Origin of the sequence: Paenibacillus sp. FSL R5-0744 (assembly GCF_037972555.1) — a bacterium.
Classification (GTDB): Bacteria; Bacillota; Bacilli; order Paenibacillales; family Paenibacillaceae; genus Paenibacillus_AQ.
Genome location: NZ_CP150228.1, coordinates 6,514,213 through 6,571,883, shown reverse-complemented (window position 1 = coordinate 6,571,883; position 57,671 = coordinate 6,514,213). Strand labels below are relative to the sequence as shown.

49 protein-coding genes (2 of these 49 only partly in view) are annotated in these 57,671 nt (G+C 46.5%); 33 read left to right on the top strand and 16 right to left on the bottom strand.

Annotated features, from left to right (window positions below; genetic code table 11):
• From pepT to MKY19_RS29080, 4 genes are all read right to left on the bottom strand, one after another.
• Positions 1-220 carry the 5' portion of a peptidase T gene (gene pepT / locus MKY19_RS29095; protein WP_339799326.1) on the bottom strand. 1,013 nt of this gene lie to the left of the window's left edge, so 220 of the gene's 1,233 nt are visible here — the first part of the coding sequence; it begins with the start codon at positions 218-220; its stop codon lies beyond the left edge, outside the window.
• 96 nt (positions 221-316) lie between these two features.
• Entirely contained in the window at positions 317-970 is a 654-nt protein-coding gene (locus MKY19_RS29090) for a sortase (RefSeq protein ID WP_339799324.1), read from the bottom strand.
• 31 nt (positions 971-1,001) lie between these two features.
• Positions 1,002-2,039, bottom strand: coding sequence for a hypothetical protein (locus MKY19_RS29085; protein ID WP_339799322.1), 1,038 nt, complete (start codon positions 2,037-2,039; stop codon positions 1,002-1,004).
• A 475-nt stretch (positions 2,040-2,514) separates the two neighbouring features.
• Positions 2,515-3,528 carry an LLM class flavin-dependent oxidoreductase gene (locus MKY19_RS29080; protein ID WP_339267762.1) on the bottom strand — a complete coding sequence of 338 codons (1,014 nt, stop codon included), beginning with the start codon at positions 3,526-3,528 and terminating at the stop codon, positions 2,515-2,517.
• Between the two features lie 256 nt (positions 3,529-3,784).
• Here MKY19_RS29080 and MKY19_RS29075 point away from each other — a divergent pair, with 256 nt between their 5' ends.
• The 5 genes from MKY19_RS29075 to pgmB all read left to right on the top strand — a co-directional run bounded on the left by MKY19_RS29075 (position 3,785) and on the right by pgmB (position 11,942).
• Positions 3,785-4,789, top strand: coding sequence for a LacI family DNA-binding transcriptional regulator (locus MKY19_RS29075; RefSeq protein WP_339267760.1), 1,005 nt, complete (start codon positions 3,785-3,787; stop codon positions 4,787-4,789).
• A 332-nt stretch (positions 4,790-5,121) separates the two neighbouring features.
• Complete coding sequence (locus MKY19_RS29070) at positions 5,122-6,546, top strand: ABC transporter substrate-binding protein (RefSeq protein ID WP_339799319.1); 1,425 nt, start codon at positions 5,122-5,124, stop codon at positions 6,544-6,546.
• A 136-nt stretch (positions 6,547-6,682) separates the two neighbouring features.
• The gene (locus tag MKY19_RS29065) at positions 6,683-7,771 is read left to right on the top strand and encodes a sugar ABC transporter permease (RefSeq protein WP_042194677.1); all 1,089 of its coding nucleotides are present in this window, start codon (positions 6,683-6,685) and stop codon (positions 7,769-7,771) included.
• On the top strand, positions 7,771-8,862 hold the full coding sequence (locus tag MKY19_RS29060; protein ID WP_094868352.1) for a carbohydrate ABC transporter permease: 1,092 nt from the start codon (positions 7,771-7,773) through the stop codon (positions 8,860-8,862). Before MKY19_RS29065 ends, MKY19_RS29060 begins: the two co-directional genes overlap by 1 nt.
• Before the next feature lie 74 nt (positions 8,863-8,936).
• On the top strand, positions 8,937-11,942 hold the full coding sequence (gene pgmB / locus MKY19_RS29055) for a beta-phosphoglucomutase (protein ID WP_339799317.1): 3,006 nt from the start codon (positions 8,937-8,939) through the stop codon (positions 11,940-11,942).
• A gap of 70 nt (positions 11,943-12,012) precedes the next feature.
• Here pgmB and MKY19_RS29050 read toward each other — a convergent pair whose 3' ends face one another.
• From MKY19_RS29050 to MKY19_RS29040, 3 genes are read right to left on the bottom strand one after another with little or no spacing between them, the layout of a single operon-like run.
• Positions 12,013-13,404, bottom strand: a complete 1,392-nt coding sequence (locus tag MKY19_RS29050) for an aldehyde dehydrogenase (protein ID WP_339799315.1) — start codon at positions 13,402-13,404, stop codon at positions 12,013-12,015.
• A gap of 31 nt (positions 13,405-13,435) precedes the next feature.
• The gene (locus MKY19_RS29045; RefSeq protein ID WP_042192711.1) at positions 13,436-14,410 is read right to left on the bottom strand and encodes an aldo/keto reductase; all 975 of its coding nucleotides are present in this window, start codon (positions 14,408-14,410) and stop codon (positions 13,436-13,438) included.
• Positions 14,411-14,412: 2 nt separating this feature from the next.
• Positions 14,413-15,309 (bottom strand): LysR family transcriptional regulator, encoded by an 897-nt coding sequence (locus MKY19_RS29040; protein WP_339799313.1) that lies wholly within the window; start codon positions 15,307-15,309, stop codon positions 14,413-14,415.
• A 96-nt stretch (positions 15,310-15,405) separates the two neighbouring features.
• Here MKY19_RS29040 and MKY19_RS29035 point away from each other — a divergent pair, with 96 nt between their 5' ends.
• Entirely contained in the window at positions 15,406-16,293 is an 888-nt protein-coding gene (locus MKY19_RS29035; protein WP_339799311.1) for a DMT family transporter, read from the top strand.
• A 114-nt stretch (positions 16,294-16,407) separates the two neighbouring features.
• On the opposite strand, the gene MKY19_RS29030 is transcribed toward MKY19_RS29035, so the two are convergent.
• On the bottom strand, positions 16,408-17,454 hold the full coding sequence (locus MKY19_RS29030; RefSeq protein ID WP_339799309.1) for an FUSC family protein: 1,047 nt from the start codon (positions 17,452-17,454) through the stop codon (positions 16,408-16,410).
• A gap of 358 nt (positions 17,455-17,812) precedes the next feature.
• On the opposite strand from MKY19_RS29030, the gene MKY19_RS29025 reads away from it, so the two are divergent.
• The 7 genes from MKY19_RS29025 to MKY19_RS28995 all read left to right on the top strand — a co-directional run bounded on the left by MKY19_RS29025 (position 17,813) and on the right by MKY19_RS28995 (position 25,048).
• Positions 17,813-18,922, top strand: a complete 1,110-nt coding sequence (locus tag MKY19_RS29025; RefSeq protein ID WP_042194671.1) for an ABC transporter ATP-binding protein — start codon at positions 17,813-17,815, stop codon at positions 18,920-18,922.
• Positions 18,912-19,724 carry an ABC transporter permease gene (locus MKY19_RS29020; RefSeq protein WP_042192705.1) on the top strand — a complete coding sequence of 271 codons (813 nt, stop codon included), beginning with the start codon at positions 18,912-18,914 and terminating at the stop codon, positions 19,722-19,724. Before MKY19_RS29025 ends, MKY19_RS29020 begins: the two co-directional genes overlap by 11 nt.
• Entirely contained in the window at positions 19,714-20,547 is an 834-nt protein-coding gene (locus tag MKY19_RS29015) for an ABC transporter permease (RefSeq protein ID WP_042131492.1), read from the top strand. The genes MKY19_RS29020 and MKY19_RS29015 overlap by 11 nt, the downstream gene beginning before the upstream one ends.
• The gene (locus MKY19_RS29010) at positions 20,544-21,617 is read left to right on the top strand and encodes an ABC transporter substrate-binding protein (protein ID WP_076284904.1); all 1,074 of its coding nucleotides are present in this window, start codon (positions 20,544-20,546) and stop codon (positions 21,615-21,617) included. Before MKY19_RS29015 ends, MKY19_RS29010 begins: the two co-directional genes overlap by 4 nt.
• A 209-nt stretch (positions 21,618-21,826) precedes the next feature.
• Positions 21,827-22,501 carry a response regulator transcription factor gene (locus tag MKY19_RS29005; RefSeq protein WP_339267747.1) on the top strand — a complete coding sequence of 225 codons (675 nt, stop codon included), beginning with the start codon at positions 21,827-21,829 and terminating at the stop codon, positions 22,499-22,501.
• Positions 22,498-23,865, top strand: coding sequence for a HAMP domain-containing sensor histidine kinase (locus MKY19_RS29000; protein WP_339267745.1), 1,368 nt, complete (start codon positions 22,498-22,500; stop codon positions 23,863-23,865). Before MKY19_RS29005 ends, MKY19_RS29000 begins: the two co-directional genes overlap by 4 nt.
• Positions 23,866-24,067: 202 nt before the next feature.
• Positions 24,068-25,048, top strand: a complete 981-nt coding sequence (locus MKY19_RS28995) for an alpha/beta hydrolase (RefSeq protein ID WP_339267743.1) — start codon at positions 24,068-24,070, stop codon at positions 25,046-25,048.
• A 71-nt stretch (positions 25,049-25,119) separates the two neighbouring features.
• On the opposite strand, the gene MKY19_RS28990 is transcribed toward MKY19_RS28995, so the two are convergent.
• From MKY19_RS28990 to MKY19_RS28980, 3 genes are all read right to left on the bottom strand, one after another.
• Complete coding sequence (locus tag MKY19_RS28990; protein WP_339799305.1) at positions 25,120-25,941, bottom strand: class I SAM-dependent methyltransferase; 822 nt, start codon at positions 25,939-25,941, stop codon at positions 25,120-25,122.
• 293 nt (positions 25,942-26,234) lie between these two features.
• A complete protein-coding gene (locus tag MKY19_RS28985; protein WP_042192692.1) occupies positions 26,235-27,086 on the bottom strand; it encodes a 1,4-dihydroxy-6-naphthoate synthase in 852 nt (283 codons plus the stop codon).
• Positions 27,086-27,748, bottom strand: a complete 663-nt coding sequence (locus MKY19_RS28980; protein ID WP_339799303.1) for a futalosine hydrolase — start codon at positions 27,746-27,748, stop codon at positions 27,086-27,088. The genes MKY19_RS28985 and MKY19_RS28980 overlap by 1 nt, the downstream gene beginning before the upstream one ends.
• 287 nt (positions 27,749-28,035) lie before the next feature.
• On the opposite strand from MKY19_RS28980, the gene MKY19_RS28975 reads away from it, so the two are divergent.
• The 7 genes from MKY19_RS28975 to mprF all read left to right on the top strand — a co-directional run bounded on the left by MKY19_RS28975 (position 28,036) and on the right by mprF (position 35,420).
• Positions 28,036-28,509, top strand: coding sequence for a MarR family transcriptional regulator (locus MKY19_RS28975; protein ID WP_076284899.1), 474 nt, complete (start codon positions 28,036-28,038; stop codon positions 28,507-28,509).
• 141 nt (positions 28,510-28,650) lie between these two features.
• Positions 28,651-29,052: a DoxX family protein gene (locus tag MKY19_RS28970; RefSeq protein ID WP_042192683.1), complete on the top strand. Its 402-nt coding sequence runs from the start codon at positions 28,651-28,653 to the stop codon at positions 29,050-29,052.
• Positions 29,053-29,069: 17 nt separating this feature from the next.
• A complete protein-coding gene (locus MKY19_RS28965; RefSeq protein ID WP_339243904.1) occupies positions 29,070-30,020 on the top strand; it encodes a ring-cleaving dioxygenase in 951 nt (316 codons plus the stop codon).
• Positions 30,017-30,637: an alpha/beta hydrolase gene (locus MKY19_RS28960; protein ID WP_339799300.1), complete on the top strand. Its 621-nt coding sequence runs from the start codon at positions 30,017-30,019 to the stop codon at positions 30,635-30,637. Before MKY19_RS28965 ends, MKY19_RS28960 begins: the two co-directional genes overlap by 4 nt.
• A gap of 154 nt (positions 30,638-30,791) precedes the next feature.
• Positions 30,792-32,024, top strand: coding sequence for a multidrug effflux MFS transporter (locus MKY19_RS28955; RefSeq protein ID WP_339799298.1), 1,233 nt, complete (start codon positions 30,792-30,794; stop codon positions 32,022-32,024).
• Positions 32,025-32,135: 111 nt separating this feature from the next.
• Positions 32,136-32,486, top strand: coding sequence for a FlxA-like family protein (locus MKY19_RS28950; protein WP_042192675.1), 351 nt, complete (start codon positions 32,136-32,138; stop codon positions 32,484-32,486).
• Positions 32,487-32,768: 282 nt separating this feature from the next.
• Positions 32,769-35,420: a bifunctional lysylphosphatidylglycerol flippase/synthetase MprF gene (gene mprF, locus MKY19_RS28945; protein ID WP_339799295.1), complete on the top strand. Its 2,652-nt coding sequence runs from the start codon at positions 32,769-32,771 to the stop codon at positions 35,418-35,420.
• A gap of 554 nt (positions 35,421-35,974) precedes the next feature.
• On the opposite strand, the gene MKY19_RS28940 is transcribed toward mprF, so the two are convergent.
• Together MKY19_RS28940 and MKY19_RS28935 are read right to left on the bottom strand one after the other, a co-directional pair.
• On the bottom strand, positions 35,975-37,447 hold the full coding sequence (locus tag MKY19_RS28940; protein WP_042194667.1) for an alpha-amylase: 1,473 nt from the start codon (positions 37,445-37,447) through the stop codon (positions 35,975-35,977).
• Positions 37,448-37,585: 138 nt separating this feature from the next.
• Entirely contained in the window at positions 37,586-39,178 is a 1,593-nt protein-coding gene (locus tag MKY19_RS28935; protein ID WP_042192671.1) for a histidine kinase N-terminal 7TM domain-containing protein, read from the bottom strand.
• 283 nt (positions 39,179-39,461) lie between these two features.
• On the opposite strand from MKY19_RS28935, the gene MKY19_RS28930 reads away from it, so the two are divergent.
• The 6 genes from MKY19_RS28930 to MKY19_RS28905 all read left to right on the top strand — a co-directional run bounded on the left by MKY19_RS28930 (position 39,462) and on the right by MKY19_RS28905 (position 46,276).
• Complete coding sequence (locus tag MKY19_RS28930) at positions 39,462-40,244, top strand: ABC transporter ATP-binding protein (RefSeq protein WP_076284892.1); 783 nt, start codon at positions 39,462-39,464, stop codon at positions 40,242-40,244.
• A gap of 2 nt (positions 40,245-40,246) precedes the next feature.
• Positions 40,247-41,059: an ABC transporter permease gene (locus MKY19_RS28925; protein ID WP_339799292.1), complete on the top strand. Its 813-nt coding sequence runs from the start codon at positions 40,247-40,249 to the stop codon at positions 41,057-41,059.
• Positions 41,059-41,976 carry an ABC transporter permease gene (locus MKY19_RS28920; protein WP_339799290.1) on the top strand — a complete coding sequence of 306 codons (918 nt, stop codon included), beginning with the start codon at positions 41,059-41,061 and terminating at the stop codon, positions 41,974-41,976. The genes MKY19_RS28925 and MKY19_RS28920 overlap by 1 nt, the downstream gene beginning before the upstream one ends.
• A 241-nt stretch (positions 41,977-42,217) precedes the next feature.
• Positions 42,218-43,318, top strand: a complete 1,101-nt coding sequence (locus MKY19_RS28915) for an ABC transporter substrate-binding protein (protein WP_339799288.1) — start codon at positions 42,218-42,220, stop codon at positions 43,316-43,318.
• A 104-nt stretch (positions 43,319-43,422) separates the two neighbouring features.
• Positions 43,423-44,886, top strand: a complete 1,464-nt coding sequence (locus tag MKY19_RS28910) for a CoA-acylating methylmalonate-semialdehyde dehydrogenase (RefSeq protein ID WP_339799286.1) — start codon at positions 43,423-43,425, stop codon at positions 44,884-44,886.
• 31 nt (positions 44,887-44,917) lie between these two features.
• Entirely contained in the window at positions 44,918-46,276 is a 1,359-nt protein-coding gene (locus MKY19_RS28905; protein WP_339799284.1) for an aspartate aminotransferase family protein, read from the top strand.
• Here the strand turns inward: MKY19_RS28905 and MKY19_RS28900 are convergent.
• Positions 46,251-47,939, bottom strand: coding sequence for a PucR family transcriptional regulator ligand-binding domain-containing protein (locus MKY19_RS28900; RefSeq protein ID WP_339799282.1), 1,689 nt, complete (start codon positions 47,937-47,939; stop codon positions 46,251-46,253). The two genes, MKY19_RS28905 and MKY19_RS28900, sit on opposite strands and share 26 nt — an antisense overlap.
• 318 nt (positions 47,940-48,257) lie before the next feature.
• Between MKY19_RS28900 and MKY19_RS28895 the strand changes: the two genes are divergently transcribed.
• Genes MKY19_RS28895 through MKY19_RS28880 form a run of 4 tightly spaced genes read left to right on the top strand, consistent with a single transcriptional unit; the run spans position 48,258 to position 52,664 of the window.
• Positions 48,258-49,649: an NAD(P)-dependent oxidoreductase gene (locus MKY19_RS28895; protein ID WP_339799280.1), complete on the top strand. Its 1,392-nt coding sequence runs from the start codon at positions 48,258-48,260 to the stop codon at positions 49,647-49,649.
• A gap of 44 nt (positions 49,650-49,693) precedes the next feature.
• Entirely contained in the window at positions 49,694-50,983 is a 1,290-nt protein-coding gene (gene preA / locus MKY19_RS28890; RefSeq protein ID WP_076099706.1) for an NAD-dependent dihydropyrimidine dehydrogenase subunit PreA, read from the top strand.
• Between the two features lie 2 nt (positions 50,984-50,985).
• The gene (hydA, locus tag MKY19_RS28885) at positions 50,986-52,413 is read left to right on the top strand and encodes a dihydropyrimidinase (RefSeq protein ID WP_339799278.1); all 1,428 of its coding nucleotides are present in this window, start codon (positions 50,986-50,988) and stop codon (positions 52,411-52,413) included.
• A complete protein-coding gene (locus MKY19_RS28880; protein ID WP_339799276.1) occupies positions 52,413-52,664 on the top strand; it encodes a hypothetical protein in 252 nt (83 codons plus the stop codon). Before hydA ends, MKY19_RS28880 begins: the two co-directional genes overlap by 1 nt.
• Positions 52,665-52,998: 334 nt before the next feature.
• On the opposite strand, the gene MKY19_RS28875 is transcribed toward MKY19_RS28880, so the two are convergent.
• On the bottom strand, positions 52,999-53,502 hold the full coding sequence (locus tag MKY19_RS28875) for a GNAT family N-acetyltransferase (protein WP_339243882.1): 504 nt from the start codon (positions 53,500-53,502) through the stop codon (positions 52,999-53,001).
• A 182-nt stretch (positions 53,503-53,684) separates the two neighbouring features.
• On the opposite strand from MKY19_RS28875, the gene MKY19_RS28870 reads away from it, so the two are divergent.
• Positions 53,685-54,302: a TVP38/TMEM64 family protein gene (locus MKY19_RS28870; protein ID WP_042192646.1), complete on the top strand. Its 618-nt coding sequence runs from the start codon at positions 53,685-53,687 to the stop codon at positions 54,300-54,302.
• Positions 54,303-54,347: 45 nt separating this feature from the next.
• Positions 54,348-55,262: an aldo/keto reductase gene (locus MKY19_RS28865; protein ID WP_339804550.1), complete on the top strand. Its 915-nt coding sequence runs from the start codon at positions 54,348-54,350 to the stop codon at positions 55,260-55,262.
• An 8-nt stretch (positions 55,263-55,270) separates the two neighbouring features.
• Here the strand turns inward: MKY19_RS28865 and MKY19_RS28860 are convergent, their stop codons facing one another.
• Complete coding sequence (locus tag MKY19_RS28860) at positions 55,271-56,782, bottom strand: aminotransferase class V-fold PLP-dependent enzyme (protein WP_339799273.1); 1,512 nt, start codon at positions 56,780-56,782, stop codon at positions 55,271-55,273.
• 343 nt (positions 56,783-57,125) lie between these two features.
• On the opposite strand from MKY19_RS28860, the gene MKY19_RS28855 reads away from it, so the two are divergent.
• Positions 57,126-57,671 carry the beginning of a stalk domain-containing protein gene (locus MKY19_RS28855; RefSeq protein ID WP_339799271.1) on the top strand. The gene runs 1,734 nt beyond the window's last position, so 546 of the gene's 2,280 nt are visible here — the first part of the coding sequence; its start codon is at positions 57,126-57,128; its stop codon lies off the right edge, out of view.

Below are 57,671 nucleotides of genomic sequence, written 5' to 3'. Positions count from 1 at the left end.
TGGTCGGAACATCCTTCTCCGTATTGGCTGGGAGTGTAGCCATGACATACCCATGCTCGTCCACCTGCACTTCATCCATGCCGATCTCCTTGAGCTCTTCGACCAGCTTGTGGGCCAGCACCATCTGCCCCGGAGTGGACGGACAAGTTTCATTATCCTCGTTCGATTGGGTATCCATTTGAGCATACGAAATAAACCGTTCTACAACCTCTTTTTTCACTGTGGGTCATCTCCTCATTACTGTTGTATCTATATAGTATCACTTTCCATATCCGGTCTCATCCCTGAGGAGGAAGATTAAGAGTTAAGATTAGCTTTAATGACGCAATATTTCTTGCTTCACTAGCTTCGCTGAAAGTAAATACCGGTCCGGTGCTGACCCCACGTATGAAAAAGGATAACAGGTGATCAAGGTAAGAATAGCCTTATCGCTTGGTTTTATTGCGCCGCGTTCAGTCCCGTCTACAATCGTGCTGCCTGTCACTTCATAGGTGAACGTACCGTCCATGCTTTCCAGTTCGATTAGATCTCCTGCGACAAGTTCTCCTAGATTGCGGAATACGGTATCACGGTGTCCAGCAAGCACGCTATTACCGATGGCGCCGATGGCTGCGCTACCTATATAGTGTCCAGCTCCTTTTTTTAATTCAGGGCTTTCCGTACCCTCCAGAATAGCCACCTTCTTATTTAAGGTGGGGAAGCGGATTTCTCCAATCACTTCACCCTCTTTATAAGAGGGAGGAGAAGATGGTTGTTCTTTTGAAGAACTGACCATTCCCTTGGGGAGAGGGTTCTCTTCATTTGAAAGGGGGCGGGCGATGGCTTCCTCCCTCTTTTTTGCCCAATCATTTAGGGCCTGCTTGGCCTCGATGGGTGCTTTGACGACTTGAACGATCGAATAAATCAGTACAACTAAAGAGAGTATGAAGATTAGCTTCACGGTTAATAAGACACCATTACGCTTCTTCATACTCTCTCCTCCAGACTTAAATTACTAAACGTTATTCTTTCTTCGATTTCAATCTGCGCATGATGATCACGCTGAGTACCGCAATAGCTAAGCTGGCAAGAATTAAGTTATACCAAGGCTCGGCGGTATTTGGAAGCTCGTTGCCTGCCTCTGGTGCTCCCAAAGGAATGTCGCCGTCAGGTAAGGCTACCTCATCGCTTGGCCGAGGTGTTGCACTGGTGGTTTGACTACCAGCACCTGGTGACGCTGCAGGTGTAGGCTCATTACTGCTTCCGCCCATTGGAATCGGTTCTTCAGTAACGCTTATTTCATCGACTGCAGGCGGTGAAGCCGTAGGTGAAAGCGATGGTGTTGCTGTTGGTGGCACTGACTGACCTGGTGTTACGACAGCTGTAGGTGAAGCAGTAGTCGTTGGTGAATCCGTAGGTGTTGTGGTTGGTGCAACCGTAGGTGACGGTGAGGCTTCAGGTGTAGTTGTTGGTGTTTCAGTAGGTGTTGTAGTAGGTTCAGTTGTTGCTGTTGCAGTTGCTGTAGGTGATGGATCAGGTGTAGGTGAAACCGTCGCTGTTGGCGTTGAAGTAGGCTCGGTGGTTGGACCTGGTTCTCCGGAAGCGGAGAATTCAAAAGCTACGGTTGTGGCCTTCCCTTGATATTCGTTGCCGGCTTCCCATGGGAAGGTTACATCCATTTGAATTACACTCTTCTCTCCTCCAGCAAGTGAACCGATGGTTACTCTGCCAGCAGCCTCACTCATCACTCCCGAATAGATGATTACTCCCTCTTTTTCGAGTGTCATTTGGAGAATATTGTACAACTCTACGTCTCCAGAGATGAATTTAAAGTCCACAAAGTAATCAAAGCCTTCTGTGCCATCATTAATAATCGTGTACTCTGAGCTCATTTCGTCACCGGGCTTCATATTGTTCATGGTGGCTGTGCTCGTGGTATGAGAATTCACAGTAAGCTTAATGGTATCCTGAGCGCTTACCCCTCCAGCGTGCCATATTACTCCTACCAGAATAATCAGAACGTAAGCAGCTATGAAGACTGAATGGTATTTCTTCTTCACTTTCTTTGCTCCTTTCTCCTGAGCCCATTGTAGCTGTTGAAAAACAAAATCTGCGGGCTTCCGGCAAAATCCTCCGTTTTAAACGATTATTCCATTCTACATTGTCGAAATAAGTGGTATTGTAAAGTACCACTCTTTCATTTGTGGGCGGAATCTTTCTGAATGAACGGAGAAAGAGGGCATAGCCAAAATACAAATCGTTCGTTATAGCGAATATATAAAGTATAATCAAAATGATATCCAAAGAAAAATGATGTATTACAACTAATTAGATCATATTTGCTTAAATAATAAGTATATGGTCTATTTATCTGTTGATTTCTCTCTATATCTCTTTATTTTTATGTTTTTTAATATCTTAGTAGTGTTTTATTAAGAACGGTTTCGAAAACAAAACAAAAAAGGCAAGACGCATATCTGAAACGGGAGAATTCCCGATACTCAGATAACGTCCTGCTTTGTTAAGACTGCAATCTTACAGTTCTTTCATAGCCTCAGCTACAATTTCATAGGAACGAAGACGAGCTTCATGATCATAAATCCCTGCGGAGATAATCAATTCATCTGCTTGTGTCTCTTTCAGAATGTCTTGAAGTCGTTCTTTAATCGCTGCTTTATCGCCAGAGAAAGAATAACGCTGCTTATCGAGCATGATTGCTTTTTCTTGTACCGTCCATAGCCCATCCATACTCTCAACGGGTGGTTGTAACTTGCCTGTACGCCCGCGGATGATATTGAGGAACTGCTGCTGCTGCGAGGTAGCTAGCTTTCTTGCCTCATCTACGGTATCGGCTGCTGTAACCCCTAATCCGACCATAACATAAGGTTTGTCTAGTACTTCTGATGGACGGAAATTACTGTGGTATATGTGCAGCGCCTGAAGTAAATACTCAGGTGCAAAATGGCTGGCAAAGGCAAAAGGCAACCCTAGCTTGGCTGCTAGCTCAGCACTAAAGCCGCTGGAGCCTAAGAGCCAGATGGGAACATTTAAGCCTTCCCCAGGAACCGCGCGTACTCCAGCTGGGCGCGATCCTGCTCCTGCAGGGTCGAAGTAAGCTCTTAGCTCACTTAGCTGCTCAGGGAATTCACTGCCATCGCTTCCGAGCCCGCGACGCAGCGCACGGGAAGCTGGTTGATCAGATCCGGGTGCTCTGCCCAGTCCAAGATCGATCCGTCCCGGATATAGAGATTCGAGAGTCCCGAACTGTTCGGCAATAACAAGTGGTGCGTGGTTGGATAGCATAATGCCACCAGAGCCAACACGTATGCTTTGGGTGCCACCAGCAATATGTCCGATCAAGAGTGAGGTAGCAGAGCTGGCAACTCCGATCATATTATGATGTTCAGCGAACCAATACCGATGATAGCCCCACTTCTCAGCGTTCCGAGCTAAATCTAGAGAGTTATGAAAAGAGTCTGCCGCGGTCCCTCCTTCCACAATAGAAGCCAGGTCCAGTACGGAGAATCGAATGTCACGAGGTTGTTTCAATGTTATCCCTCCTATAATAAATGCTCTATGCTCATAGAGCAGTATTTGTAGCTACGAATATCGCTACTCGGATAGTATACCATGTAATAAAACTATATACACACTTTAAGTAAGTCGTTTATCTTCCAAGTGAAGAAAGAGGAGGAGAAGATGAATTTTTTAAAATAATGTAAGCGCTTCAAAAATTATATTGTTATTTCCAATCGGGCTTGCTATAATCACATCGAAAAGTTCCCTAAAAAAGGAAGTTATCATTATGAAGCCAACCATAAGAGATGTTGCCAGAATGGCCGAGGTGTCGATTAGCACAGTGTCACGTGTTATGAATGCACCGAATTCGGTAGTGGAGAGCAAACGGAATCGAGTGATGGAGGCTGTAGAACGATTGCGGTATCAACCTAATTCATTTGCACGTGGTTTGATTTACAAGAAGTCCTTTACACTGGGCCTGCTTATTCCGGATATTGAGAACCTGTATTTCGCAGGGGTGATTCGGGGGATGCAGGATGCTTGCATCAAGCTTGGGTATAGTCTAATGATCTGCAATACGGACCGCGACAAAGAACGACTACTGTCCTATATTGATAACTTCCATGAGAAGCAGGTGGATGGGATTGTATTCGCCAGTGATTTTCTTTACCCTGAGTATCATGACAAATTGGTCGGTTGTAGAATTCCATTTGTGCTAGTGTCGTCACATTCCGATGAGTTCGACATTCCAAGTGTGGAGGTGGATGATGAAGCGGCTGCCTATGATGCGGTAAAGTTCCTGATTGATTTAGGTCATAAAGATATTGGTATGATTGGTTTTAACCATGATAATTCGGTATCAGGACCACCACGCTATGAAGGGTTTGTAAGAGCACTAACAGAGTCAGGGTTACAGCAGAATATTGTGAAGAGTAAATATGCCAGTCACCGGTTTGAACATGCTTATCAAGCTGCGCATGAACTATTTACAGATTACCCTGAACTAACTGCTATTTTCTGTGTGGCTGATGAATTCGCGATGGGGACGATTTCTTATCTGAAGGATCGTAATATTCTTGTTCCGGGTCAGGTATCCGTGATTGGGTTTGATAATCTAAGGATGTCGGGTATGTTCATCCCGAAGCTAACTACGATTGCACAGCCAATTTACGAGTTAGGGTATCGTGCGGCCGAGAAGCTGCATGAATTGCTTACAACTGGTGAAGTGCAGGTATTGAATGAGAAGATGGAGCATAAGCTGATTGTGCGGGAATCTACACGAGAAAAATAGGGGTAGTTCACTTTTGTACCACCCTCTGAAAAGCTTTTCAAAATTCAGTGCTCGTCTTAAGCAACATTTGAATATTTGCTTAGACAATAAAAATAATTTTTACCAAAACATTTCAAATACAGATTGGAAACGCTTACTTCATGTGATACTATAACAAATGTAAGCGCTACAATTAATTGGAATTTGTGATTGGATTCTTTTTTAGTATAGATCCTTAGATTCTGAAAAGCTTTGCAAGGAGGTGATCTGCTACAAGCTGCTTATACATGCCAGGGTACCGGATGATTGAGTCAGAAGCAATCTCTAAAACCATTAAAGGGGATGTACAAAAGATGAAGAAAACCTCAGGACGTAAAAAGTCATTGGCTTTAGTACTGTGTTTATCCTTCACTATGATGCTGAGCGCATGCGGCGGAGGCAATAACAACAATGCAGCGCCTACAGATCCACCTGCAGCGACTACCAGCCCAACAGCAGATAACACTGAGAAAGCTACAACTGCTCCTAGCACCGAGCCATCGGGATCTCCGCTAGAGCTAGCCATGAAGGGCGACTATAAAGGAACTAAAGTAACGATGTTTGGCCCCTTCGTAGATGCTGACCAAGTGAAATTTGAGAATAGTATTAAAGAGTTTGAAGAGAAGACAGGAATTGATATTCAATACGAGGGCTCAAAAGAGTTCGAAGCTACGATAAACATTCGAGTAGACGGTGGAAATGCTCCGGATATCGCTGATTTCCCGCAGCCGGGACTGCTAGCCTCGATTGCTAAGACTGGCAAGGTTATCGATTTAACTAACGTGCTGGATCAAGCCAAATTGACGGCTAATTACAACAAGAGCTGGCTTGATATGTCTAATATGGACGGGAAAGACGGCAAGATCATGGCGGGGATCTGGAACCGCAGTAACGTAAAGAGCTTGGTCTGGTATCCAAAAAAGCAATTTGATGAAGCGGGCTACAAGGTTCCTGAGACATGGGATGAGATGATGGCTCTGACGGAACAAATTGCGAAAGATGGTGATCCTGCTTGGGCTATTGGAATCGAGAGTGGTGCTGCAACAGGCTGGCCGGCAACAGACTGGGTAGAAAACATAATGCTGCGCACAACTACACCTGAGAACTACGATAAATGGGTAAAAGGTGAGCTGCCATTTACCTCTACAGAAGTGAAGAATGCAGTTGAAACCATGTCGAAAATTTGGCTCAACAAGGATTATGTCTATGGTGGTGCAAAATCCATCGTGACGACATCGTTCGGGGATGCCCCAGCACCAATGTTCAATAATCCTCCTAAAGCATGGTTTAATATGCTCGGCAACTTTATTACAAGCTTCTTCCCTGAAACCGCAAAGGTTGATGTAGATTATGATTGGTTCTACCTGCCGCCTATTGATCCTCAATATGGTAAACCAGTGCTAGTTGCTGGCGATATTTACGCGATGTTCAACGATCGTCCTGAAGTTCGTGCAGTTATGGAATTCTTTACTACAGGAGAATCCATTAAGACCTGGGTGCAATCGGGCGGCGTAATTGCTCCAATGAATGATGCTTCCCTGGATTGGTATACCTCAGAATCCGATCGCCGGATGGCGAAGCTGGTTCAGGATGCTTCCACGCTGCGCTTTGATGGCTCTGACCTGATGCCGGGCAAAGTGGGCGCAGGTACCTTCTGGAAGGGGATGACCGACTACGTAAGTGGTACTGCGACGCTGGATCAGGCGTTGGAACAAATCCAGTCTGGCTGGAACAACTAACCTAATATTGAAAGCACACAGTTAAAAGAGGGGCAGCGAGATTTGAAGGTTCTCTGCCCCTCTTTTTGTTTTCCAAAGCGTGAGTATAGGAGGAGCTGGAGCTAATATGGGTGGACAATCACAACTACAACCACAAATGAAGCCACAATTAAAAGCCAAGCAGACGGTAAGCCTTAGGGCGGTATTGCTGTCTCTTTTAGTATTAATAGCCAATGTTGTTGTTAATGGCTCGATCTTTTTATTCTTTCGGGATTCCACGCTAAACCCGCTACTAACGGCGGTTCTGGCTGTTCTATGGGGGGTTCTGGGTGTTTATCTGATCTATTACACACTTACCTGGGCAGTCGAGCAATATCCTGATTACGTACGCCGAAAGGTATTGCCTTATATTTTTATTGGTCCGGCAGTGATTATATTGGGGTGGCTATTGGTGCTGCCTGCGCTGCGGACGCTGTATTTAAGCTTTTTCAATGCTTCTTCAGAGAAATTTGTGGGTCTCAGCAACTATGCAGCGATCTTTAGCGACCATCTAATGGCGACGGCGCTGCGTAACAACTTACTTTGGGTATTCGTTGGTACACTGGCATGTGTAGCTTTTGGGCTCTTGATTGCAATTCTTGCTGACAGAAGCAGCTATGAGAAGCTAGCTAAATCGATCATTTTTATGCCGATGGCTATTTCTTTTGTAGCCGCAGGTGTTATTTGGAAGTTTGTATATTACTATCAACCCGGCGATGAACAAATTGGACTTTTGAACGCCATCGTTACTTATTTTGGGGGAGAACCACAGGCATGGACGAGTATGCTTCAGCCGTGGAATAACTTTTTCCTCATCATCATTCTGATCTGGATGCAGACCGGATTTGCGATGGTGATATTCTCGGCAGCTATTAAGGGAGTTCCTGATGACATATTGGAAGCTGCACGAGTAGATGGTGCTAATGAGGTGAAGATCTTCTTTGGAATCATGATCCCCTACATTTCAGCAACCATTCTGACTGTGACAACGACCATTATCGTCTTTACATTGAAAATATTTGACGTCGTCATGGTGATGACAGGAGGTCAATACGATACAGAGGTAGTGGCTACACAGTTTTACCGCCAATTCTTTATGTACCGGAATTTCGGTTACGGCTCCACGCTGGCTATTGTTCTGCTGATCGCGGTGTTGCCTGTGATCATAATCAATCTACGTCAGTTCCGTAAGCAAGGGGGATTCTAATGGCCGGGAAAAAGAAGAGAAAAGGCAGCAAGACGATTGTTAATATCGTGCTGGGTGTGATTTGTTTCATTTGGTTGCTTCCGACCCTTGGGCTGTTCATTTCCTCCTTCCGTCCGGCTGCCGATATTCTGCAGACTGGATGGTGGAAAGCTTTCCCCCATCAGGAGTGGAAGGCTGGAGAGACCCTTCAGCTATCGAAGGATGTGGATCTGCGGGAGCCGATCGAGGTAAACGGTAAAACCTATACCGATGAGCAGCTGAAGGCAGGCGTGAAGGCCGATGGCAGTCGTTTGATGTGGGAGAACCGCAGAGCGCGTACCATAAATCAACAGGAACAAGGCTGGAAAATGACACCGGATCTCACATTGGATAACTACAATAACGTGCTCTCGGGCAAGGAATACAAGCTCAAGCAAGCTGATGGCAGTGAAACGGTGCAAAAAGGTACCGGATTGTCGCAGGCCTTCTGGAATACACTGACGATTGCTGTTCCGGCGACGGTCATTCCGGTGTTGATCGCTTCTTTTGCCGCCTATGCTTTTGCTTGGCTACGTTTTCCTGGACGCCGCACGCTTTTTGTCATCATTATCGCAATGCTCGTTATTCCAATACAAGTGGCACTTATTCCAGTGCTTAAAGATTATACGGCTCTTGGACTGAACGGAAGTTACTTGGGCATTTGGCTGGCACATACGGCCTTTGGATTACCGCTGGTTACCTACTTTATGTATAACTTTATCAGTCAGCTTCCTAAGGATTTGTTTGAGTCAGCTTTTATGGATGGGGCGAGCCATTTCACTATTTTCAGTAGGCTGATTCTACCGTTATCTGTGCCTGCACTGGCTTCTATCGGAATCTTTCAATTCCTATGGGTGTGGAATGACTATTTAGTCTCGCTGATTTTTATCGGCAATCAACCGTCAGTGCAGGTCATGTCGATGAAGATCGCCGACTTAGTAGGCTCACGAGGCAACGACTGGCATTTACTCACCTCGGCTGCATTTATCTCTATGCTGATGCCGCTCGCGATTTTTTTCCTGCTGCAAAAGTATTTCGTCAGAGGGCTTATGGGTGGATCAATAAAAGGTTGATTTGAACATTGCAGGAATTATAAGGATAAAGTATAGCTAATTGAACAAAACTGTGTCAGGAGGAGCATAGAGAGATGAAGATGAAACCATACGTACATCCGGCTGCGGTGTATCCTTACCGGGAGTGGAGTCTTGATGAGGAGACTTATGATGAAGAGAACAATCAAAGAAGCGAAAGTGTATTTGCTCTGGGTAATGGATACATTGGCATGCGCGGTAATTTCGAGGAAGGCTACCATGGCCACTCGGGCTCATCTGTAATAGGGAACTACTTGAATGGATTTTTTGATTCCGAGCCTATTGTGTATCCAGAGGGAGCTTATGGGTATCCTTCCCGCAACCAAGCTATGCTGAACGTGACGGACGCCAAGATTATTAAACTCAGCATTGAAGGTCATACCTTTCAGTTGAACAGTGGGCAAGTGCACCGTTATGAACGGAAGCTGGATATGCGAAATGGGATCTTGCATCGGCAGGTAGAATGGGAATCTCCTGCCGGACACAGGGTACAGCTGAACATTCGTCGGATGGTGGCCATGCAGCATAAACATTTAGCGGCCATAGATTACGAGGTCAAGGCATTGAATTTTGAGGGAACCCTAACGTTTACTTCATCCATCGATGGTGAGATCCAAAGGCCGGAGGTCACGGATGACCCCCGGCTGGGATCAGGGAGTAAGGAACCCAATTTACTGCTAGTCGAAACCGGTCATGAGCTCGAGCAGTCCTTTTTGTGGATGAAGCAGAGGACGCGGCATACTGGGTTTGCTCTTTTAACAGGGATAAGTCACAGTCTGAATTGTAGCTCTAGATATGAAAGGCTCGTGCAGCTAGAAGATCAGCGATTGTCCATGCAATGGGTTGTTCCAGTGATAATGGGGGAAAGGATCTCCCTGACCAAGTACATTTCGTATCACACTTCTAAGGATTATGCAGAAGACGAGCTGTTAGGCAGGTGCTTAGAAGTGCAACACTTGGCGGAGAACTGTGGGTTTGAAGCGCTAGTTCATGAACAACGGGCTTTTCTGGATCAATTCTGGGCACATACCGATGTGGAGATTCAGGGCGATCTTGCGCTTCAACAGGGTATCCGTTTTAATGCTTTTCAATTGCTGCAATCCGTAGGACGTGACGGGGTTACGAACATCGGGGCCAAGGGCCTGACGGGTGAAGGATACGAAGGTCACTATTTCTGGGATACTGAGATGTATATGATACCCTTCTTTACATTTACACAGCCGGAGATTAGCCGGAAGCTACTCGAGTTTCGTTATGCTACGTTAGATAAGGCACGGGAACGGGCAGCAGTCATGTCTCAGAAGGGAGCACTGTATCCTTGGCGCACCATAGACGGGGCTGAGAACTCTTCCTATTTTCCGGCAGGAACAGCACAAATGCATATTAACGCGGATATTTCCTATGCCATTAAACAGTATGTCCGGGCAACTGGCGATTATGAGTTTCTGGTCCTGGAGGGGGCGGAAATGATATTCGAGACCTCCCGCTTTTGGGTGGATCTGGGTCATTTTAATCCGGCCAGAGAGGGTGCGTTCTGTATTGACGCAGTAACAGGTCCCGATGAGTATACAGCTATCGTTAACAATAATGCATACACTAATCTTATGGTACGGGATCAACTCTATTATGCATATGAGATAGCCAGACTGTTAGGAAAGCAGTATCCGGAGGATTTTGAACGTCTGAAGGGCAAGATTGGTCTGACTGAGGAAGAGCCTGGTGATTGGCTGGTCGCCGCAGAAAAAATGTATGTCCCTTTTGATGAGGAGCATGGCATCTATGCTCAGGATGATACGTTTCTGACTAAGAAGAAGTGGGACTTTGAACATACGCCAGCGGATAAATATCCACTTCTGCTTCATTACCATCCGTTGGTGATTTACCGTCATCAGGTGCTCAAACAGGCAGATCTGGTGATGGCCATGTTTCTGTTAGGTGATCAGTTCAGCTTGGCGGACAAGATCCGCAATTACAATTATTATGAGCCGCTAACGACACATGATTCTTCTTTGTCACCGTGCATTCACAGTATTATTTCTGCTGAGATTGGTGATTTAGCGGGGGCGTACGCCTATTTTGACCGCACGGTACGGATGGATTTAGATGATATTAACCGCAATGTGAAGGACGGGCTGCATACTGCTGCTATGGCAGGATCTTGGCTGTCGATTGTGAATGGGTTTGGTGGGATGCGCTTATGTGGCGGTATGCTGTCCTTTAATCCTGCCTTGCCAGCACAATGGGACAGCTATCGGTTTAAAATAACAAGCGGTGGGCACTTATTGGATATTTATGTTGATAGTAAGGTAGTGATTTATACACTACTGACAGGTGAAGAGATTGAAATTCTACATAAAGGGAGCCTTGTGCAGTTAACTGTAAAGAAGCCGGTGACCCTTTCAAATGTGAAGCAGCTTGAAGCTGTTATTTTCGAGCTGGACGGGATTATTACCGATTCTAGTGAGTATCATTATATGGCCTGGAAAGCCTTAGCCGATGAGCTGGCGATTTCTTTTGATAGAGAGAAGCATGTACGTCTGAAAGGCCATAGTCGAATGGAATGTTTAGAGATTCTACTGGAGGGAAGCGGTCTGAATTTACCCCAACCGGTAAAAGGAATGCTCTGCAACAAAAAGAACGAAAAGTATAAACAGCTTATTCAACAAATGACACCGGATGATTTGCACCCGGGTATCCATAGTCTTCTGACCGATTTGAAGAAAAAGCGAATCCCTGTCGGACTGGCTTCCGTTAATGAGAATGCAATGCTGATTCTTGAACGATTGAAGATCGGGCGCTTGTTTCAGGCGATTGCTGACCCTAAAAACATCCGTATGGGCAAGCCAGATCCGGAAATTTATTTACAGGTTACCGAGATGCTGGGCATATCACCTGACTGCTGCGTAGCTATCGAAGATACAGCGGAGGGGATAGCTGCCAGCAAAGCAGCTGGTATGAGGTCCGTTGGAGCCGGAAGTCCATCCTTGAAAGAGAGTGCTGAGCTATGGTTCCCTTCTACCGCGGAGTTGCATGTAGAGAAATTGGTACAGTTGTTTGAGTAGTGAAAAGTATTTCTCCCGATAAGCTTAATAAACAACAAGCCTCCCGGTCATGGGAGGCTTGTTGTTTTGTCTACTTCAATACTTTCCGCACCAGCTTGATCTTATTCCCATAGGGTGGGTACACAATCCCGAGGTCGATTCGTGTGCCTCTCTTAACGATGCTTTTGCGGTGGGAAAAGACTTCAAAGCTGTGCTTCCCGTGATAGCCGCCGATTCCAGAGTTGCCTACCCCACCAAACGGCAAGCTAGCGTTCGCCACATGCGAGATCGTATCATTGATGCAGCCTCCTCCGAAAGAGACTTGGGAAAGCACCTCTTGTTCAACATTTTTATCCTCTGTGAACAGGTAAAGCGCAAGTGGTTTTGGATGCTCGTTAATACTCCGGATAGCTTCATCCAATTGATGATATTCTAATATGGGTAGGATCGGACCGAAGATCTCATCTTCCATAGAAGCGTCAGTCCAAGCCGCAGGATAGATTAGTGTAGGTTCAATATAACGTTCTTCTGAAATGACGGTTCCGCCCATAACCACCTTTTCCCGATCCCGTTCAATGAGACTGGCGAGTCTTTGCAGCTGGCGCTCATTTACGATCCGGCCATAATCTGTATTCGGCTGCGCATTTTGACCGTAGAATTCAGTAATCTGATGTTTGATTTTGGTGATCAATTCATTAGCAATGTCCTTATGAACGAGCAAATAATCGGGGGCGATACAGGTTTGACCGGCATTTAATAATTTTCCCCATACGATTCGCTTCGCTGCAACATCAAGATTGGCTGATGTGTCGACAATGACCGGACTTTTCCCGCCAAGCTCCAAGGTTACAGGCACTAGATTCTTCGCAGCGGCTTCCATCACGATTTTGCCGACCGGAACACTGCCCGTGAAGAAAATATAATCAAACTTGGCATGGATCAGCAGATTGGTGGTCTCTTTCTCCCCCTGAACTACGCGAATATACTGGGGTTCGAAGGTCTCCTGAATGAGCTGCTCTATAACAGCCGTAATGGCTGGTGTGCTCTCCGATGGCTTGAGGACAGCGCAGTTTCCAGCGGCAATGGCGCCTATAAGCGGTTCGATCAGCAACTGAAATGGATAATTAAAAGGACCTATAATGAGCGCGGTACCGTAAGGTTCACTTAAGATATAACTCTTCGCAGGAAATAAGTGCAGTGGTGATCTAACCTTTACGGGCTTCGCCCAACGTCTGAGATGCTTCATCATGTAACCTAGGCTGTCCAAGGTGAAGCCAATCTCTGTGGCATAAGCCTCGAACTCACTTTTTCCTAAATCCTGTTGTAAGGCAGTGATAATACGACTCTCGTATCGTTTAATACTGTCTTTAAGTTTCTGAAGCTGACTAAGCCGAAAGGCAACCTCTTTAGTTGCGCCACGATTAAAAAAGTCCTTATGCTCTTCAAGCATCGCTTGAATGCTAGCCGTTGTATGTGTTGTCATAATACTCCCCTCCTTCATTGTAATAGCTAGATTATGGGAGCCGATAAAAAGCGAAAGGCTCGCCAAAGCGGAAGGAATCACTTGCCTCATCCAGCTTGCTCACTGTTTCTTCGTTAAGCTGAATGGAGGTACTATGCAAATTCTGTTCCAGCTGCTCCACGCGTGTAGCCCCAACAATAACTGTCGAGACGGCAGGACGATTCATGAGCCAAGCTAAGGAAAGTGCAGTAGAAGAGGTTCCCAGTTCTTCAGCGATCTGCCCCACTTTGTTCCCCAGTTCGATCCGTTCATGATTCAGGAATCTTTTGAAATTAGGATCGGTATCTGCTCTGGACCCTGAAGGTGCTGAACCGTTTGAATTATATTTGCCTGTGAGAATTCCGCCCGCCAGTGGAAAATAAGGAATAATCCCTACACCTTGATCAAGACAAAGGGAGAGAAGCTCATTCTCCGGGGTCCGATCTGCTAAGGAATAGCTACACTGAATTGAAATATATTTGGCGAAGCTCCGTGCCTCACTAATTCCAATCGCCTTCATTAATTGCCATGCTGTATAGTTGGAAGCCCCGATATAGCGTACTTTGCCCGAAGATACCATATCGTCCAGGGTCCGTAACGTCTCTTCGAGTGGCGTATTGGGATCGAAGGTGTGAATCTGGTATAGATCGACATAGTCCGTTTTTAGGCGGCGAAGACTATCTTCTAATTCCTGCATCAAATGACGCCTCGAGGAGCCGCTTCCGTTAGGTCCGTCATGCTTAACTAAGCCTGCTTTAGTGGCGAGAACAGCCTCATGTCTTCTACTTTCCAAGGCCAGACCGATAATTCGCTCAGATTCGGAGCCAGCGTAAATATTAGCGGTATCGATAAAGTTAATGCCATGATCCAGCGCAGTATGTACGATCTGAATGGAGGTCTCTTGATCCGCCCTTTTACCAAAAGCATTTGTCCCCAGTCCCAATGCGGATACTTGTAGTCCGCTATTTCCAAGTCTTTTAAAGTTCATCTTCAGCACTCCTCATCATCCATTTTTTTAGGCTTAGTAAAAAGATCCAGAGCTGTCTCCATGAACATCTTTACAGCTATGGAAGTATCGGTAAGCGAGCTGACTGCGATATGTATATCTCTATAGGCGTCGGGCTGCAGTTCACGGGTTACTACATTTGGAGGTAAAGATAACAAAGATAACTCAGACATCACACCCACAGCCAGCCCCTCTTGAACCATATTAAGAGCTGTTGCATAGTTATTAACCACATATTTCACATTCAGATAGCTGCTGCTTCTGCGGAATAAATCTACCACCGGTGGTTCATAACCTGCTTTACAGATCAGCATAGGCTCACCCGCTAACTCTCTCACACCTATGACAGACCGTTTACGCAAAGGATGGTCATCTCTAATTACGGCGTACAGCTTTTCTCTATATAGTGGGATGGTTTCGAACGCCTCGCAAGGAGCGAGTAATAAGCCAACATCAATTTCTTTGGATTCCAGCCATTCTCTGACTTCGGCGATAGAGCCCTCCTGCAGGCTAATCGTGATATTCGGATATCTTTCAGTGATAGAGCTAATAATCTTCGGTAAAAAATAGGCAGAAGCCACAGGAAAAGCCCCAATTCGAATGCTTCCCTTCTCAAGTCCCCTCTCGGCGGAAATCTCCTGATTGACCTTATCAAAGCCCATTAGAATTTCACGGAAAATAACAAGGATACGCTTGCCGATGTCAGTAAGCATTAGACCGTTCCGTCGATCTCGAAGTAATAGCTTTACATCCAGTTCGGCTTCTAGAGAGGAAATTGCTCGACTGACAGCAGGTTGAGTCATATTCAGTTCTACACCAGCCTTGGTAAAACTACCGCTCTCCGCGATTTTGACGAACAAACGAATCTGAGTATTGTTCATAACAAATATGATATGCCCCTTATGAGTATTATTCATTTCATTTATATTCTTAATTATTGTATCATTTGTGATGAATCTACACCAAGGAGTGAATACATGAATCAGCAGAAGAAAAGCATCATCCTTCTTATATTTTTGGTGATTGTATGGGGCATAAATTGGCCTATATCCAAGATCGCCTTAGACTACGCTCCACCCTTATTATTTGCAGGTATCCGAACCGTTATCGGCGGATTCATTCTTATTCTAATTGCACTTCCTAAGATGAAGGAGCTCCGCTTCAAGCAGCTATGGCCGATCTATCTGACTTCGGCTATATTAAGTATCGTGTTTTATTATGGATTTCAGACGATTGGCTTGCAGTATGTACCCGCAGGATTATTCTCGTCCATTGTATTTCTGCAGCCGGTATTGCTGGGCATTTTTTCATGGCTGTGGTTAGGAGAGAGTATGTACGGGCTCAAAATGGCAGGTCTGTTGCTAGGGTTCATCGGAGTAGGCTCCCTCAGTATTGGAGGACTTAACGGAAGCATCTCTGTATGGGGAATTGTGCTTGCTTTAGCCAGTGCTTTGAGCTGGGCATTAGGAACGGTATATATGAAACGAAATGCTGTGCGCGTGGATATGCTATGGATGACCGCTATGCAAATAACGATCGGTGGTATCATTTTGCTGCTTTCGGGATCTGCTACAGAGAAGTGGTCGGATATCACCTGGAGTGGAACGTTTATAGCCGATACGCTGTTTATTGCAGTCTTTGTGATCGCTTTAGGCTGGCTGATCTATTTCAAGCTGATTAACGAGGGCGAGGCAGGGAAGGTCGGATCATTCACTTTTTTGATTCCACTGATCTCGATAGGTACTAGCGTAGTCTTTTTAAATGAGCAGATTACTTTGAATCTTGTGATTGGTCTACTGCTTATTGTTAGCAGCATTGTTCTGGTGAATGTGAGGATAGGACGTGCCGCGAAGCAGTCGGTTTAGTTGATTTATGTGGTGATTGTAGTAATCAGGGGCGTATGAGGGCATATTGATGAATAGGCAAGCATAAACGCCTTCGGCATCCTTATATTTGAACAAAAGGGACACTCCCGAAGCTTATAGCTTCTGGGAGAGTCCCTTTTTAATAAAACGTAAAGCGCGTGCGACTTCAGCTGTTGAGGGCCGAGTGGCTACAACATAAGTAGCAGATTTAGCCCGCTCTACTTCCTCCAACACCCGGTTTAAGTGACTGAAGACCGCACCAAGATCACGAATGCTTGATAGCGAACAATTCCCTTGTAGTTCAGAGAAACTAGCCAGTTGCAGGTCTCGAGCGTGCTCTATACAATCGGCAAGAGAACGTTGGCACTCGGCGTCTGATAAAGTTCTGGTTCCATAAAGCGCAATACAATCTGCAGTTGCTTCCAACACTTCCTTCATCCAGTCAGAAGAGGCATGATGCGCGGGTAGAAGGCGAATTTCGTCTGCAATTTCTTGGACGTAAGAATGAATGCTCTTCAGATGTGAAGTAGCTTGTATGAGTCCCTTCAGTTCACCACGGCACTGATAATGTGTGAGGGTATAGAACATTTCTTTTTGTTCCCGGCTGCTATTCGACAGGAGTTTACCTGCTTCCTCCAGCAAATTATCTTTCGGAGAATCACGTCTTACGCCTACGAGATCTTTTAATGCATCCGCAAGTAGAAGACTTCCTTCGAATGCCAATGCTTTTACCTTGACGAACCTGTTCGGCGGCACGATAATCATATTGATGGCCAGAGCGATCAGCACACCAATGAACGTTTCCCCTATTCTCCAAAGCACGTAGTCATTCTGGTAAAAGGTAAGAGCTAGAACGGAAGTAACACCCACCTGTGAGACAGCTTGAATGTTCATCTTACAGGCCGTAGCGATGCCAATCCCGATGAGTAGAATGAGCAGGATAGAAAGCCCACCTACATCAAAAAACTGGCCAACAATTAGGCTAACGATCCCGCCAAGAATAATGCCGATCAGGCGGTAGATTCCTTTTTCTAGCGATGCTTTAACACTGGCTTGGGTGATGAGGATAGCCGCAAGGGGTGCAAAGTATAAATATTGGCTACCATATATGCTGTGTACGGCGACCCATGAAAGTGAAGCGGCCAGCGTAATTCGTATCATGTAAAGTGAGAAACCATATTTTTCAAGGCGGTCTTGTAACCCCTCGTTCATTATCATTCATCTTCTTTCGGAAAAAAATGAAAAAACTGTCTGGTCTTTCAGTTCGTTTTCATTATAACACCTTAAAAAAGGCCTGGAGGACTGGATATTTTACAAAGTTGTTAAGTTTACGCATTCCTTATCCATGTAAGCTATCGCATATAATGGTACAATCTAATATGCTATATCTATTGGAGTGTCGAATGAGAGGAGGAATTGTCGCTTATTAGCGCTGAGCATGCCCATTCGATTGTTCTCCGCGAGATGCGGGTAAAATAGTATTGTGATACTTTAGGCAGGGAGGTTGTTAGCTATAGCTATTCAGGAAGGCACCATTATTTCATTTGAAGAGGTTACCAAGCAATATGACGACGAAGATCCGGTGTTAAAAGGAGTCAGCTTTGAGATAGAGCGCGGCAAATTCTATACACTACTTGGTCCATCAGGCTGTGGTAAAACGACTATTCTACGATTGATCGCTGGGTTCGCAGAGCCAACAAGCGGTTCTATCTATTTAAATGGTAAAGTGATCAACCACATTCCAGCCAATGAGCGGCAGGTCAATACGGTCTTTCAGGATTACGCATTGTTTCCACACCTGAACGTATTCGAGAATGTGGCTTTCGGACTGCGCATTAAGAAGCTTAAGAAAGACGTCATCACGAAGAAGGTGCAGGAAGCGCTAAGTTTCGTTAACCTTGTGGGCTACGAGCAGCGTGCCATTAACGAAATGTCCGGTGGTCAACGTCAGCGCGTGGCTATTGCTCGTGCGATTGTGAATGAGCCGCAGGTTCTTTTGCTGGACGAGCCGCTATCTGCGCTCGATCTGAAGCTGCGAACAGAGATGCAGTACATACTGCGTGAAATGCAGCAACGACTTGGCATTACCTTTATTTTTGTTACACATGACCAGGAAGAGGCACTCGCGATGTCCGACTGGATTTTTGTCATGAACAAAGGAAAAATCGAACAAAGCGGAACACCTAATGATATCTATGATGAGCCAATTAACCGTTTCGTGGCTGATTTTATTGGCGAGTCCAACATTGTTCCGGGTGTTATGATTGAAGACTATCTGGTGGAGTTTAATGGGCGCCGCTTTGAATGTTTTGATGCTGGTCTTAAACCAAACGAATCTGTGGAGATTGTTATACGCCCCGAGGATTTGGAAATTTCAACGCTGGAACAGGGTAAGCTACGTGTGCGAGTGGATTCCCAGTTGTTCCGGGGTGTCCATTATGAAATCAGTTGTTATGATGAATCCGGACATGAATGGCTTGTGCATTCTACACGTAAGGCGACTGTAGGTAGTGAAATTGGCCTTTATTTTGATCCGGAAGCGATTCATGTTATGCGTTTTGGTGAAACGGAGGAAGAGTTCGACAAACGTCTGGAAGCTTACGGCGAGGTGGAGAGTCATGAAGAATAAGGGCAGATCGTATTATCTCATCCCTTATTACCTGTGGATCGCCTTGTTTGTAATCGCACCAGTGCTGCTTGTCATCTATTATTCTCTATTTGATCTGGATGGGCATCTTACGCTAGATAACTACGTGAACTTCTTTACACCTGTGTACTTAAAAATGACGCTGACCTCATTCTGGTATGCGTTTTTGATTACAGCATTCTCTTTGCTGGTCGCCTATCCGGCGGCATATCTGTTGACGAGAACGAAGCATAAGCAGCTATGGTTATTGCTGATTATTTTACCGACATGGATTAATTTACTGCTGAAAACTTACGCTTTTATCGGCATATTTGGTACGTTCGGACCAATCAACAATTTCTTTGATCTGCTTGGAATCGGAGAACAGCAAATTTTGTTTACGGGCTTCAGCTTTGTATTTGTATCTGTGTATATCTTTATCCCATTCATGATCTTGCCGATCTACAGCGCTTTGGAGGATCTTAATTTATCCTTGCTGGATGCGGCACGTGATCTGGGTGCTTCAGGCTGGACGACGTTCCGGCGCGTTATTTTTCCATTGACCATTTCGGGTGTACGTTCCGGTTGTATGGCGGTATTCATACCAGCGCTGTCCCTGTTTATGATTACTCGTCTGATTGCAGGCAACAGGGTCATTACACTCGGCACTGCGATTGAGCAGCATTTTCTGGTCACACAGGACTGGGGCATGGGCTCCACGGTCGCAGTGTTTCTGATTGCTATTATGGCGCTGTTCATGATTATTACCGGCGGATCGCGGAAAGGGGTGCGGAATGAGAAATAAAAACGGGTTCTCCAATCTGTACCTAGTGCTAGTGTTCGCTGTTCTGTATGCGCCAATCTTCTATCTGATGTACTATTCGTTCAACAGCGGGGGGACGATGCACAAGTTCGAGGGCTTTACGTTGGATTACTACCGTGAGGTCCTTCAGGATACACGTCTGATTATCATCATGATTAACACGCTTGTAATCGCGCTTCTGTCCTCGGCTATCGCCACGCTTATCGCTATTATTGGTGCATTGGCCATTAAGAGTGTACAGAACCGCCGTGCTAAAAACACCTTGTTATCTCTGAACAACGTGTTGATCGTTAGCCCGGATGTCATTATCGGTGCATCGTTCCTGATCCTGTTCACTATTGCAGGCATCAAGCTTGGGTTCGTGTCCGTCCTGCTTTCGCATGTCGCGTTCAGTGTACCGATTGCCGTGTTGATGATTCTGCCGCATTTACAGGATATGAGTCCTTCACTGACGGATGCCGCACGTGACCTCGGCGCAAGCCGCAAGGATGTTCTGACTAAGGTTATTCTGCCGATTATCAAACCGGGGATCTTTAGTGGATTCTTCATGGCACTTACGTATTCACTGGATGACTTTGCAGTTACGTTCTTCGTAACGGGTAATGGCTATTCGACACTATCGGTTGAGATTTATTCCAGAGCTCGGCAAGGGGTGTCGTTATCCATTAATGCGTTATCGACACTGATCTTCCTGTTCACGATACTGCTCGTTGTCGGTTATTACTTCCTGACCCTTAAGAAGAACCGTCAGAATACCTCGGAAGCTGTGGCGGAGCCAGTGGCGGAAGCGGGGGTGCCTAGATGAAACAGCTGGTAAATGCTTTTTTGGCGATCATGATCACGGCATTTGCTCTAATGTACTTGGGCTCCTGGATGAACTCGAGAGAGGGCTATTCCGGTGGGAATACACTGACTATCTATAACTGGGGCGACTATGTCGATCCTGATCTGTTGAAGGAATTTGAAAAAGAGACCGGATTAACGGTCATTTACCAAACTTTTGACTCTAATGAAGCTATGCTAACTAAAGTGGAGCAGGGTGGAACTACTTTTGATGTCGTAATTCCTTCGGATTACGCCATTGCTAAGATGAAAGAAGAAAATTTGCTCATACCGCTGGATCATAGCAAGGTTCCGAATCTAAAGAATATTGATCCGCGGTTTATGGACCTTTCCTTCGATCCTGGCAACAAGTATTCCGTGCCTTACTTCTGGGGAACCGTCGGAATTATCTTCAATCCGGAGATGACCAAAGGGATGGATTTCACCAGCTGGGATTCCCTCTGGGACAGCAGGCTGAAGAACAACATTTTCTTGGTGGATGGAGCACGTGAAGTGATGGGTATGGCTTTGAACAGCCTGCACTATTCCGTTAATGACCGGGATGAGGCTCACCTGCAAGAAGCGCTGACCAAGCTGAATAGGCTGTCTCCTAACGTTAAGGCGATTGTCGGAGATGAGATCAAGATGCTGCTTGCCAATGAAGAGGCTGCTGTTGGGATTGTGTGGTCCGGTGATGCTTCTGAGATCATGGATGAGAATGATAAACTGGATTATGTAGTGCCTGAGGAAGGCTCGAACAAGTGGTTTGATAACATGGTCATTCCACGAACTGCGGATAATGTGGATGGAGCGCATAAGTTCATTAACTTCATGCTTCGCCCAGATGTAGCGGCTAAGAATGCAGAATACGTAGGTTATTCCACACCTAACATCCCTGCGCTGGAGCTACTTCCGAAGGAAACTTCCGAGGATACCCGTTTCTACCCGCCTGCTGAGATTACGGATCGGCTTGAGGTGTATGATAATCTTGGCAAACGGATGCTTGCTCATTACAATGAGCTCTTCCTGAAGTTTAAGATGAATAAAAAGTAAGTCGTTTGGAGGTAAAGTCAAACGACTTCAAGAGCGTCTACATGCGGATTACCGTGTTAGACGCTCTTTTTTGAAAGATAAGAAAGTATAAGTTTTGCGCTTTCGTGAAACGATCATCACCCTTTAAATGATGCCGAAGGCGTTCCTTCTTGGCTGGAAGTATATTGTAGTATAATGGCTAGGATGGATAACAGGAAAAGAGGGTACGAATGCCTACTATACTAGTTGCTGACGACGATGCGAACATTCGCGAACTCGTCTGTTTATTTCTACGTAACGACGGATTTGACACAGCCGAAGCTGCAGACGGCAAAGAAGCGTTAGCCGTTTATGCCTCAAAGCAGGTTGATCTTGTTGTACTCGATATCATGATGCCGGTTATGGATGGGTGGACGTTATGTAAAGAGCTCCGAAAAGCCAATCCGGATCTTCCCTTACTTATGCTAACTGCGAGAGGTGAAACCTGGGAGAAGGTGAAGGGCTTCGAACTGGGGACAGACGATTATTTGACGAAGCCATTCGATCCGCTGGAGTTGACGGTTCGTGTTAGATCCTTATTGAAGCGATACAAGATTGGTTCCACTCAGACGATCCAGTTCGGCAACGTCGTCCTTGATCGGCAAACCTACAAGGTGATGAGAGGAACAGAGTCATTCACGTTGCCACTCAAGGAGTTCGAATTGCTGTATAAGCTCGCTGGAACACCCGGACAAGTCTATACGCGGGAGCAGTTAATCGATCAGATTTGGGGGATTGATTACGCTGGAGACGATCGAACGATAGATGTGCATATCAAACGTCTGCGCGAACGGTTCGCGTCTACACCTGATTTTCGCATTGAGACGGTCCGTGGACTTGGGTACCGGCTTGAGGTATATGAATGATCAAATCGTTATATACACGTGTTGTTCTGACCTTTCTTGTCTCCGTGATCGGAGGCACACTGATTTCTCTATTTGTGACAACCTGGGTATTTCAAGATAAATTAAACGAAAACCTGCGAATTCCCTTACTTCGCTTTGGTCAGGACATCGCCCGGATATACGAAACCTTACCATCACGTGAAGCGGATGTTCTTATAAGTGGAATGAAGCAGCTTGATTCCTACCATATTCGAATTTACGATGAGAATGGTCAGTTTGAGTCTTACGGAGTGCTTAATGGAGAGAGCCCTGTTACCGTGACTAGGGAGCAACTGAAGAAAGTATTGGCTGGTGAAGCTGTTCAAGTTAAACCGAGTATAGGTTCTTCCAACCTCTTAGGACTACCTTTGAAAACTGAAATGGGAACGAAGGCGATGTTTGTGGAGCCGATTGTGCCTCCAACTTTGTCTTCTACGAGGAATCTGCTATTTAATTTTTTGGCGTATTCGTTAATAACGGGAAGCGTATTGATACTGGTCGCTTCTATGTTCTTAGTGAGACCGATCAAAAGGCTTACAAAGGCAACTAGGCGTATAGCAACTGGGGATTTTAATGTCGAATTGAATATTAAGCAGATGGGTGAGTTAGGTACCTTGGCTAATAGCTTCGAGGAAATGATGCACGATCTGCAGCACCTTGAGCAAATGCGTAGGGAGTTCGTAACGAATGTGTCGCATGAGGTTCAGTCTCCGCTTACCTCGATATCTGGTTATGCTATTGCGCTCAAGAAAGTAGCCCTCACAGAGGATGAACGGAATCGTTATCTCGACATTATTATTGCTGAAGCTGAGCGGATGTCCAAGATGAGCGATAGTTTGTTAAAGCTGAGCTTGCTTGAATCGCAATCCCAACAACTGCGGCTTATCACGTTCAGTCTTGACGAACAGATCAGACGTGTAATCGTGGCGATACAGCCCCAATGGTCGGCACGCAACATTAGTTTTGAACTTGATTTGAAATCAGTAATTGTATGGGCTGACCATGACCTGTTAAGTCAGGTGTGGACGAATCTCCTTGGAAATAGCATCAAGTTCTCCAAGGATGACAGTGTGATTAACGTCAGCATCAAACAAGATTTGGACAATGTAATCGTCCGAATATCCGACACTGGCATTGGTATTTCTCCCGAGGACCAAGAACGTATATTTGAACGATTCTTCAAGGCAGATCGTTCTCACAGTCGCAAGTATGGCGGTAGCGGAATGGGACTGGCGATTGTCAAACAGATCGTCTCGCTTCATCAAGGTGACATTCGAGTGGAAAGTGAACCTGGAACCGGAACGACTTTCATCGTGACTTTACCTATCACAACACCGACAGCTTAAATTTGATTGCAAGGGCAAGGGCTATTCTTCATGCTCCGGCGTTACATGCAAACCTCCTTGCGTGTGATACCGGAGTTTTTTTTCACCTGTTCATATTCCGTTCATGTTGTCGTCATTAGGAGTACATCTTCTTTGGTTAAGCTCTCATTAGCGCAAACGTTAGGGCGACTTTAGAAACAGATTAGAACAGGAGAAGATGAGGGTGACACAAACAGATGTAATAAAAACGGAGAATGTAAAGAAGAAACATAAAGTACGTAACTTGTTGCTAAAAATATTAGGAGCAATAGTAATTTTGATCGTGCTTTTTCTAGCCGTTGTTTATACAGTTAATGTGATTAGCAACAAAACAGATCAGAAAAAAATACATCAATATGGTCAGTTAGTTCCTGTTGACGGAAAAAGTATGAATGTTTTGATCCAAGGACAAGGGGAGCAGACTATTGTGCTTATCCCGGGCTTTGGAACTGGAGCGCCAGCACTTGATTTTAAGCCGTTGATTGATGAGTTATCACCATTTTACAAAGTGGTCGCGGTTGAGCCGTTTGGTTATGGATTAAGTGATGAGACCGATAAGGAACGAACTACAGCGAATATCATAAGTGAGGTTCATGAAGCCGTACAGAATTTAAACATTGACCAATATATTCTAATGGGTCACTCCATTGGAGGTATTTACGGATTGGAATATGCGAAGAAATATCCAAACGAAGTGAGTGCATTTGTAGGGGTTGATAGTAGTGTTCCTGAGCAAGGCGGTATGGATGTTAAATTCCCGATAAAAAAATTAAAGCTGCTTAAAGACTCAGGTATCATTAGATTGGGATTGCAATTAAGCGGTGACCCTTATGATGGACTGCCATTTGATGATGAGACCAAAAAACAAATGAAATTGATATCGCTCAAAAATATGAATAATTCCACTACCTTAAATGAAATGGAACATATATATCCTAACTTTGTCGCAGCCAGAGGGTTGAAATTCGACAAGAACCTTCCCATTATATTCTTTATACAAGCGAATAATACAACCGTGAAAGATTGGATTCCTCTGCATGAAGGGCAAGTTAAGGAATCTGTGCATGGAAAAGTGATGACATTCGAAGGCGGACATTATTTACACCATTCCAGATCTAAGGAAATCGTTGAGAACCTAAATTTGTTCATGGAAGAAGTCAAATAAAATAAGAAAACGCTCCGACCTTCCTTCTAAATAAGGAAAATCGGGGCGTTCTTTGCGCTTAAGGGCGGAAATTATTTGATGCCAATTCTCATTCGGTAGCTGATCAGTACCTCTAAGGTGCGTCCTTGAAAATGGTGTTCAACCACTGAGGTGTAGTCGGCAATATCTTGCTCAAGCAAGGTGGCGTCGAGTTTCATTATCGTTTGTACGCCTCCCTGACTTAGGGTTAAGCCAATATAACGCTGCGCATCGCAGAGCTCTAGATTATGAAATACGATTTCTCTTGCAAAAGAGAAGGCCCCACTAGCCTTCATCCGTGACAAATGCCCTTCTTTATCCCATTTATGTGCTCTCTCCGTATCAGGTAAGAGTGAAGCAAGCAATTCTTCTGTTTTGGAAATCAGTTGATTGTAACGTTCTTCAACATTCTGTTGAAGGGCTAAAGGCCAGTCGCAATCGTAGGCGGCGAAGACACCACCTGTTCTCAAGACCCGGGAGATTTCTCGAAGTGTGCTTTCAGGATCCATCCAGTGGAATGACTGTGAGCAGGTCACTATGTCTACGCTGTCCGCTGCAAGTGGAAGCTGGTTAGAATAACCTTGTACAAAAGTGATGGATTGAGGATCTTCTATCCGGCTTAATTTATCGATTGCTTTTCCCAGCATATCTGGATTCGGTTCAATGCCAATTACGTTGTCCGCGACATCCTTCCACAGAAAAGTAGACAAGCCCGTGCCGCAGCCTATATCTGCGACGACTGAAGGTGTGCTGCCTAAGTAGTCGGTCAGCAGCTTGATGATCATGGCAGGAGCTTCAGGACGGTAGCGGTCATAGTCCTCTTGAAAGCCGAGAAATCGATCGATGTTTTGTTTGCTATTGTTTTCAGGTATCATGTGATCCTCCTTCATAGAACCTATTTATAGGTCTATTGTATAGCCATCGCTTCGCCATGCCAAATAATGGATCGAAGCAATCGCGGGGAATGTTACTCAGAACAAGCATAAATGCCTTCGGCGTCCTTATAAGGACGGCAAGTGTTTAAGCGAGAAATATAAGACATAAAGTATGGTGTGAAACTTATACTTTCTTATATTTTAAACAAAAATCCCCGGAGAACACCTTATGGTGTACCGGGGATTGTGGGTTATGTCTAGTTTTAAAGTGCGCTAAGAACGTCTAGCAAATGCTACCGAAGTAATGCAGGATCGATGGCAGGTACAAGTCCTTCTGCTGCAGCACGATTTAGTAAGGAGGTGATTGCAGCGTAGCCGTCATCGCCTAGATTCATCGAGAAGTCGTTCACATAGAGATCAATGTGTGATTTAGCCACTTCTGGAGCCAGCTCTTGAGCGTGGCTAAGCACATAATCTCTAGAGTCGGTAGGATGATCCCACGCATATTGTAGAGAGCTGCGAATCCAGCCAGTGATGGCATCGGCATCCAGATCGCGGCGAGCAATGATCGCGCCGAGTGGAATCGGCAGTCCGGTATCGCTTTCCCACCAGCTGCCCAGGTCAGTCAGCATATTAAGACCATAAGATGCGTAAGTAAAACGGGCTTCGTGAATTACCAGTCCAGCGTCGATATGTCCATCGCGTACGGCAGGCATGATCTCATCGAAAGGCATGACGACGATTTCGCCAATCCCTCCCGTTATATGCTGTGCTGCCCATAATCTGAAGAGCAGATAAGCGGTAGAACGTTCGCTAGGTACGGCAATTCGGCGTCCGGCTAGCTTCTCGGGACGTTTAATCGCGGTTGGGCCACTTGCTGTAAGAAGCAACGGCCCGCAGCCACGACCCAGTGCGCCGCCGCATGGCAGCAATTTGTAGCGCTCAAGAACCCAAGGTAGAGCGGCATAGGAGATTTTAAGGACTTCAGGTCCCTCTCCATTAGCAGCAAGCGTGTTGGTAATATCAATGTCGGCATAGGTTACATTAAGTTGTGGTGCATTCGGGACAAGCCCGTGTGCCCAGGCATGGAATACAAAGGTATCGTTAGGGCAAGGGGAAAAAGCGATATTAAGCTCAGTTGTCATTACAGCACCTCCAATAGTATAGCGGCTGCCGCCGTTAATGCTTCCATTGCATCGCCGATCTTCCAGGCGGCCCGGTCGCGGGGACCGACCGGGTTCGAGATGGCGCGGAGCTCCAGTACCGGGAGCCCCAGCGCCTCAGCGGCCACGGCAACTCCGTGGCCTTCCATCGCTTCCGCGACGGCACCGGGATGCCGCGCGATGAGGGCGGCGGACGTCTCCGCGGTGCCGGTCGCCGTCGAGACCGTAAGCACGGTCCCCGTGCTTACGGTCAGTCCGGCCGCTGCCAGCGCGGCCGAAACTGCCTGTACCGTGCCGCGGTCAGCCGGCACGGACACGCTGCCGAAGCCAAGCTCGGCAGCGCTGCGAAAGCCCTCCGGCGTCTCGGCCCCGAGGTCGGCGGCAATCATCTCGCTGGCAACGACCAGCGAGCCTAAAGGTGCCACCCCCGGGAATCCACCGCCGATCCCGGCGCTGATTACGCAGCCGTAAGATCCGGCTGCGAGTGCCGCGGCGGTTCCCGCCGCCGCTGCTGCCGTACCTGCGCCGGCAGCAATCACATGGAACCTGTCGCTGCCTTTTAGGCCGCGCAGGACCGCGTCTCGCTCTGCGGCTACGGCTGTTACGATCAGCACGCGCCGCGTACCAGCTTGTTCCTCCACCATCAGGTTGCCTCCTTTGAGAGATGTGAAATCGCTTACTAAATAGTCATTCGTAAAGACAAGAATACGCCGTTTTAAGGGTCAGGTCAAACTTAGAGTGATTTTCATCACGCTCTTAAAAAGTCGTAGAAAGAACATTAACAGCTCGTTAAGCACCTTATGTTATCTTTTTGGAGTGGCGAGGTTGACAAAGGTAGCGTGAGGAAGTATAGTTATCTTAACTTAAAGATATTTAATGTAAAGACATTTGCTTTATATTGAACAACATCGCTGTCAAACTGGAGGTGGGAATGATGAGTAATACCGAAGAGAATGTTCGTAATACAGAGAATACTACGGAGATGGATCAGGCGTCTTCTTTAAAGTTATTTGTTGTATTATCTAAGGCTTACAGAAGCTTGATGGATCAAGCTGTGAAGGATATGAAGAGTTATGGGCTGGCATCTGCCGAGTTCATGGTGCTTGAGGTGCTGTATCACCGGACCCGTATTCCACTACAACAGATCGGGGAGAAGATTCTCGTTACGAGTGGAAGCATTACCTATAATATCGACAAGCTGGAGAAGAAAGGTCTGCTGAAACGTGTGCCGTGTAGTGAGGACAGACGCGTGACCTATGCGGAGATTACGGATGCAGGGCGTGAGCTGTTCGATAAGATTTTCCCGCGTCATGTGGCTTCGATTCATGATTTGATGCGTGGACTGGATAAGGATGAGAAGGGTCAGGCGATTGAATTACTGAAGAAGCTAGGCAAAGGTGTGTAGGAGCGCTGGAAGATCGTTATGTAGGGCGCTTCTGTAAGGTCGGAAGCAGCTCGCTGCTTCTTACCGCTGTAAGACAAAAAATTTTATCATATATCTTAATGTTAAGATAATTAAATCAAAGAAAATTGGAGTGGATTAACAATGATAAGTGTAGGAATATTATTGATGAGATTAGTGATCGGGATTGCGTTTATAGGGCATGGTGCCCAAAAGTTGTTTGGATGGTTTGGTGGTTACGGCCCGAAGGGTACAGGTGGCTGGATGGAATCCATCGGTATTAAACCGGGGGTTACTATGGCGGTATTAGCAGGACTAATGGAGCTGGTAGGCGGATTCATGTTCGCGGCAGGCCTTCTGACGCCTGTTGCAGCGGTGTTGATTGTTGCCACTATGCTGGGGGCTATCATTAAGGTTCACGCTCCAAATGGCTTCTGGTCTACTTCGAACGGAATTGAGTTTCCGCTTACGGTACTGGTAGTCGCTGCAGGTATAGCACTTACAGGGCCAGGTTCGATTTCTCTGGATGCATTGATTTTTAACTAAGAAGGGGGTTTATCATTATGACACTTCAAACTGCAGGAATCCATCATATTACCGCTTTTGTTGGAGATGCTCAGCGTAACGTTGACTTCTACGCCGGTATTCTAGGACTACGGCTTGTGAAGAAGACGATTAATTTTGACGCTCCTGAAGTTTATCATTTATATTTTGGGAATGAAGTAGGTGCTCCGGGAACGATTATTACCTTTTTTCCTTCACCTACCGGGCGTAAAGGCAGAATTGGCAGTGGGCAAGTTGGCGTAACGACTTACGCAGTACCAGTGGGCTCTCTGACATTCTGGGAACAGCGTCTTGCGGCATATCAAATTCCGGTTACTCTTAAGCATAGAATCTCGGAATCTTATCTCTCCTTTGCTGATTATGACGGTTTGCGCATTGAACTCGTGGAACGTGAGGAAGGACCGCTTAGCAAGTGGTCTTTCGGTGGAGTTCCCACGGGGCATGCTATCAAAGGGTTCGGCGGCGCTGTGCTCTACAGCAACAATCCGTCGCAAACTGCAGAAACGCTTGTCGATACAATGGGAATGAAGCATATCGCTGATGGAGACGGGTATAGTCGATATAGAACTACTGGCGATTTGGGTAATATTATTGATCTGAAGACAACACCGGTTCCGCAAGGAGCAGGAGGTACGGGCACCGTTCACCATATCGCTTGGCGTGCACAAGATGACGCTGAGCAGCAGGAATGGGGGCTTCAAGTGCAGAATCATGGGCATCATCCGACACCGGTTCAAGACCGCCAATACTTTAATGCGATTTATTTCCGTGAAAGAGGTGGAATCCTGTTCGAGATTGCTACGGACCCTCCGGGCTTTGCTCGTGATGAAGCGGTGGATGCGCTGGGTGAAAAGCTGATGCTGCCATCTTGGTATGAACCGCATCGTGCGGCTATCGAAGAAAATTTAAGTCCTTTTCAAATAAGAGAAATTGAGGTGAAGCAGGGATGATTCATGTATTCCATAAAGGTAAAGATGTAACGAAACCCACGCTTGTATTATTTCACGGTACTGGAGGCAATGAGCAGGACTTGCTGCCGCTTGCCGGGTTGTTATCTCCTGATTCATCGGTGCTGGGCATCAGAGGGAATGTGCTGGAGAATGGTATGCCGCGGTTCTTCCGACGGTTAGCCGAAGGGGTATTCGATGAAGCAGATCTAATCTTCCGTACTCACGAGATCAAGCAGTTTCTGGATGAAGCCGCAGCACAATACGGCTTCGATGCCAACAATCTGGTAGCCGTGGGTTACTCTAATGGTGCGAACATTGCGGGCAGCCTGCTGTTCCATTATAAGGATGTTTTCCGCGCTGCAATTCTACTGCATCCGATGGTACCGCTTCGGAATATTACGCTTCCTTCGCTGGAAGGAGTATCTATCTTCATCGGAGCAGGCACAAATGATCCGCTTATCGCATCCTCGGAGACTGAGGATTTGGAGATTATTTTACAGAAGGCAGGCGCAGAGGTTACAACACACTGGGGGAACCAAGGTCATCGCCTGAGTGTTGCTGAGGCTGAAGCCGCTAGAGATTGGTTGCAAATGCGCAGCACATCTACAAATGCATAAAACAATCAGAATAACCGCCGAATGGCGGTTATTCTTGTTATACAGGCACCTATAACCCTCCATAAAAGGATTGATCAATTCACTTCCTTTACGTTAGTATGAAGAATACAAAAAAAGGCCCAAGGGTTGCTTTAGAAAGGTTGAAGTAAGGATTATGATTGGAATTCAAAATGGTAATAAGCTTGCCGCAGATGGACCTTCACGGAAGCAGAGATTACAGCTGGCTGTGATTCTCGGCTCCATTACAACAATCGGCCCGTTGTCGATTGATATGTATTTGCCGGCACTGCCTACGCTTGTCGCGGATTTCGGTACGACCGCTGCTTTAGTGCAGCTTAGTCTGACCTTCTTTTTGCTGGGGCTTGCTTCAGGTCAGTTGGTCGCTGGACCGCTGAGTGATGTATATGGCCGCCGTCGTCCGCTGCTTATAGGTATGTTCATCTACGCCGTTTCCTCAGTGCTATGTGCTTTTAGTCCTTCGATTGGACTGCTGATCGTTTTGCGGTTTATTCAAGGTCTTGCTGGTTCAGTGGGGGTGGTTGTCTCTAGAGCGGCTGTTCGTGATTTATATAGTGGCTCTGAACTCACGAAGTTCTTCTCACTATTGATGATTGTGAATGGTCTCGGACCGATATTAGCTCCAGTTATTGGGGGCCAGCTGTTAAGGGTGACTACATGGCAAGGGATATTCCTCGTATTATTTGCTGCCGGAATTATTTTTTGTTTAACTATTTTATTGCGCTTGCCGGAGACGCTGCCGAAGGAGCGACGCTCTAAGAGTGGGCTGAAGGGTACACTGCTTACCTTCCGGGTATTGCTGGGCAATCGTAAGTTTGTGGGTTATGCCTTGTCTCAAGGTTTCGTTACGGCATCTATGTTCGCGTATATCTCAGGTTCTTCTTTTGTATTGCAAAATATTTTTGCGGTTACCCCGCAGGTATATAGTCTGATCTTTGCAGTGAATGGGATTGGGATTATTATTACTGGCCAAATTGCCGGTAGACTTGCTGGAAAGGTAAGTGAGACTAAGCTGTTACTCAGTGGACTATTGCTCTGTACGATGGGGGGCATCTTGCTACTGCTGACGGTTCTAGTAGGAGGAGGATTGATCCCTATTCTGATCTGTCTATTTGCGGTTGTCTCCAGTGTAGGGATTGTCGGAGCGACCAGCTTCTCACTGGCGATGCAAGATCAAGGTGAAACTGCAGGCAGTGCCTCGGCATTAATCGGATTAATCCCCCTGTTGCTAGGTAGCTGTGTAGCGCCACTTGTGGGTCTTGGGGGCGTTGAGTCCGCTCTTCCGATGGCGATTGTGATGGCATGTACGGGAATTCTCTCGATTCTATCTTATGTGCTGCTTGTTAGACGAGGAAAAGCAAACTCCTAGCAGTCTAGCATTGTAACCTGGCAAGTAGTACTTTCAGCAAACTTTCAGCGGGTCTTAACGTTCCTTACTTGCAAAAGGATTATATTGGAGGTAAGGAAGGGAGGGATAACCATGAGTATATCAGCAGTCTCAGGTTCCACATCGTATACTACCTCGACATCTAGCACTACAGATACCAGTACGCTTGAGAAACAAAAAGCGAAACTGGAAGCAGAACTGGACAAGATTAATGCCAGCTCAGACGATGACAAGACCAAGGAAACGAAAACGAAGCAAATTGAGCAACAGATTAAGACCATCGAGGCACAAATCTCGCAGAAGTCTCAGAGCAGTGCTTCCTCTGCTAGCAGTGTTGTAGAGGCACCTGCCAAACCTGCGAACAATACGCTTGCTGCAGCAAGTCCGCAAGAGATAGCTACCGCAACAACGGATAGTAAAGGCAGATTTGATATTCGAGTATAAACGCTAGTTAAACCCGTGCTACATAACAGAGAGGACATCCTTTGCCGTGAGGGATGTCCTTTTTGTTGTGCAATTTTATGTGTAAACTACAGTCTCAATGTTCTTTAGGCAAATAGAATTTCACTAACATTTTTTAACTATTGCAGGGATTAGGGTTGTGCTGGCAGTCTAATGTAGTAGGTGTTGATTATCATGGGTTTTTTATTCCAATAATTGTTATAATGAAATGGTTGTAAAAATTGTCTAGCACAACGTGTGTCGGCGGTAAGGGTAGGTGGCCTAATGCAATCAAAACAACAAACATTAGAAAGATTCAAAATTGTAAGGCTGTTCTTAACCATCTATCGGATTCGGGCGGTGAGAGCTCTCTTTCCAGTAGCTATCATAGCGCTGGTGTATTGGGAGGGGCAACATGAGCTGAAGCAGGTTCATTTAGGACTTATTATGCGTGAGCTAAGAAGAGTGCCTACATCTGCCGTTTTGCAAATGATCGGATTTGCACTTCTCGCAGTAGCTGTAATGAGTGCTTATGATTATTTGATACGAGCACATTTTCGTTTGAAAGTAGGGCTGTGGGACACCTTCCGTTATGCTTGGATAGCTAATACATTTAATAATTTAATTGGTTTTGCAGGTCTGGCTGGAGTGGGTTTAAGGACGTTGATGTACAAAAAAAGCGGAGTGTCAACTTCCGTCCTAACGCCGGCAATCGTATTTTTATCACCACTCATGATTACCGGATTATCTTTACTTTCTTGGGCAAATATTTTTGGTTTACTCCCGGCAACGGCATTGCTGGAAGAGCATCATTGGTTAGTATTTGCGGTATGGGGGATGGCGCTTTATTTGCCGTTTTTTGTGTTTGTACAGCGCTCTGCTCTTTATGCAAAGTGGATTAACCGGGGACAAGGTAGAACACCCTGGCTTACAGTAGTTGCCTCTGTGGGTGCCTCCTTTCTGGAATGGAGTTTTGCTGGCGTAACGTTTTGGACAATCAGTAGTCATCTTTTGCACGAGGTACACTTTCCAGTCATATTCGGCATCTTTACGATTGCTGCCATCGCAGGCATCTTGAGTATGGCGCCTGGTGGTATCGGTGCTTTTGACCTTATTGCATTGTTGGGTCTTACGCAGCTTGGATTTAAAAGTGATCAGGCCATGGCAGTGCTTGTTATTTTTAGATTGTTCTATTATCTCATTCCATGGCTGATCGGATTGGTGCTGGCGGCACTGGAATTTGGTCTGCAGGGAAAAAAGGGTCAAGATCGTTCAGCTCCAGGGTTCGAACCCGCTCTTAACATTTGGCAGAGGATTTGGGGTTGGCCGGGTCAGTATACCTTTCTGAGCGATCTTGGTGTGTGGGCTCTAGGCAAGCTTGTACTAGCTAGCGGGCTTATTCTCTTACTATCAACAGCTACGCCCGGATTGTTGTACAGACTGAAGATTACAGAGGAAATATTGTCATTCTCGATCATGCAGCTCTCACATCATTTATCTGTACTTATTGGCTTTATGCTCATTTTGTTGTCGAGAGGCATTACATTACGGATTCGTAGCGCGTACATCTGGACCAGCATTTTATTATTTTCCGGGTCTGTGTTTGCGGTGGCTAAAGGCTTTGATTATGAAGAGGCGCTGTTTCTGCTCCTCGTTGCACTCATTCTGTGGATCTCCAGATCTCGGTTCTACCGGATCAGTGCTCCCGTAAGCAGACAGAGTACGATTTGGTGGCTTGCGCTTACTTCAGTAATTGCCCTAAGCTATTATCTATTGGGCAGCCATGTCCATCGTGGATTTCTAAAGCATCTCCCGCCCGGTGTAGAGCCAGAGTGGCTACAGCGGCATAGTCATGTTGCTTTTACAGCCGTAGGGGGACTAGCTTTCTCTTGGATCATTCTTACTTTGCTGATCACCCTTAGACCCCATCGTAAACCGGAGGAGTTATTCGGAAATTTTGATATGGCAAGGCTGAAAAACTTCCTAGGTGAAGTTCAAGGCAATGCCCTAACTCATATGCTGTTTTTGGGTGATAAAAGCTTCTTCTGGGCGCAAGAAGGCAAGGTGTTGCTCGCTTTCGCTAGGGTTAGGGATAAGCTTGTAGTCCTTGGTGATCCATTGGGAGAGAGAAGTCTCATGAATGAGGCAATCAGTGAATTTAGACAAGCTGCAGATAAGTACGGTCTGGTCGTAGTTTTTTATCAGGCCACACCTGATTTCTTATCGATCTATCATGAGCAGGGATATCGCTTTTTTAAGCTGGGGGAAGAGGCATTAGTAACGCTCGATACCTTTACGCTCAGTGGCAAAAAGAACAGTGATTTGCGAAGCGTATGCAACCGTTTTGAACGGGAAGGCTATGCCTTCGAAGTTGTAGAAGCACCGCACGCTGAAGATTTGCTACGAGAGCTGCGATCCGTTTCAAACGAATGGTTGAATGGGCGCACCGAAAAAGGGTATTCGCTGGGTTGGTTTAACGAGGTCTATCTACAGCTGGCTCCAATCGTGCTCCTGCGGAATGCCCAAGGGACGATACTGGCATTTGCTTCGATTGCACACGGGTATGATCAGGGTATGACCTTATCGATTGATTTGATGCGCCATCGAAAGAATGTGCCGAACGGAACGATGGATTATTTATTTGTTCGTTTGCTAGAATGGGCGAAATCTAAGGGATATCATCGATTCAATCTAGGTAATGCCCCGCTGTCCAGTGTGGGTGAGAATGCTGGGGCCTTGAAAGAGGAGAAGCTGGCCCATCTCGTATTTAAAAGAGGGGGGCATTGGTACGGCTTTGTCGGACTTCGCCGCTATAAAGAAAAATTCAGCCCGGAGTGGGAACCTCGTTATTTGGCTTATCCGGCTTCTATAGCATTGCCGATCTTAACACTCGATCTGGTGAGGTTAGTATCCCGCCATCCTAGGGCGGAGGAGTAGAGTGAGACGTGCGTGAAGTCTCTATGTACATTGACCTAACCAAAGAAGAGGGTGCCGTCTCAAAGTAGTTTTAGCTACTTGGGTACGACCCTTTTTTTGCGTTGAAGGTTAATTGAAGTTTCAAATGATGGTTTGAGTAAAACACCAATACAACAATTAGGGAATTTCCCCCTGAAATTCTAAGATTACTGGTCATTAGATTTAAAATTAGGGAAAATATCCCTAAAATTCATCTGATTTGGTGGGAAATCAAGGCATTACCCTAATTTTTAGGGAGGAATTCCCTAATTTAGTTGATTATAAGCGAATATCGAATATTTTTAGGGAGCTTTTCCCTAATTAGTGTTAAACCCACTCCGCCCACCGCAAAAACGCCCACCGCACATCCCCGCTGCATATCCTCATCATCGTCTGCCATCATTACCCAATCTGAAAAGGTTTAATGGTTAAGTGAGATCTTTACTTGGACTATTCCATAAAATAGATGAAGCTGCCCCGTAAGCAGCATTCACTACTTTCGAGAGCAGCCTCATCTATTTTGAGTAACATAACCCTTATTTTTCGTCGGCTTTTTCATCAGGCAGAGCCCAGACAGATACGCTGCCACCGTTGACCGGGAAGGTCGCCCAGCCATCTTTTTCAATCGTTATAGTCGCCTTGTGATTATGAGTGAAATCTACCCATGCTTCACCCGCGCGTTGTTCCCCTACGAACATTCTTTTCTGACCGTTCTCACCGTTACTAATCACAACCGCACAGCCGGAGCGTTCGATGTCTTTCACGCCGAGTCGTGTCCAGCCAATCGTGTTAGGATGATCGAAATAATCCTTCTGCTCACCATAGGCTTTGTGATAGCGGGTATATAGCAGCGGGTCAATCGCCTCTTTTTTGCCTGCGACAGGTGTAGGTCCCTCGATCCCATAATAATCTCCATAAAAGACCACAGGATATCCGTCGCGTCGCAGTAGGATAAGTGCATAAGCACTTTGCTTAAACCAATCATCTACCCAAGATTCCAGAGCTTCATGGGGTTGAGAATCATGATTGTCAACGAACGTTACAGCATTGGTAGGATGGGTCTGCACCAGTGTGTCGTCGAGGATTTTGGTTAAATCAAAGTTTCTACCCCCCAAGGAAGCTGAATGCAGCTTGTAGTGAAGGGAAACATCGAAGAGGTCGATCTTATAATCGACGGTATTTAGAAATTGTCGGCAGGATTCTAAATCCGAATTCCAGAACTCGCCCACGATATAGAAATCCTTCTCACATTTATTAAACATTTCTACCGCGAATTGTTTCACAAACTCATGGTTGATATGCTTGATGGCATCTAAGCGAAAGCCGCTGCAGTGGAGCGTGTCCACCAGCCATTTTCCCCATTGGATCATTTCTTTTTTGACTTCTGGATGACTGTAATCAATATTTGCGAACATTAGATAATCGTAGTTGCCGAACTCGTCATCAACATTCTGGTTCCATGTTTTATTCTCGCCTGCGATACGGAATACACCTGTTCGCCCCGACTTGGCGTCGAAGTCAGTGCCGTTAAAATGATTGTGATTCCATTTAAAGGAAGAGTGTTCATCACCGCGGCCGGGGAAGGTGAATTTAGTCCAGCCCTCAATCTCGAAAGGCTTGGAGATTTCTTTCATCCGGTCATTAGGGTCGACCTCGATCACCTGGAAGACTTCCTTTTCATCCGCTCCTGCCTTGTGATTCATGACCAAATCAACGTACACGGCAATGCCGTTTTTTTGACATTCCGAAATGGCTTCAATCAGTGCTTGTTTGGTGCCATATTTGGTGCGTACCGTACCTTTTTGGTCATATTCGCCCAGATCGTATAGATCATACACGCCATAGCCTGTATCGTCGGCGGAGACGGCCTTTGTCACAGGAGGTACCCAAACAGAATCAATGCCTACGGCTTTTAGTGCGGAAGCTGTTTCTTTTAGGCGATCCCAGTGTTTCCCATCCGCAGCGACATGCCATTCAAAAAATTGCATCATTGTATGGTTCCTCATTATTTCTTGCGCCTCCATATCCATAAAGCGAATTTTTTCTACACTCTGATTAGATTTTCAGATAACTCTTATTAAACGTAAAAACAGACTATGAAAAATAAGGCAGGCTGATGAATGCGCTGGGAGGGACAAAGATGCGATTTATATAGGCTTGAAAAGTGTAATTTCTGATCTCTGGGAGAGGTGGACAGCATTGCGTCCGTTTCGTTTGGAACTGTACAGAGCATGGTCAGCCTCTGACAGTAGCTCTTCTAGAGTGGCTTTAGGACTTAGGGCTTCTACTACTCCGAAGCTGGCAGTCACGTTAATGGACCCGATGAGCGTATATAAGACACTTTGTTCAATATCTGCGCGGATAGTTTCACAGAGTTGTGCGGCTTGCTTCAGCGACGTATCTGGCAAACAGATCACAAATTCCTCACCGCCATAACGTCCGAAGATGTCACCCTCCCGGATATGTCTGTTGCATACCTCGACAATGTGCTGAAGGGCTTGATCTCCATATTGATGTCCGAATCGATCATTAATGCTTTTGAAGAAGTCTACATCCAGCAAAATAATCGATAGTGAACTCCGATTGCTCGCGGCCTGAACAAGAAGCCCTCGGCTCAGCTCCAAAAAATAGGTACGGTTATAAATCCCCGTCAGACTATCCATCGTAGCCAATTGACGCAGCTTATCTTGAAGCAGTATTCGTTCAGTTACGTCAATCAGCATGATCATTTGTCCTGCTAAGTATCCCCCTTGTTTCTGTACGGGAGAGGACCGAATTTGGTAGTAACAAATCTCGTCTCCTTTGATCCAAGCAACTTCCCGTTCTTCGCGTTGCAGTGGCTCTGTATCCATAACATAGGACAAGGCATCTTTGCCGGCATTAAGAAACAGTTGAGCCAGCGGTTTACCAATCGCCGAGGAATTAAGTCCTTCTATCATATCCGCGGCTGCGCGATTGTAATCGACGAGCATGTCCGAACGATCGGTGACAAGCACCCCATCTCGCATGCTTTCGAACAGATTCTCACGGGCGATAGGCGCAGCTGTTAGCATACCTCTTGATAGGATAGCCCAGATATATAGGGTGGAAGTGATACTCATAATGATGGGAACGGGATCCATCCCGTAGGGAGTCAGGCCCATTAAATATAAAAAAGAGCCTAACGTTGGAAGGCTTAGTCCAATTAGAATGGTAACGATTTGTCTCCGGTATACCCGTTTCATCCGGTTCCACTGCCATAACATAAGGCAGATAGCTGCCAGTAGACAGCCAAAAGTAAAGCTGCCGTGAACGATATACCAAGGTCCCATCACTACATCAACGAGTGGGGAGGGCGTATTGTCTCGCAAATAAATGGATTTATAGAAGAGGTGGTGGTAATCATTGGTCCACACCATCAGTGTTGTGATGAACGGTATTATATATAGCGCTGCTCGCATGCCCTTTTTAATTAGACTCTCCAGCCCTACGAAATGCATCACCATAATAAGGCTGGCGGGCGCTATAAAAGGCATCCCCAGGTACTCTACTTTAATCCAAAAACTCATTTCCTCCAGTGTTTTCCCCGACAGTTCTAGTGCGAAGCCGAAGGTATAAATCGCGGAAGTGAAGGAGCTTATAACAAAGGCTCTAATTCCTAAGAAATCCGTTTTTTTATAGTAGGCGAAAAGGGCTAGTAAAACGCTCAGGACACCAGATATAGCCACAATAACAATATAATTCGAAATTACAGATCCCATGGGTCTATTGTCTCCTACTGAGGAAAGATATGGATAAATATTACCACAAATCTACAAATATTTAAAAATCACTTCATTTGAAACTTGAATAAATGTCCCCCTAGACAAAATGACGTGATTTAGCGGGAGCTATTTTACTAATTGTCTAATGAGAGTCCAGTGAGCAGCGTGTAACATGTTAGTTAATACTACACAACAGAAGATTTTAACTCGACACACTCTCTAGTGAGTCAGATTAATTAACATTAATTGCATAGCTTATTTTGATAAGGGGGGGCTGAGGATGTCATTACTCGCGACAAATATTCCTGAAATTCAGCTGGAAAATGTTGAAATGCGCTATAGGGCAGAAGCTGCGGAAGTGCTTGCACTGCATCAGGTGAGTCTTGATATTGCAAAGGGGGAGTTCGTCTCACTGCTCGGACCTTCAGGATGTGGCAAAACAACGCTTTTGAGACTGATGGCCGATCTCATCGCGCCAACGGGCGGGAACATTGTAGTCGCTGGAAAAAGTGCTAAAGAGGCAAGGCTGGCGCAGAAATATGGCATTGTTTTTCAAAGTCCTGTGCTGTATGACTGGCGGAAGGTGAAGCATAACATCACATTGCCACTGGAACTGATGGGAGTTAAAAAGTCGATCCGTGAAGAGAGGGCGCTGGAGCTTCTTGATCTAGTGGGTTTGCAGAGCTTCGCGGATAAATACCCTTGGCAGCTTAGTGGGGGGATGCAGCAAAGAGTAGCGATTGCCAGAGCGCTATCGATGGAGCCGGAAATTCTACTGATGGATGAACCGTTCTCTGCACTGGATGAGTTTACACGTGAGCGTCTGAACGAAGAACTGTTATCTGTCTGGAGCAAGGTGCAGAACACGATTGTCTTCGTAACACATAGTATTCCTGAGTCGATATTCCTCTCTGACCGGGTGTTTGTTCTTTCCCCGCATCCAGGTCGCTTATCCGCTGTGGTTGAAATTCCTCTGCCACGTCCGCGAACGGCGGAAATGAGAAACAGCCCAGAGTTTTTCGAACTGATCGCAAGTATTCGCGACAGCTTTGAAGGGGTGTAGGGATGAAAGGGGGCAGTATCTTTGTACGGGGTCGCCTGCTGCCGTTGTTTGTCTGGATATTTGGTTTGCTGCTAGTTTGGGAAGGAGCCTCCTGGATGCTGCTCCATGTAGTGGAGACACCGTTAGCTCAGTCCAAGTTGCCCTACGTTCATGAGGTGCTATCCACGCTGTGGAAGTATAGTGGCACGCTTCTGAAGGAGGGGGCTGCCACCTTTGGCAATGCTGGTGTTGGCTTCCTGATTGGTGCGGTGGCTGGTGCTTCACTGGCGGTGCTAATGAGCTTGTCGAAGACGATAGAGCAGTTAACTTTTCCTTACGCTATCGCCTCGCAGATGATTCCGATCCTGGGGCTGGCGCCGATCATTTATGGGATTGTGAGAGATGAGCAGACTTCACGGATTTTTATTTCGGGTTATATTACATTCTTCCCAGTGGCTCTCAATATGCTGCGCGGCTTGCGAAGTGTGGATCCTTCCGCGCTGGAATTAATGCATTCTTACGCTGCGAAGCCGTGGGCAGTCTATTGGAAACTCAGATTTCCAGCGGCCCTGCCGGGTTTGTTCGGAGGGCTTAAGATTGCTGCTCCGCTCGCAGTGACTGGTGCTATTCTGGTGGAGCTCATGGGTGCGCAGCACGGGATTGGCGTAATCATGCTGCGTAATCTCTACTACGGCAGCTCTCATACCTACATGTTCTGGTCTACGGTGATTGTCGGCGCTTTGTTGGGGATTGTAAGTTACTGGTTGATCAGTCTGATAGAACGTTTGGTGGCGCCGTGGCAGCCTGAATTTCGACCGAAAGGAGGCAGCCGTTAATGGAAACGAACTCCGTTCGGGAGGCTTCATTTATAGGCTCTACTAGTAAAGAGGTGGCCCAGCCGGTATTAACGGCTACGCAGAAGAATGTTGCAACAGGCTCGAAGCCTGCGGTAATTGCCAAGCGTAAGGGTGGCTCGCATGGCCTGAAGAGGATATTTAGCGCAGGGGTGCTGCTGCCTGTATTGGCGGGGGTGTTGTTTCTTGGGCTATGGGAGTTCGAATTCTTTCATAAGATCTTTGATCTGAAGAAATATCAGCTGCCGTTGCCCACAGCAATTGCCACGACCATGAGGGATAATTTCAGCATGTTGCTATCCTATACCGGATACACCCTTACTGAGGCTGTGCTGGGAATGTTGGTTGGTTCTGCTATCGGATTTCTGATCGCTTTAGCTGCTACGGCGTGGCCGCGTTGGGGAAGTGGAAGTTTAACTTTGGTTGCTGCTCTAAATGCTGTGCCCATCGTCGCCCTCGCGCCCATTATGAATCTGTGGTTTGGAGATGGGATAGGCTCACGAATTGCCATAGTAACAGCAACTACAATGGCAGCGATGTCGATCAACGCCTATAAAGGCATGGCGGCGATTGATCCATTGGCGCTGGATCTGATGCATTCCTACGCGGCAGGTAAGCCGGCAGTGTTTCGTTATCTGCGGATTCGCAATAGCCTGCCCTATGTATTTACAGCACTGAAGATCAACGCGACGGCGAGTATGATTGGCGCGATTGTCGGCGAATTCTTCTTTTCCTCAAAAGGGCTTGGGTACCTGCTCTCCAATTCCATTAAAGTTGCCAAAATGCCACTAGGCTGGTCCTGTATTGTGCTGGCTGCAATTGCCGGCGTGCTCTTCTACCTAGTGGTTGAGCGGCTTGAGAAAGTGTTCATCAAGTGGCATCCTTCGCAACGTAAATGAGCTCTATAACATCATTACATCCGGTCCTAGTGGGAAGGGAAAAGAGAAACCGCCCACGGCTGTATGCATACAACGCACCACGATGATTGTCCATACTGTGCTGCTTGAAATATAAGGATTTATAAGTTTCACACTATACATCATCCTTATATTTCTCGCTTAAATGCTTATCGTCCTTATAAGGACGACGAAGGCGTTTACGCTTGTTACAAACAAAATTACGATAGGGGGAGTTCGATTGATGAACGGGAAAAAACACAAATTTCGTGGTGGTTTGTTGGCGATCGTGATGATGTTGAGTGTTTCTTTAATGGCGGGTTGCGGTGGTAACAATAATAACTCGGCAGCTGAAGCTACGACTGCCCCTGAAGCATCAGCAGCTCCTGACGCAAGTGCTGCTACTGAACCGGCTGCTGATCCAGTTACAGTGAAGCTGCAGTTGAAATGGGTGCCGCAGGCACAATTCGCTGGATATTTTGTGGCGCAGGATAAAGGATATTACAAGGAAGAAGGACTAAATGTAGAGATTCTGCCGGGAGGTCCGGATATTGTTCCAGAGCAGCAAGTGGCTGGGGGCTCCGCAGATATCGGTGTTGGCTGGGTAGCAAGCTTGCTTCCAAGTCTTGAGCAGGGAATGCCACTCGTGCAAATTGCTCAAATCTATCAAAAGAGCGGATTGGTCCTTGTCTCCAAAAAATCGGCGGGCATCAACTCAGCCGCTGATCTTAAGGGTAAAAAAGTCGGTAATTGGATGGGCGGTAACGAGTTTGAACTATTAGCGTTATTCGATAAATATAAGTTCGATCCTAATAAGGATCTAAGTTTTACGAAGCAAGGGTTCACGATGGATCAGTTCTTGGGCGATCAGATCGATGCGGCCTCAGCGATGACTTACAACGAGTACCAAGTAGTGCTGGAGTCAGGTGTTAAGGCTGAGGATCTGAATGTCATCGATATGAATACAGAAGGCGTAGCGATGCTAGAGGATAATCTGTTCGCTAATAAGGAATGGCTTGCGGAGAACAAGGAGACTGCGGCAAAGTTTGTACGTGCCTCCCTGAAGGGCTGGAAAGATGCAATTGCTGATCCTGCGGCTGCGGTGGATAGTGTAATGAAGCAAGCAGAAGACGGCAGTACTACTAAGGAGCATCAATTGACGATGATGACCGAGGTTGCCAAGCTGATTCTGCCTGAGGGCTTTGATAGTGCGAAGATGGGATATACCGATGCAGCGGCGTTCCAGCAAACGGCTGATATTTCGCAAAAGTTCGGTGTTATTAAAGAGCCTGCTAAGGTAGATGAGGCTTATACGAACGAAATCGTAGAAATGGCAGCAAAATAACCAACTGAGCTTAATGTTATAGTGGATGGCCGCCTGATCTGGCGGTCATCTATTATAATCAGCAGTCCATCAGTGCATCTGAAACAGAGAAAGAGGTGCGAGCTATGTCTCTCCTAGTAACGCAGGCTGAAAGAGTTAAGAATTATGTGAATGGAGCTTGGGTAGAATCGTCGTCCGGGCGAGATGAAGAGGTATATAATCCGGCGACGGGTGAAGTGATTGCTTATGTGCCCATTTCCAGTAAGGAAGAGCTGAGTGCGGCGGTAGAAGCGGCTGCTGTGGCGTTTCAAGCGTGGAAAAGGGTCGCTGTGCCGCGTCGCGCCCGCTACTTTTTTCAATATCAACAGCTGCTGGTAAAGCATTGGCATGAGCTGGCCCTGCTGATTACGCTGGAGAATGGCAAAAGTCTGGAAGAGGCGCAAGGTGAGGTGCAGCGTGGAATTGAGTGTGTGGAATTTGCCGCAGGCATCCCCACGTTGATGATGGGCAGCCAGCTTCCGGATATTGCTACCGGAATTGAATCCGGGATGTACCGCTATCCATTGGGGGTTATCGGGGGGATTGCCCCGTTTAATTTTCCGATGATGGTTCCTTGCTGGATGTTTCCGCTCGCCATTGCTTGCGGGAATACCTTTGTGCTGAAGCCTTCTGAGCGTACGCCTCTGCTGGTCAATCGGTTAGCTGAATTATTTGCTGAAGCGGGCTTTCCACCAGGTGTGCTGAATGTGGTTCATGGAGCGCATGAGGTGGTGAACGGGCTGCTGGAGCATGATGAAGTGAAGGCGATTTCGTTCGTCGGTTCGCAGCCGGTTGCGGAATATGTATATAAGGCGGGGACGGCGCAGGGGAAGCGGGTTCAGGCATTGGCAGGCGCTAAGAATCACTCGATTGTGTTACCTGATGCGGAGCTGGATAATGCGGTGAAGAATATAATTGCCGCTGCGTTTGGCTCAGCGGGTGAGCGGTGTATGGCTTGCTCGGTTGTAGTGGTTCATGAGGATATTGCTTACGAGCTAGTGAGTCGTCTGGCTGCGGCTGCAGATGAGCTTAAGATTGGTAATGGTGCCGATGACGGGGTGTTTTTGGGTCCAGTAATTCGCCAGTCGAATAAGGATCGGACTCTTTATTACATTGAGACTGGTGAAGCTGAACAAGCCGAGTTAGTGAGAGATGGGCGGAAAGATGCTGCTGTGGGCGGTGTGGGTTATTTTATCGGACCGACGATATTTGATCATGTACAGCCGGGAATGACCCTCTGGAAGGATGAGATTTTTGCACCGGTGTTGTCTGTGATCCGTGTGAAGAGTTTAAGTGAAGCTATTGCGGTAACGAATCAGTCTCCATTCGCGAATGGGGCGTGCATTTACACAGATAGCGCTAAAGCGATCCGCGAGTTCCGGGAAGAGATTGATGCAGGGATGTTGGGTGTGAATCTGGGTGTGCCTGCGCCCATGGCTTTTTTCCCCTTCTCAGGTTATAAGAAATCATTCTATGGAGATCTGCATGCCAATGGGCGTGATGGGGTGGAATTCTATACGCGTAAAAAGATGATCACTGCCCGTTATTAGAGAAAATGAGCTGCTGAGAGGAGAAGATGTTATGCAGAGTCTGGGGAATGATAGTGAGCTTGCGGTGAGCAAGGATCGGAAATATTTATGGCACAACATTACACCTTATAGTGAAAAAAATCCGCCTATGATTGCCGCCTCGGCAAGTGGGTCGTGGATCACGGATATACAAGGCAATCGATTTTTGGATGGGATGTCTGGCCTGTGGTGTGTAAATGTGGGATACGGGCGCAAGGAGCTGGCGGAAGCTGCTTACAATCAGTTGCTGACCCTGCCTTATTTTCCTCTGACACAAAGTCATCTCCCGGCGATTGCGCTGGCGGAGAAGCTGAATGAATGGCTCGGAGACGAGTACGTGATCTTCTTTTCCAATAGCGGATCGGAAGCCAATGAGGCTGCTTTCAAAATGGCCCGCCAGTACCAGCAGCAAATCGGCCAGCATTATCGCCATAAATTCATAGCCCGTTATCGTGGGTACCATGGCAGTTCACTTGGGGCATTATCTGCAACGGGCCAGGCCCAACGCAAATATAAATATGAACCGTTGGCGGGTGGTTTTCTGCATGTGGCTCCCCCGGACAGCTATCGCCGCCCGGCCGGGATGACTGTAGAAGAATTCAACCTCCAGTGTGCACAGTCCATAGAGGATATGATCATCTGGGAAGGCGTGGAGACGGTAGCTGCGGTGATTATGGAGCCAGTAATTACGGGTGGTGGGGTCATTGTACCGCATCAGGTTTATTTGGATCGGGTGCAGGAAATCTGCCGTAAGCACGGTGTGTTGCTCATTATGGATGAGGTGATTTGTGGATTCGGACGTTCTGGACGTAAGTTTGGTCATCACAACTTTAATGTGAAGCCTGACATCGTAACGATGGCTAAGGGGTTGACCAGTGCTTATCTTCCCTTATCTGCCACTGCTGTTCGTAAGGATATCTATGAAGCGTTCAAGGATAATAGTGATGATTATGGCTATTTCCGCCATGTGAATACTTTTGGTGGCAATCCTGCTTCTTGTGCGCTGGCGCTGCGTAATCTGGAGATTATCGAGCAGGAGAAGCTGGTGGAACGTGCGGATCTTTTAGGTAAAAGAATAAATACAGAATTTACTGAGCTGCTTGATCACAAGCTTGTGGGTGATGTTCGCAGCTTTGGTTTAGTGACAGGCATCGAGCTGGTTGAAGATAAGGTTAGCAAAAAGCCAGTTGATCTGAGTATTGTGAAAGGGATTATTGCCGAATGTAAGTCCAAGGGGCTTATCATCGGCAAAAATGGCGATACCGTAGCTGGGTTCAACAATGTGCTTACCTTCGCCCCGCCGTTATCCTCCACGGATGAAGATATAGAATTTATTATCGATACTTTTAAATCTGTGCTGAACGGGGAATAGGCAAAGTGATTTTGTCTGGATATAGAAATTGGTAAGCGCGCAGGGCGACTTGAATGGAGATCCGATTCTCTGGCTGCATGAAGTCTTCACCCAGTAGCTCTGTTATTTTGTCCAGACGATAATAAAGGGACTGTCTGACAATGAATAAGTTTCGAGCGGCAATTTGTTTGGAACCATCATGATCCAGATAAACACGAAGGGTAAGCAGCAGCTCGCTGCCTTTGGTTTGGTCGTGGTCGATTAGCGGGCCGAGATAACTGCGAATGAAGTTCTGCAACGTTTTTCCGTCATTTAAGCTCAACAGCAACTGGAATACACCCAGCTCTTCATAGAAGAGCAGTGACTTCTGATAACAAGAGTATAGAGACAAAGCTTGCAAAGCTTCTTGATAACCGGAATAGGCCTGTTTTAGGCGCTTATGCGATTTGCTGACTCCAATGACGAGCTGCAAATCCTTGAGCTTCTCATCGGAGCGGATGTTCTGCAGGGCCTCAAGTGCTTGCTGAAGCCGCATTTTTCCAGGCATTTTCGATTGAATGTCGAGTGCGATGACGGTGAGGCGATTGTTCTTGAGTGTGATCAGCGGACGTAAAGAATATTTCTCGAAAATGGAACGCAGGATGAGCGAAAGGTGGAAGGTGATTGATTCCCATTCGTTCTCTGAGCTGTTCCATTTTACGTCTCTAGGGTTCTTGATTTCGATAAGGCATACACGGTAAGGGAGTTCGTTGACCATGTTGAAATTGGAACCGATCAAGCCTTTTAAGCGATTGTCATCCTCTATACGACCATTGATCAGCTCATCGACCCATAGATTTTCTGAAAAAAGCTTACGCTCCTCCATATATCGGGTACGCAGTAGCTCTTGAGCAATGGACAGCGAGGCGGAATCCAGCAGCAGACAGTCGAATTCCTGTGGTTTGTGATTGCATACCATCAAAATGTAAGCCCAGGTCTGATCCAGCGCACCTACAGGCTTGATTGCAATCGTCTTCTGTCCATATTCTCGGGTGTAAGGGGCGATGTCTGGTTGAATGCCTTCCATCTCGTCACCGAAGGTGGTGAAGAAATTCAGCAGGGGAGTTTGCTCATCGGGCGGAAGTGCCGGGAAGAATAAGGGTTTGCCTTGCAGCTGCATATAGACGATTTGTGTGCGGGTGCTTTTACATAATAATTGCAGTACCTTCACTGTTCCTTGTGAGGTTAAGGTCAGACGGTGGAATTCACGAGAGATGCTTTCGAGTTCTTGCAGCATCCGGTGATGCCGATTGATGATGATGGAATGGAGGTCTAGGGTGATATCGACGAAGCGAACCGTGCGGGTGAAGATAATTAGCGGAAAGTCATGCCTGTCGGCTAAGTCGATCATCTCTTGCGGGATGGTGCTGAAATACGTACCTAACTCAATACATAGGCAAGCTGCATTTTTGTCGATCAGGTTCTGCATAAACTCCAAGGAGGAAGGGAGATCGACACTTGCACCAATCCCCGTAGTCAAAATCATTTCTTCGCCATGAATTAGAGTCTCGAAGTTGGCACTTTCCAGTACATGCACCCAGCGAATGGCACGGCTTAGGTCGCTTTTCCCGCCGATCACCTCGGCTTCTGCGAATAGTGGTCTTTTTAAAGCGTCACGAATGGTTAATACAAGCTCCCAGTCCATAGTTACTCCCCCTCGATCTTCTGTGCTCTGGCCTTCGGCTAATGCCCTGTTATTCTCAGCCTATTCTCATACGTAAAAAATACAGTTTTGAAATTAGACAAAGTGTCTAATGCAACGAAAATTCGAAATGACTATAGTTTGATTAACGAATGTCAGTATATATAACCTAATCAGGAAGAGTGTTGAGAGATAATTTCTGTTAATGCTTATATTACTACAATAATTCAATGATGTAAGCAAAATATTCAGAAAAAACTTGAAATAATGTTATATTATATAACACAAATATGAAAAATTACCCATAAGGAGGGACTAGTGATGGAGCATTCATCTCCGTTAACAGCATTTACACCTGATATGTTCAGGCGCAATTTCACCGAGGCTGAGCCGCCTCTGACCCATAAGGGTGCCATGGATGAGTCCAATCGCTGTCTATATTGCTACGATGCCCCATGTATAAAAGCATGTCCGACCAGCATTAATATTCCCTCCTTTATCAAACGGATCGCTACTGACAATTTGAAAGGCTCGGCACAGACGATTATGGATTCCAATCCTGTGGGTGCCAGCTGTGCTCGTGTTTGTCCTACAGATGAGCTGTGTGAAGGAGCTTGTGTGTTAAATGATGCCTCGGCGCCGATCCAAATCGGACTGCTGCAGCGTTATGCGACAGATTGGGCAATGAACAGCGGAGTTCAATTATTTAAGGCTGGCACCCCTAATGGGAAAAAGGTAGCCGTTATCGGCGGTGGTCCTGCGGGATTGTCTGCGGCTAGGGAACTCGCCCGTGAAGGTTTTGCTGTTGTGATCTACGAAGCTAAGGCGTTAGCGGGTGGGCTGGATACACATGGGATTGTATCGTTTCGGCTCCCACAGTCTGTATCTCTTTGGGAAGTAGAGCAGGTAGAGAAGTTGGGTGTGGAAATACGTACAGGTGTAAAAGTCGGAGTGAATGTTTCTGTAGATGAGCTGAAGTCGAACTATGATGCCATCGTTTTGGCAGCGGGTATGGGTTATGTGCCTCCGATAGGGATTGAAGGTGAAAAATTGGCTGGCGTATACGACGCCATTGCACTCGTAGAATCCACTAAGACTGGCATTCCTTTGCTAGAGCTGATGGGTCAGCGGGTCGCTGTCATTGGTGCGGGTAATACAGCTATTGATGCAGCTACATGCTCAGTGCGGCTGGGGGCCTCAAATGTAAAAATGGTCTACCGCCGGACCCGCGAAGAGATGACGGCTTATGAGTTTGAATATGAATTTGCGAAGCAGGAAGGTGTGGAGTTCAACTGGCTTACCTTACCGAAACGTATCGTGGGTGATGAGTTTGGGAACGTAACCGGACTGGAATGTGTGCAGATGAAGCTGACAGAGGAGCTGGGCAAAGATGGACGTCCAGTACCTATGCCGATCGAGGGTTCTGAGTTCTTGATTCCTGTAGATGCGGTTGTAATAGCTATTGGTCAAAAGCGTCGCCTAGATCTAATAGATTCCTTAGGCCTTGTGCATGACCGTGGGGTTGTAAAGGTGGATGAAGCCACCTGTCAAACCTCCGATCCGCAAATTTATGCCGCTGGCGATATCATATTTGGTTCAGGCAAAGGCGAGGCCATGGTTGTATCCGCGGCCCAGCAGGGAAAAGATGCGGCCCATGCGATTGTTAAACAATTCTCAGGTCAGCAGGATGCCGTTATTAGATCTGCGGGTTGAGCGTAGAGATCAAATTGGATTTTACATGACAGGAGGGAACATCAATGGCAGATTTAAGTATTAATCTCGCAGGAATCAAATCACCGAATCCGTTCTGGCTGGCCTCTGCGCCCCCTACGAATACAGGCTATCAAGTGCAGCGGGCCTTTGAAGCAGGTTGGGGTGGTGCGGTGTGGAAGACGCTCGGTGATCCGATCATTAATACCTCATCGCGTTTTGCGGCAGTAAATTTCAATGGGCAACGGGTTGCGGGCTTTAACAATATTGAACTGATCACCGACCGTCCGCTTGAAGTTAATCTGAAGGAAATTTATGAAACGAAGAAAAGATTTCCGAATCATGCGATTATAGCCTCCCTGATGGTAGAACCAACGCAGCATAAATGGCATGAGATTGTTAAGCGGGTAGAGGATGTGGGTGTAGACGGTCTGGAGCTTAACTTTGGCTGTCCGCACGGGATGGCTGAGCGTGGAATGGGTGCTGCTTCCGGGCAGCAGCCTGATCTGGTGCAGGCACAGACCACCTGGGTAAAAGAAGTTGCGACGACCCCAGTGATTGTGAAGCTGACGCCCAACATTACGGATATCACCGTCGTTGCCCGCCATGCGGTTAAGGGTGGAGCGGACGCGATTAGTATGATCAACACGATCAACAGTCTTGCTGGTGTAGATATTCATAGCTGGAACACAATTCCGAATGTTGGGGGTCAGGGTGCGCATGGCGGTTACTGCGGGCCGGCTGTGAAACCAATTGCGCTTAGTATGGTGGCCGAGTGTGCCCGTGACCGGGGAGTTGGCATTCCTATCTCCGGTATTGGAGGGATTTCAACCTGGCAGGATGTTGTTGAATTCATGTTGATGGGTGCTACTGGCATTCAAGTATGTACAGCGGTCATGCATCATGGCTTCCGGATTGTGGAGGAAATGATCGATGGCCTGAACAACTATTTGGATGACAAAGGTTTGGCTTCCGTAACAGAGTTAATCGGCAAATCGGTATCCAGATACTCCAACTGGGGTGATCTGGATCTCAACTATAAGGTCGTTGCCCGTATTAATGAGAACAACTGCATCAACTGTAATAAATGCCATATTGCCTGCGAAGATGCTTCACATCAATGTATTGATATGTTAACTAATGCAGATGGGAAAGCTATTCTACAGGTCCGCGAGGAAGATTGTGTAGGTTGTAATCTTTGTTCTATTGTCTGTCCAGCAGACGGCGCGATTGATATGGTTCCAGTGGATACCGGGGCAGCCCCACTGACTTGGAACCAGCGGCAGAAAGTGATCGGCAGTTTGAATGGCACCTATTCGGAAGTGGAGGTGGTGTAAGGATGAAAAAGATTATTAAAAATGGCATCATCGTTACCGCAGCAGATACTTATACAGGCGATGTGGCGATTGAAAACGGGGTTATTACGGAGATTGGCCTTCATTTGGATGTCCCTGGTGCGGAAATTATTGATGCCTCGGGGTGTTATGTTTTTCCTGGAGGCATTGATCCTCATACGCATCTGGATATGCCTTTTGGCGGCACGGTTACAGCCGATGATTTCGAGACGGGAACCATTGCAGCTGCATATGGCGGAACGACCACAGTCATTGATTTTTGCTTAACCACCAAAGGACAACCGCTACAGCAAGCCGTAGATACATGGCATCATAAGTCGCAGGATAAAGCGGTGATTGATTACAGCTTCCACCTTATGGTCTCAGAATTAAACGATAAAGTACTGGGTGAGCTTCCGGAGATAATTGAGAATGAAGGCATTACCTCGCTCAAAGTATTTATGGCTTATAAGAATACTTTTCAGGCGGATGACGGCACACTTTTTAAGACCCTCAAAGCTGCGAAAAAAGAAGGTGCACTCGTTATGGTGCATGCGGAGAATGGAGATGTCATTGAATATCTTGTAGAGCAGGCTTTGGCCGCAGGCAATACCGACCCGATCTTTCATGCGCTGACCCGCCCACCGGAGCTGGAGGGTGAAGCTACGGGACGCGCAGCTTATCTAACCGAACTGACAGATTCTCAGCTGTATGTTGTACACGTGACCTGTGCGGAAGCTGCTTGGAAGATTGCTGAAGCGCGTAAAAAGGGACTGCGCGTCTACGGCGAGACTTGTCCACAGTATTTAGTGCTGGATCAGACGGCGTTGGAAAAGCCTAATTTCGAAGGTGCTAAATACGTGTGGTCTCCGCCCCTGCGTGAGCAGTGGAATCAGGATGTTTTGTGGGATGCGCTATGGAGCGGTAGCTTGCAGACGATTGGCTCTGACCAGTGCTCGTTTGATTTCAAAGGACAAAAGGATCTGGGGCTAGGCGATTTCTCCAAAATCCCGAACGGTGGGCCGACCATTGAGGACCGGTTTACGATTCTATATTCGGAAGGTGTGCAGAAAGGCCGGATCTCATTGAACAAATTCGTAGACATTATTGCTACCTCTAGCGCCAAGCTGTTTGGCTTGTATCCGCAAAAAGGCACGGTCGCGGTAGGCAGTGATGCTGACCTGGTCATTTTTGATCCTTCTGTAGAAAGAACCCTTTCTGCGGACACGCACCATATGAACGTAGATTATAATGCGTTTGAGGGCTTTGAAGTAAAGGGAGAGCCTGTTTCCGTCCTCAGTCGAGGCGAGTTTGTGATTCGAGACAAGCAATTTGTTGGTAAACCCGGGTCGGGAAAATATTTAAAGCGCAAGCGTTTTGCAGCGAAGGCTCCTCTTCCTTCCAAGGCGGAAATCAGCGGAGGTGTAGTCTAATGTCTGCTTTTACGGAATATGCCAAAGAACAGCAGGAGATTGATGGGCTGCTTTTTAAAGGATATACGATTGCCAGCATCCAAGAGGGTTTAGACGGTGCCCGAATAAAATTTGTCAGAGGGGAGCCGGCTAAAAGCTCGGTAGAGCTGTTACTGCTGACAGCGGATGCCCGTAAGTACGTGACAACCCTTGTGGTTGCGGAGCTGAGGGCGGAAGGTGAGCAGGTGGGTTGTTACAGTGGAGAGGTTTGAAGTGAGGGGATTTGAAGCTGAGTAGTGAGCCTGCGCAGGATAGGGGGCCTACTGCTCGGCTTTTTATTGTGCGCATGAAAGGGGCGTGGAGATAACTTCCCTGAAAATAGCCGATTATCATCGCGGAATACACTTTTTAGGGAAATCCTCCCTAAAAAGTAGCTGATAATGGTCCCGAATAGACGTTTTAGGGAAATCCTCCCTAAAAATCCCTGAAATACGCCGATTTTGCTCAAATTCGCTAAATATTAGGGAGGTTTTCCCTGATTTGCAGTTATAGGCACCTGAAAGACCAAAAATCAGGGAGGATTTCCCTAATCTATTGCTGTCGCTGCTACTCACGCTCCATATACTCATGCCGTAATATGGACATGATATGCAGAGATTCAAAGTGTTCTCCTACTTTTATACAGTCACGTAGAGTACCTTCCAGTGTAAAGCCACAGCTTTCATAGACATGGCGTGCCCTGTGGTTATGGTCTCTAACATCTAACCATAGGCGATGTGATTCAGTATGGCGAAAGATCCAGTCGGTCACGAGACAAAGCGACAGCTTACCATACCCAAACCCCTTGGAATGGATGACGATTCTTTTAATACAAACGGTAAGATGAGTGTCTTGAAGTCCTGTAATGATGATATAACCGACTCTTTTTCCTGAACTATCCCAAATTGTAAGATGTAGAATATCTGGGTCTTGGAGGGCTGCAGCGTGTTCCGCTTTAGTCCATTGACCAATATAGATGCGGTTTAGTTCACTTTGTTCGATGGCTAGAACGAACGCTAAATCCTGTACGGTGGTACGTTGTAAATCCAAGGCTTCTGAATGGATGATCATAACCATGCGCCCCTGTCTCATATGTATTTTCTATCTATGGTAACTGACAGTCTACTCGCTGTCATTCATGTAGTTCTAGCTTGTTCTCTTTATATTGGAACAGCTGTAGGAATGCTCGCAACTTCGTGTATAATTGAGACCAGGTGTTAAGAATTCCAATCGGATGAGGAGATCAGCTGGTTATGTACTTTCTTGATATTATGTCTTGGCTGACAGAGGATAATCTGCGGCATCTGCTTGAACAATATCGTTCGTTTGGGCCCTTTCCGGGCATTGCGTTAACGTTTTTGAAATCATTTATACCACCACTACCAACTATTGCGATCGTCGGATTAAACGGGGCTGTATATGGTTTATGGTTAGGTTTTTTGTATTCTTGGATCGGCTTGGTTGCGGGCTGTGTGACAACATTTTGGATTATTCGCAAAGTAGCTTCGCATCGGTATCTGCGAAAATGGGCAGAACGGCCAAAGGTAGCCAAAAGTATGACATGGGTGCGGCAAAGCGGATTCAGTTATGTTTTTCTGCTTAGTATATTCCCGGTAGGCCCTTTCGTTGTAATTAATATGGCTGCTGGTCTTGCTGGTATGAGGTTTCGTTCATACCTCCTTGCGCTCACTGTGGGCAAAGCGATCATGGTATTCGCTGTTTCATATATTGGAAATGATCTGGAACGATTTATCCGCCAGCCGTGGGAGATCATCTATGTCTTGGTGTTTATTGGATTGTCACTATGGGGAGTTAAAGCCATCGAGGCGCGGTTCGCTAGAACGGTGGAAGATGGAAACAAGGCCGCTTAGTACTGTGAATGGACTATTTTAATAAAACAAAGGGAGGAAATGATGATGAAATATCGTAAACTTGGCAGTACAGGGATGAATGTATCGGTGATCGGATTGGGTACTTGGCAGTTCGGTGGAGAGTGGGGCAAGGATTTCACTCAAGCAGAAGTCGATGCCATGCTAGATAAGGCTGGAGAGCTCGGTATTAACCTGATTGATACGGCAGAATGTTATGGAGATCACTTGTCAGAGAAGTTCATCGGGGGTTATCTGGCTCGCCGGAAACGTGAGGACTGGATTGTAGCTACGAAATTCGGTCATCATTTTCAGGGACATTTGCAGCGGGAACAGTTATGGCGTGCTGAGGATGTGCTGAAGCAACTGGATGATTCCCTGCGTGCACTTCAGACTGAGTACATCGACCTCTATCAATTCCATTCCGGAACGGATGAGCAATTCGATAATGACAAGCTGTGGAGCATGCTCGACAGACAGAAGCAGGCAGGGAAAATCCGTCATTTAGGCGTCTCGATAAGTGCATCAGGCTCAGGTGTACATCAGACCTCTGCAGCAGCGGATGTGCAAGCAGAGGCCATACAAGTAGTATATAATCGGCTGGATCGTCAACCTGAGGAAGAGATTCTTCCACTCTGCATCGAGCATAAATTAGGTGTGTTGGCGCGTGTTCCGTTAGCGAGTGGTTATTTAAGCGGCAAGTACAAGCCGGATGCGGTATTTGGTCAGGGTGATGTGCGTGCTAACCATAAAGAGGATGTAAGGCAAAAACAGCTGCGCGCTGTAGCTGAAATTGCTGCCAATGAAGTCCCTTCTGGACTCGATATGGCGCAGTGGGCTTTGGCGTGGTGCCTTCAGCATCCCGCAGTAACCAGTGTAATTCCAGGTTGTAAAAATGTAGAACAAGTTATCTCCAACGCTAGTGCTGCCGATCTGGACATGGTGAAGGACATTACACAATAAGCTGGGAACTACACCGAAAAAAGCGCTTTGACCTTCGCCTCTGCGGGATCCTCATTGTAGATATGGGTCCAACTGTTCGTAGAAGCATCATAAAAATAGTCCTGTTTCCATTGTTGGAAATGGATCACGATATTTCGTACAGCGGATACAATTCTCTCTACCTCCTGATTCCTCATAATGGGGTGTAGAGAGATGCGGATCCAACCCGGTCTAAGCGACTGGTCTCCTACAGTAATTGCCTCAGCGATCTGAGCAGATTGCGCCCACCCTAATTCAAGTAAGTAATGCCCATAAGGACCTGCACAAGAGCAACCACCCCGGGCTTGTATACCAAAGCGATCATTCAGTAGTTGAACTGCAAGATTATAATGAATATCACGTAGTGTAAAAGAGACAATGCCATGACGTTCTGTATGATGTCCAGCTAGCAGCGAGCATTCGGGTATGCTACGGAGTCCGTTCATTAATTGCTGGCATAGCTCGTGCTCTCTAATCACCATATATTGACCGTTTCCATTCATCTGTTCCTTCAGCTTCACGCAAAGTGCCGTCCGAAAAGCTTGCAGAAACCCCGGTGTTCCCCCGTCTTCCCGCATCTCTATTTCGTTGGTGTAGCGCCGTCCTCCCCAAGGATTGACCCAAGCCACTGTACCTCCACCCGGTTCGTCAGGAATACGTCCATTACTTAGAGCCTCATCAAAAATTAGAACGCCATTCGTGCCCGGTCCACCCAGAAATTTATGCGGAGAAAAAAAGATTGCATCCAGCTTCTCCAGCGGTGAGACAGGATGCATATCGATAGGCTCATAGGGTGCACTGGCGGCAAAATCTACAAAACATAGGCCTCCGTGGCGGTGCATAATCGCGGCAAGCTTCTGGTAGGGAGTCTGAATTCCGGTCACATTGGAGCAAGCCGTAAATGAACCGATTTTCCAGCGGCGATGCTGATACAATTTCAACTGGGCTTCAAGCTGCTGAAGATCTATATTTCCGTTTTCTCCGGGAGGAACAGTCACAACATCACCAATCCCCTCCTGCCAGGGAAGGATATTGGAATGATGCTCCATATGGCTGGTGAAGATCACAGGACGTTCCTCCATCGAATGGGAGCTATAGTCCTGAATCCACTCAGGGAGTCTTAAGCCCATGATACGCTGCAGCTTGTTTACGGCTCCTGTTGTTCCATTTCCGCAGAAGAGCAGGATGTCCTGAGGGCCAGCATTTACATGCTTTTTAATAATTTGTCGCGCTTCATTATAAGCCAGTGTCATGGTTAAACCGGTCGTGTTGGAGTCTGTATGTGGATTACTAACATATGGACCGAAGGCTTCCTGCAGCTTCCGTTCAATCGGTTCATATAAGCGTCCGCTGGCGGTCCAATCGGCATACAGCAGTGGCTGTCTACCATAGGGTGTGGTGATCTGATGCCGAATTCCAATGGTGTGCTCACGAAAAATCTCGAAATGGTTTTGTAGTGAAGCGGGCGTCTCTGCAGAAGAGGCGTGGATGATGTTTAGCACGGATTTCCCTCCAGCCCGTACGCCGATAGTGGTAAGGTCATAGTTTATTTTCGGCGTGCCAGTAGTTTCTATGGCATTAGTATATGCTTGCTTGGAGAATTGGGTTAAAGCCTAGGTGGAGTTTATAGGAAAAACAAATAAAGGAGATAGAGGTGAATGGTGTAATTAATATACAACATTGTTTTTTATTTACTTATAATGAAACTTTTTGAGATCTACTGCGTCAAATAATACGATTTGAAATAATGAATGTACCATGAAGTAAAAGCACTGTCTCGTTATATAAGAGGAAGGTAAAGTTAGGGGCCACTTATATTCACAAATGGAGCAGAGGAGTCAAATCATGCATTTAAAAAAACTATCATTAGTTGTACTATTGGCCGTATCTCAGACTGCTGCGGCAGTGCCCGTTTTTGCTGAAGCTGGAAATATTACCTCCAGTAACACCAGTGGAGTAAGAGTGGCTACTACATCTGTTGCGGAAGTAATTCCAGAAGCTACTGATCCATTGCCATCATTGACACGTCCGGTAGCAGAAGGGGCAACAGCAACAGCAACACCAACACCAACACCAACACCAACACCAACACCAACACCAACACCAACACCAACAGCGACAGTAACGCCAATTACAGGGGTAACAACCGATTCTACTTTAACAACGTTACCATCCCCCACACCGAGTCCAAGTCTTACACTTATACCTGCGACCACTACACCACCGATTACAACTGATGTAGTTAATGCAGGGGCTAGCAATCAGCTTGTACTTATGATGAATAGTAACAAAATGTATCAGAATGGCATTGAATATTTGGCTAATCAGCCAATGGCAGTGAAGAATGGCGTTTCCTACGTTTCGATTAGAGCTATGGTTGAACGTGTAGGT

Bases quoted from the DNA above. Each gene is read 5' to 3' on its own strand.
- MKY19_RS29030 (WP_339799309.1), bottom strand. From the start codon at position 17,454: ATGATACGAATTACGCTGGCCGCTTCACTTTCATGGGTCGCCGTACAC.
- MKY19_RS29015 (WP_042131492.1), top strand. From the start codon at position 19,714: ATGAGAAATAAAAACGGGTTCTCCAATCTGTACCTAGTGCTAGTGTTC.
- MKY19_RS29040 (WP_339799313.1), bottom strand. From the start codon at position 15,309: ATGAACAATACTCAGATTCGTTTGTTCGTCAAAATCGCGGAGAGCGGT.
- MKY19_RS28915 (WP_339799288.1), top strand. From the start codon at position 42,218: ATGAACGGGAAAAAACACAAATTTCGTGGTGGTTTGTTGGCGATCGTG.
- MKY19_RS28935 (WP_042192671.1), bottom strand. From the start codon at position 39,178: ATGGGATCTGTAATTTCGAATTATATTGTTATTGTGGCTATATCTGGT.
- MKY19_RS29045 (WP_042192711.1), bottom strand. From the start codon at position 14,410: ATGAACTTTAAAAGACTTGGAAATAGCGGACTACAAGTATCCGCATTG.
- MKY19_RS28875 (WP_339243882.1), bottom strand. From the start codon at position 53,502: ATGATCATCCATTCAGAAGCCTTGGATTTACAACGTACCACCGTACAG.
- MKY19_RS28870 (WP_042192646.1), top strand. From the start codon at position 53,685: ATGTACTTTCTTGATATTATGTCTTGGCTGACAGAGGATAATCTGCGG.
- MKY19_RS28930 (WP_076284892.1), top strand. From the start codon at position 39,462: ATGTCATTACTCGCGACAAATATTCCTGAAATTCAGCTGGAAAATGTT.
- MKY19_RS28965 (WP_339243904.1), top strand. From the start codon at position 29,070: ATGACACTTCAAACTGCAGGAATCCATCATATTACCGCTTTTGTTGGA.
- MKY19_RS29070 (WP_339799319.1), top strand. From the start codon at position 5,122: ATGAAGAAAACCTCAGGACGTAAAAAGTCATTGGCTTTAGTACTGTGT.
- MKY19_RS28865 (WP_339804550.1), top strand. From the start codon at position 54,348: ATGAAATATCGTAAACTTGGCAGTACAGGGATGAATGTATCGGTGATC.
- hydA (WP_339799278.1), top strand. From the start codon at position 50,986: ATGAAAAAGATTATTAAAAATGGCATCATCGTTACCGCAGCAGATACT.
- MKY19_RS28880 (WP_339799276.1), top strand. From the start codon at position 52,413: ATGTCTGCTTTTACGGAATATGCCAAAGAACAGCAGGAGATTGATGGG.
- MKY19_RS28970 (WP_042192683.1), top strand. From the start codon at position 28,651: ATGATAAGTGTAGGAATATTATTGATGAGATTAGTGATCGGGATTGCG.
- MKY19_RS28980 (WP_339799303.1), bottom strand. From the start codon at position 27,748: ATGGTGGAGGAACAAGCTGGTACGCGGCGCGTGCTGATCGTAACAGCC.
- MKY19_RS28975 (WP_076284899.1), top strand. From the start codon at position 28,036: ATGATGAGTAATACCGAAGAGAATGTTCGTAATACAGAGAATACTACG.
- MKY19_RS29065 (WP_042194677.1), top strand. From the start codon at position 6,683: ATGAAGCCACAATTAAAAGCCAAGCAGACGGTAAGCCTTAGGGCGGTA.
- MKY19_RS28955 (WP_339799298.1), top strand. From the start codon at position 30,792: ATGATTGGAATTCAAAATGGTAATAAGCTTGCCGCAGATGGACCTTCA.
- MKY19_RS28990 (WP_339799305.1), bottom strand. From the start codon at position 25,941: ATGATACCTGAAAACAATAGCAAACAAAACATCGATCGATTTCTCGGC.
- MKY19_RS28895 (WP_339799280.1), top strand. From the start codon at position 48,258: ATGGAGCATTCATCTCCGTTAACAGCATTTACACCTGATATGTTCAGG.
- pgmB (WP_339799317.1), top strand. From the start codon at position 8,937: ATGAAGATGAAACCATACGTACATCCGGCTGCGGTGTATCCTTACCGG.
- MKY19_RS28950 (WP_042192675.1), top strand. From the start codon at position 32,136: ATGAGTATATCAGCAGTCTCAGGTTCCACATCGTATACTACCTCGACA.
- MKY19_RS28900 (WP_339799282.1), bottom strand. From the start codon at position 47,939: ATGGACTGGGAGCTTGTATTAACCATTCGTGACGCTTTAAAAAGACCA.
- MKY19_RS29050 (WP_339799315.1), bottom strand. From the start codon at position 13,404: ATGACAACACATACAACGGCTAGCATTCAAGCGATGCTTGAAGAGCAT.
- MKY19_RS28960 (WP_339799300.1), top strand. From the start codon at position 30,017: ATGATTCATGTATTCCATAAAGGTAAAGATGTAACGAAACCCACGCTT.
- MKY19_RS28905 (WP_339799284.1), top strand. From the start codon at position 44,918: ATGCAGAGTCTGGGGAATGATAGTGAGCTTGCGGTGAGCAAGGATCGG.
- MKY19_RS29010 (WP_076284904.1), top strand. From the start codon at position 20,544: ATGAAACAGCTGGTAAATGCTTTTTTGGCGATCATGATCACGGCATTT.
- MKY19_RS29090 (WP_339799324.1), bottom strand. From the start codon at position 970: ATGAAGAAGCGTAATGGTGTCTTATTAACCGTGAAGCTAATCTTCATA.
- MKY19_RS28920 (WP_339799290.1), top strand. From the start codon at position 41,059: ATGGAAACGAACTCCGTTCGGGAGGCTTCATTTATAGGCTCTACTAGT.
- MKY19_RS28925 (WP_339799292.1), top strand. From the start codon at position 40,247: ATGAAAGGGGGCAGTATCTTTGTACGGGGTCGCCTGCTGCCGTTGTTT.
- MKY19_RS29000 (WP_339267745.1), top strand. From the start codon at position 22,498: ATGATCAAATCGTTATATACACGTGTTGTTCTGACCTTTCTTGTCTCC.
- MKY19_RS29075 (WP_339267760.1), top strand. From the start codon at position 3,785: ATGAAGCCAACCATAAGAGATGTTGCCAGAATGGCCGAGGTGTCGATT.
- mprF (WP_339799295.1), top strand. From the start codon at position 32,769: ATGCAATCAAAACAACAAACATTAGAAAGATTCAAAATTGTAAGGCTG.
- MKY19_RS29060 (WP_094868352.1), top strand. From the start codon at position 7,771: ATGGCCGGGAAAAAGAAGAGAAAAGGCAGCAAGACGATTGTTAATATC.
- MKY19_RS29035 (WP_339799311.1), top strand. From the start codon at position 15,406: ATGAATCAGCAGAAGAAAAGCATCATCCTTCTTATATTTTTGGTGATT.
- MKY19_RS29020 (WP_042192705.1), top strand. From the start codon at position 18,912: ATGAAGAATAAGGGCAGATCGTATTATCTCATCCCTTATTACCTGTGG.
- MKY19_RS28985 (WP_042192692.1), bottom strand. From the start codon at position 27,086: ATGACAACTGAGCTTAATATCGCTTTTTCCCCTTGCCCTAACGATACC.
- MKY19_RS28910 (WP_339799286.1), top strand. From the start codon at position 43,423: ATGTCTCTCCTAGTAACGCAGGCTGAAAGAGTTAAGAATTATGTGAAT.
- preA (WP_076099706.1), top strand. From the start codon at position 49,694: ATGGCAGATTTAAGTATTAATCTCGCAGGAATCAAATCACCGAATCCG.
- MKY19_RS29005 (WP_339267747.1), top strand. From the start codon at position 21,827: ATGCCTACTATACTAGTTGCTGACGACGATGCGAACATTCGCGAACTC.